At 59.2% G+C, this 57,671-nt stretch carries 48 protein-coding genes, 3 tRNA genes and 1 riboswitch (2 of these 52 only partly in view); of the genes, 13 read left to right on the top strand and 38 right to left on the bottom strand.

The window, feature by feature from the left end; translation table 11 throughout:
* The 5 genes from ACJ8IJ_RS03515 to ACJ8IJ_RS03535 form a co-directional block, all read right to left on the bottom strand.
* A protein-coding gene (locus ACJ8IJ_RS03515) for a Cof-type HAD-IIB family hydrolase (protein WP_004935307.1) crosses the window boundary here: on the bottom strand, positions 1-183 show its beginning. 645 nt of this gene lie to the left of the window's left edge; the window shows 183 of its 828 coding nt (coding positions 1-183); its start codon is at positions 181-183; its stop codon lies off the left edge, out of view.
* Between the two features lies 1 nt (position 184).
* Positions 185-5,971: an amino acid adenylation domain-containing protein gene (locus tag ACJ8IJ_RS03520; RefSeq protein ID WP_442518263.1), complete on the bottom strand. Its 5,787-nt coding sequence runs from the start codon at positions 5,969-5,971 to the stop codon at positions 185-187.
* A 34-nt stretch (positions 5,972-6,005) separates the two neighbouring features.
* Positions 6,006-6,875 (bottom strand): hypothetical protein, encoded by an 870-nt coding sequence (locus ACJ8IJ_RS03525; RefSeq protein ID WP_004935313.1) that lies wholly within the window; start codon positions 6,873-6,875, stop codon positions 6,006-6,008.
* Between the two features lie 108 nt (positions 6,876-6,983).
* Positions 6,984-7,559: a helix-turn-helix transcriptional regulator gene (locus ACJ8IJ_RS03530; protein WP_131164894.1), complete on the bottom strand. Its 576-nt coding sequence runs from the start codon at positions 7,557-7,559 to the stop codon at positions 6,984-6,986.
* 706 nt (positions 7,560-8,265) lie between these two features.
* Positions 8,266-8,556, bottom strand: coding sequence for a hypothetical protein (locus ACJ8IJ_RS03535; protein WP_442518264.1), 291 nt, complete (start codon positions 8,554-8,556; stop codon positions 8,266-8,268).
* A 245-nt stretch (positions 8,557-8,801) separates the two neighbouring features.
* Here ACJ8IJ_RS03535 and ACJ8IJ_RS03540 point away from each other — a divergent pair, with 245 nt between their 5' ends.
* Entirely contained in the window at positions 8,802-9,029 is a 228-nt protein-coding gene (locus ACJ8IJ_RS03540; protein WP_004935320.1) for a hypothetical protein, read from the top strand.
* Positions 9,030-9,294: 265 nt separating this feature from the next.
* Here ACJ8IJ_RS03540 and ACJ8IJ_RS03545 read toward each other — a convergent pair whose 3' ends face one another.
* The 18 genes from ACJ8IJ_RS03545 to ACJ8IJ_RS03630 all read right to left on the bottom strand — a co-directional run bounded on the left by ACJ8IJ_RS03545 (position 9,295) and on the right by ACJ8IJ_RS03630 (position 33,090).
* Positions 9,295-9,648 (bottom strand): DUF6277 family protein, encoded by a 354-nt coding sequence (locus ACJ8IJ_RS03545; RefSeq protein WP_004935323.1) that lies wholly within the window; start codon positions 9,646-9,648, stop codon positions 9,295-9,297.
* A 25-nt stretch (positions 9,649-9,673) separates the two neighbouring features.
* Entirely contained in the window at positions 9,674-13,153 is a 3,480-nt protein-coding gene (gene tssM / locus ACJ8IJ_RS03550; protein ID WP_031300672.1) for a type VI secretion system membrane subunit TssM, read from the bottom strand.
* Between the two features lie 35 nt (positions 13,154-13,188).
* Positions 13,189-14,700 carry a type IVB secretion system protein IcmH/DotU gene (icmH, locus tag ACJ8IJ_RS03555; RefSeq protein WP_004935328.1) on the bottom strand — a complete coding sequence of 504 codons (1,512 nt, stop codon included), beginning with the start codon at positions 14,698-14,700 and terminating at the stop codon, positions 13,189-13,191.
* On the bottom strand, positions 14,697-16,055 hold the full coding sequence (gene tssK, locus ACJ8IJ_RS03560; RefSeq protein ID WP_021505816.1) for a type VI secretion system baseplate subunit TssK: 1,359 nt from the start codon (positions 16,053-16,055) through the stop codon (positions 14,697-14,699). Before tssK ends, icmH begins: the two co-directional genes overlap by 4 nt.
* Position 16,056: 1 nt before the next feature.
* Complete coding sequence (locus ACJ8IJ_RS03565) at positions 16,057-16,563, bottom strand: type VI secretion lipoprotein TssJ (protein ID WP_004935335.1); 507 nt, start codon at positions 16,561-16,563, stop codon at positions 16,057-16,059.
* 9 nt (positions 16,564-16,572) lie between these two features.
* A complete protein-coding gene (locus ACJ8IJ_RS03570; protein ID WP_031300673.1) occupies positions 16,573-16,938 on the bottom strand; it encodes a PAAR-like domain-containing protein in 366 nt (121 codons plus the stop codon).
* 6 nt (positions 16,939-16,944) lie between these two features.
* Entirely contained in the window at positions 16,945-17,559 is a 615-nt protein-coding gene (locus ACJ8IJ_RS03575) for a DUF3540 domain-containing protein (protein ID WP_004935341.1), read from the bottom strand.
* A complete protein-coding gene (locus tag ACJ8IJ_RS03580) occupies positions 17,552-18,706 on the bottom strand; it encodes a pentapeptide repeat-containing protein (RefSeq protein ID WP_442518265.1) in 1,155 nt (384 codons plus the stop codon). Before ACJ8IJ_RS03580 ends, ACJ8IJ_RS03575 begins: the two co-directional genes overlap by 8 nt.
* Complete coding sequence (locus ACJ8IJ_RS03585) at positions 18,696-20,921, bottom strand: DUF2169 family type VI secretion system accessory protein (protein ID WP_325961697.1); 2,226 nt, start codon at positions 20,919-20,921, stop codon at positions 18,696-18,698. Before ACJ8IJ_RS03585 ends, ACJ8IJ_RS03580 begins: the two co-directional genes overlap by 11 nt.
* A 12-nt stretch (positions 20,922-20,933) precedes the next feature.
* Positions 20,934-23,195, bottom strand: a complete 2,262-nt coding sequence (gene vgrG / locus ACJ8IJ_RS03590) for a type VI secretion system tip protein VgrG (RefSeq protein WP_004935351.1) — start codon at positions 23,193-23,195, stop codon at positions 20,934-20,936.
* A 64-nt stretch (positions 23,196-23,259) separates the two neighbouring features.
* Positions 23,260-25,845, bottom strand: a complete 2,586-nt coding sequence (gene tssH / locus ACJ8IJ_RS03595) for a type VI secretion system ATPase TssH (protein ID WP_004935356.1) — start codon at positions 25,843-25,845, stop codon at positions 23,260-23,262.
* Positions 25,846-25,861: 16 nt separating this feature from the next.
* Complete coding sequence (gene tssG, locus ACJ8IJ_RS03600; RefSeq protein WP_193160337.1) at positions 25,862-26,890, bottom strand: type VI secretion system baseplate subunit TssG; 1,029 nt, start codon at positions 26,888-26,890, stop codon at positions 25,862-25,864.
* Positions 26,883-28,724, bottom strand: a complete 1,842-nt coding sequence (gene tssF, locus ACJ8IJ_RS03605) for a type VI secretion system baseplate subunit TssF (RefSeq protein WP_004935363.1) — start codon at positions 28,722-28,724, stop codon at positions 26,883-26,885. The genes tssG and tssF overlap by 8 nt, the downstream gene beginning before the upstream one ends.
* A gap of 11 nt (positions 28,725-28,735) precedes the next feature.
* Entirely contained in the window at positions 28,736-29,182 is a 447-nt protein-coding gene (locus tag ACJ8IJ_RS03610; RefSeq protein ID WP_015378391.1) for a type VI secretion system baseplate subunit TssE, read from the bottom strand.
* Positions 29,183-29,263: 81 nt separating this feature from the next.
* Positions 29,264-29,788 carry an Hcp family type VI secretion system effector gene (locus ACJ8IJ_RS03615; RefSeq protein WP_004935369.1) on the bottom strand — a complete coding sequence of 175 codons (525 nt, stop codon included), beginning with the start codon at positions 29,786-29,788 and terminating at the stop codon, positions 29,264-29,266.
* Positions 29,789-30,019: 231 nt separating this feature from the next.
* Positions 30,020-31,546: a type VI secretion system contractile sheath large subunit gene (gene tssC, locus ACJ8IJ_RS03620; protein WP_004935371.1), complete on the bottom strand. Its 1,527-nt coding sequence runs from the start codon at positions 31,544-31,546 to the stop codon at positions 30,020-30,022.
* On the bottom strand, positions 31,543-32,100 hold the full coding sequence (tssB, locus tag ACJ8IJ_RS03625) for a type VI secretion system contractile sheath small subunit (RefSeq protein WP_004935376.1): 558 nt from the start codon (positions 32,098-32,100) through the stop codon (positions 31,543-31,545). The genes tssC and tssB overlap by 4 nt, the downstream gene beginning before the upstream one ends.
* A gap of 24 nt (positions 32,101-32,124) precedes the next feature.
* The gene (locus tag ACJ8IJ_RS03630; protein ID WP_442518266.1) at positions 32,125-33,090 is read right to left on the bottom strand and encodes an ImpA family type VI secretion system protein; all 966 of its coding nucleotides are present in this window, start codon (positions 33,088-33,090) and stop codon (positions 32,125-32,127) included.
* 1,610 nt (positions 33,091-34,700) lie between these two features.
* Here ACJ8IJ_RS03630 and ACJ8IJ_RS03635 point away from each other — a divergent pair.
* On the top strand, positions 34,701-35,135 hold the full coding sequence (locus ACJ8IJ_RS03635) for a DoxX family protein (RefSeq protein WP_015378393.1): 435 nt from the start codon (positions 34,701-34,703) through the stop codon (positions 35,133-35,135).
* A 57-nt stretch (positions 35,136-35,192) separates the two neighbouring features.
* Here the strand turns inward: ACJ8IJ_RS03635 and ACJ8IJ_RS03640 are convergent, their stop codons facing one another.
* The 4 genes from ACJ8IJ_RS03640 to ACJ8IJ_RS03655 form a co-directional block, all read right to left on the bottom strand.
* Positions 35,193-35,825 (bottom strand): helix-turn-helix domain-containing protein, encoded by a 633-nt coding sequence (locus tag ACJ8IJ_RS03640; RefSeq protein ID WP_049188262.1) that lies wholly within the window; start codon positions 35,823-35,825, stop codon positions 35,193-35,195.
* A gap of 119 nt (positions 35,826-35,944) precedes the next feature.
* Positions 35,945-36,415, bottom strand: coding sequence for a MarR family winged helix-turn-helix transcriptional regulator (locus tag ACJ8IJ_RS03645; protein WP_004935393.1), 471 nt, complete (start codon positions 36,413-36,415; stop codon positions 35,945-35,947).
* On the bottom strand, positions 36,405-37,892 hold the full coding sequence (locus ACJ8IJ_RS03650) for a UbiD family decarboxylase (protein WP_442518267.1): 1,488 nt from the start codon (positions 37,890-37,892) through the stop codon (positions 36,405-36,407). The genes ACJ8IJ_RS03645 and ACJ8IJ_RS03650 overlap by 11 nt, the downstream gene beginning before the upstream one ends.
* Positions 37,893-38,363: 471 nt before the next feature.
* A tRNA-Ser gene (locus ACJ8IJ_RS03655) sits at positions 38,364-38,453 on the bottom strand.
* Between the two features lie 92 nt (positions 38,454-38,545).
* On the opposite strand from ACJ8IJ_RS03655, the gene mtfA reads away from it, so the two are divergent.
* Both mtfA and ACJ8IJ_RS03665 read left to right on the top strand, forming a co-directional pair.
* Entirely contained in the window at positions 38,546-39,346 is an 801-nt protein-coding gene (gene mtfA, locus ACJ8IJ_RS03660) for a DgsA anti-repressor MtfA (RefSeq protein ID WP_131164898.1), read from the top strand.
* A gap of 99 nt (positions 39,347-39,445) precedes the next feature.
* Positions 39,446-39,521 (top strand) — tRNA-Asn (locus ACJ8IJ_RS03665).
* Positions 39,522-39,575: 54 nt separating this feature from the next.
* On the opposite strand, the gene gap is transcribed toward ACJ8IJ_RS03665, so the two are convergent.
* The 4 genes from gap to ACJ8IJ_RS03685 all read right to left on the bottom strand — a co-directional run bounded on the left by gap (position 39,576) and on the right by ACJ8IJ_RS03685 (position 43,536).
* The gene (gap, locus tag ACJ8IJ_RS03670) at positions 39,576-40,586 is read right to left on the bottom strand and encodes a type I glyceraldehyde-3-phosphate dehydrogenase (protein WP_033632647.1); all 1,011 of its coding nucleotides are present in this window, start codon (positions 40,584-40,586) and stop codon (positions 39,576-39,578) included.
* Positions 40,587-40,664: 78 nt separating this feature from the next.
* Positions 40,665-41,639: a GlxA family transcriptional regulator gene (locus ACJ8IJ_RS03675; RefSeq protein ID WP_004935441.1), complete on the bottom strand. Its 975-nt coding sequence runs from the start codon at positions 41,637-41,639 to the stop codon at positions 40,665-40,667.
* Positions 41,640-41,765: 126 nt separating this feature from the next.
* Complete coding sequence (locus ACJ8IJ_RS03680; RefSeq protein ID WP_004935444.1) at positions 41,766-42,500, bottom strand: SDR family NAD(P)-dependent oxidoreductase; 735 nt, start codon at positions 42,498-42,500, stop codon at positions 41,766-41,768.
* Between the two features lie 13 nt (positions 42,501-42,513).
* On the bottom strand, positions 42,514-43,536 hold the full coding sequence (locus ACJ8IJ_RS03685) for an LLM class flavin-dependent oxidoreductase (RefSeq protein WP_015378399.1): 1,023 nt from the start codon (positions 43,534-43,536) through the stop codon (positions 42,514-42,516).
* Between the two features lie 150 nt (positions 43,537-43,686).
* Positions 43,687-43,789, top strand: a riboswitch (TPP riboswitch).
* A gap of 62 nt (positions 43,790-43,851) precedes the next feature.
* On the opposite strand from ACJ8IJ_RS03685, the gene tenA reads away from it, so the two are divergent.
* Genes tenA through ACJ8IJ_RS03705 form a run of 4 tightly spaced genes read left to right on the top strand, consistent with a single transcriptional unit; the run spans position 43,852 to position 47,007 of the window.
* Positions 43,852-44,535 (top strand): thiaminase II, encoded by a 684-nt coding sequence (tenA, locus tag ACJ8IJ_RS03690; protein WP_015378400.1) that lies wholly within the window; start codon positions 43,852-43,854, stop codon positions 44,533-44,535.
* A complete protein-coding gene (locus ACJ8IJ_RS03695; protein WP_004935453.1) occupies positions 44,532-45,272 on the top strand; it encodes an ABC transporter ATP-binding protein in 741 nt (246 codons plus the stop codon). The genes tenA and ACJ8IJ_RS03695 overlap by 4 nt, the downstream gene beginning before the upstream one ends.
* The gene (locus ACJ8IJ_RS03700) at positions 45,269-46,036 is read left to right on the top strand and encodes an ABC transporter permease (protein WP_004935455.1); all 768 of its coding nucleotides are present in this window, start codon (positions 45,269-45,271) and stop codon (positions 46,034-46,036) included. Before ACJ8IJ_RS03695 ends, ACJ8IJ_RS03700 begins: the two co-directional genes overlap by 4 nt.
* Positions 46,037-46,071: 35 nt before the next feature.
* Positions 46,072-47,007, top strand: a complete 936-nt coding sequence (locus tag ACJ8IJ_RS03705; protein WP_442518268.1) for an ABC transporter substrate-binding protein — start codon at positions 46,072-46,074, stop codon at positions 47,005-47,007.
* Here the strand turns inward: ACJ8IJ_RS03705 and ACJ8IJ_RS03710 are convergent, their stop codons facing one another.
* Positions 47,008-47,748 carry a transporter substrate-binding domain-containing protein gene (locus ACJ8IJ_RS03710; RefSeq protein ID WP_154871097.1) on the bottom strand — a complete coding sequence of 247 codons (741 nt, stop codon included), beginning with the start codon at positions 47,746-47,748 and terminating at the stop codon, positions 47,008-47,010.
* 286 nt (positions 47,749-48,034) lie between these two features.
* Between ACJ8IJ_RS03710 and opgB the strand changes: the two genes are divergently transcribed.
* Both opgB and ACJ8IJ_RS03720 read left to right on the top strand, forming a co-directional pair.
* The gene (gene opgB / locus ACJ8IJ_RS03715) at positions 48,035-50,338 is read left to right on the top strand and encodes a phosphatidylglycerol--membrane-oligosaccharide glycerophosphotransferase (protein WP_442518269.1); all 2,304 of its coding nucleotides are present in this window, start codon (positions 48,035-48,037) and stop codon (positions 50,336-50,338) included.
* Between the two features lie 137 nt (positions 50,339-50,475).
* Complete coding sequence (locus ACJ8IJ_RS03720; protein ID WP_049188250.1) at positions 50,476-51,939, top strand: AMP nucleosidase; 1,464 nt, start codon at positions 50,476-50,478, stop codon at positions 51,937-51,939.
* Between the two features lie 36 nt (positions 51,940-51,975).
* Here the strand turns inward: ACJ8IJ_RS03720 and nac are convergent, their stop codons facing one another.
* Complete coding sequence (gene nac / locus ACJ8IJ_RS03725; RefSeq protein ID WP_004935471.1) at positions 51,976-52,899, bottom strand: nitrogen assimilation transcriptional regulator NAC; 924 nt, start codon at positions 52,897-52,899, stop codon at positions 51,976-51,978.
* A 338-nt stretch (positions 52,900-53,237) separates the two neighbouring features.
* Between nac and ACJ8IJ_RS03730 the strand changes: the two genes are divergently transcribed.
* Positions 53,238-53,313 (top strand) — tRNA-Asn (locus tag ACJ8IJ_RS03730).
* A gap of 299 nt (positions 53,314-53,612) precedes the next feature.
* Positions 53,613-54,476 carry a hypothetical protein gene (locus ACJ8IJ_RS03735; RefSeq protein WP_241766752.1) on the top strand — a complete coding sequence of 288 codons (864 nt, stop codon included), beginning with the start codon at positions 53,613-53,615 and terminating at the stop codon, positions 54,474-54,476.
* Between the two features lie 81 nt (positions 54,477-54,557).
* Here the strand turns inward: ACJ8IJ_RS03735 and ACJ8IJ_RS03740 are convergent, their stop codons facing one another.
* Entirely contained in the window at positions 54,558-54,998 is a 441-nt protein-coding gene (locus ACJ8IJ_RS03740; RefSeq protein ID WP_442518270.1) for a DMT family transporter, read from the bottom strand.
* 17 nt (positions 54,999-55,015) lie between these two features.
* A complete protein-coding gene (locus ACJ8IJ_RS03745) occupies positions 55,016-55,534 on the bottom strand; it encodes a GNAT family N-acetyltransferase (RefSeq protein ID WP_442518271.1) in 519 nt (172 codons plus the stop codon).
* A 38-nt stretch (positions 55,535-55,572) separates the two neighbouring features.
* On the opposite strand from ACJ8IJ_RS03745, the gene ACJ8IJ_RS03750 reads away from it, so the two are divergent.
* The gene (locus tag ACJ8IJ_RS03750) at positions 55,573-56,142 is read left to right on the top strand and encodes a helix-turn-helix domain-containing protein (RefSeq protein ID WP_197753311.1); all 570 of its coding nucleotides are present in this window, start codon (positions 55,573-55,575) and stop codon (positions 56,140-56,142) included.
* Between the two features lie 13 nt (positions 56,143-56,155).
* Here the strand turns inward: ACJ8IJ_RS03750 and ACJ8IJ_RS03755 are convergent, their stop codons facing one another.
* The 3 genes from ACJ8IJ_RS03755 to ACJ8IJ_RS03765 form a co-directional block, all read right to left on the bottom strand.
* Positions 56,156-56,449 (bottom strand): DUF2623 family protein, encoded by a 294-nt coding sequence (locus tag ACJ8IJ_RS03755; protein WP_172574815.1) that lies wholly within the window; start codon positions 56,447-56,449, stop codon positions 56,156-56,158.
* 130 nt (positions 56,450-56,579) lie between these two features.
* Entirely contained in the window at positions 56,580-57,167 is a 588-nt protein-coding gene (locus ACJ8IJ_RS03760; protein WP_015378412.1) for a nitroreductase family protein, read from the bottom strand.
* Positions 57,168-57,236: 69 nt separating this feature from the next.
* A protein-coding gene (locus ACJ8IJ_RS03765) for a LysR substrate-binding domain-containing protein (RefSeq protein WP_015378413.1) crosses the window boundary here: on the bottom strand, positions 57,237-57,671 show its 3' portion. It continues 462 nt past the right edge of the window; 435 of the gene's 897 nt are visible here — the last part of the coding sequence; its start codon lies beyond the right edge, outside the window — the gene reads right to left on this strand; the stop codon is at positions 57,237-57,239.

A 57,671-nucleotide genomic window follows, 5' to 3' on the forward strand; every position in this document is an offset into this window, starting at 1 on the left:
AATCCCGCGCGCATCCGCATCGCAACGGCCTGTCGCGATGACGATTTCCAGCCCGCGGGCATGCAAGATATTGAGCGTTTCCACCGTCAGATCAGACAGATTCCCGGCAGGATCCAGCAAGGTTCCGTCAAGATCGCTCACGATCGCCCGGTATTTTATTTTGCCGTCGATAGCAAGCCACATATCACGCCTCCTCCGCCTGGATAATCCCGTCTTCGGCGCGGATTTCGCTGTCGGGCGGAAGGTGGGCGATCGCGAGCGCAATGGCCTGAAAACGGCGTCCTACCGCAACGATGGTCTCCTGAGCTATCTCGTGAGAATCATAAAACAGTGAAATGGCGAGCCGTTCCGCTTCGGGGAACAAGCACAGCACCGTCTGGTGGTTGCTGCCGCTGACGATATCCGTCACCTGGAACGTAAACGGCAAGCGCGGATCCTTCTGCGGTTGCGGCATGTTTTCAAACACAAACAGGCTGCCGAACGGCGAAGTGGGCACCCATTGTTCGTCGTAGCGGTTCAGTTCGGAAAAGGCGTACTTCTGCCTCAGCGTCTGGGAATCCGCGATATCGGCCAGCAACGCATAAATGGGCCGGCGACGAATCGCCTGCAGGCGCAGCACCGGGCTGGCGACACACAGGCCAAACAGCGTCTGCACCTGCTCAATGTCCGCCGGGCGCTCGCTCATGGTCGTGCCGATCGCGATATCGTCACAGGCCAGCGCTTCGGCCAGCGCCAGCATCCAGGCCAGCTGCGTCAGTTGATTGACCGTGATCCCCTGGCGCCGGCAAAACGCGGTGAGGCTTGCCACCTGTTCCGCGCTGAATTCCGCGCCATATTGCCGCATGCGTCGCCCCTGCGGCGCGGCATCCGGCGAAGCGCTCAACGGCAAACGTTGGTTGACCGGCGCCCCGCGCAAATAGTTCGCCCAGAACGCCTGCGCCTCGGGATCGTCGCCGTGCGCGCGCACATAAGCGGCGAAAGGCTCAAATCGGTTAATTTCCAGCGCCGGCGCGCCCCCTTCCAGCAAGGTGAGGTAGACGTTGAACCAGTGTTCGAACAGAACGCCGAGGGACCAACCGTCGAACAAGATATGGTTAAAGGTCTGCACCAGATAGTGCTCATCGGCGTTCAACTTGATCAGGCGCCAGCGGATCAACGGCGGCGCATCCAGCTCAAACGAGGTTTCTCGTTCCCGGGCCAACAGCGCTTCCATCCTTTCTTCCAGCAAGGACGGCGGCGCGTCGGTCCAATCCTCGATCGCGATCGGCGCCTGCAGCGTCTCGCAGATGAAGACGTTGGGCCGCCCACGGCGGGTTTGATCGCCGAACCCGGCGCGCAGCATTTCAAATCGCTGCAGCGCCAGCGACCAGGCCTGGTTCAACACCTCCGGCTGCAGCGGGCCGGCCACCTCATAAACGGCCTGATCGATCTGATACTCGCGGTTAAGCCGGTTGAAATACATCAATTCCCGCTGCGTGACCGTAGCCTCGAAAACGGCGGCGATGCGATGACGTTGCTGCCAGCGGTCCAACTCGGCGAGGCTGACGTTGGCATGGGGGAAGTCCCCCGGGCTGGCGAGGCGAACGCCCTGGCTCGCCTCGTGGCAACAGTGTGCGACCAGCGCCGACAGGCTCTCCCGATAGTGCGAACCGATCCGGGCCAGCGTCGCCTGCGGCAATAAGCCCGACATCACGATGCTCAGCCGATCGCCGTGCACGTAGAGCACCAGATCCAGCACATTGTCGCTCGCCGGCAGCGCGCCGTTTTCCAGATCCGCCGTTTGGTCGATCAAGGCCCACAAGGCGTCGTCAGTCTGTTCGTTAAAGACCCCGAGATAGTTGAATGAAATGGCCGGCAAGCGGTGGCGCCGCAGACAGGCTATCGCTTCGTCGTCCGACGCTGAACCGTATTTCAGCGCCGAATAGCCGATGCCGTGATCCGGCATCTTTCTTAATGCGTCCTTGATGGCGCGCAGCGTGTGTTTTGGGCTCTGATGCGCGGTGATGCGCAAAGGCAGTAAGGCGGTGAACCAGCCGACGGTGTCGTCGAGCTGGATCTTATCGTCATTGATATCGCGGCCATGGTGTTCGAGCGTCAGGTAACTGTCCGCACGGCCATGCCAGGCCTGCAGCACCGGCGCCAGCGCCGCCAGCAACACATCGCGGATCGAGGTGCGGTAGGCCTGATGACAGCTGTCCATCAACAGCGCCGTCAACGCCGCGTCGCACTCGAAGCGACAAAACGCCGGATTCTGCGCCCCCTCGCTGAGCGTGGCGTAATCGGGTTGCCCGGCGATCATCGCCAACCAGTAAGCGCATTGGTCATGCCGGCTCGCCGCGTAGTGCCTTAACGTCTCGCCCCACTGCCGGTAGCTGGTGCCTTTCGCCGACAGCGATTCCCCCTGATGCAACCGTCGCATGTCTCTGACGATGATGCGCCAGGACACCACGTCGATGATCAGATGATGGAATGCGCAGAACATCAGCGCGTAGCCGGGCGCGCTGCTGTCGAAAATGTAGACGAAGCGGCACAGCGGCCCTTCTACCGGATCAAACCCCGATTGCCATTGATGCAGAAGTTCGGCGCGGCTTTGGCGACAAAGCGCCAGGTCATAGTATCCCCACGAAGGGCCGCCGTCGGCCACCGACAGATAGCGCTGCGCGACCAGCGCGCCGGCGTCGTCGGCGCTAAACCGCGCGCGCAGCATGTCATGGCGCGACGCCAGCCCGTTCACCAGATCGGCCACGCGCTCGGCGGACATCGGCGGCACCCGCACCAAAAAAGTCTGGTTGAAGAAGGCGCGATGTTGCGGCGGCTGCTCGTTGTACCAGCGCTGAATCGGCAGCAATTCGAATTCGCCCTGCAGCTCGCCCTGTTCATTGAGCGGCGCAATCGCCTCCCGTTGCTGCAAGATGCGCTTGGCCAGCGCCCGCGCATTCCGGGTTTCGAACACCGCACGCGAGTTGCTGTGATAGCCCGACTTGCTCAATTCGCTGGTGAACACGATGCTTTGGATCGAATCGCCGCCCAGACGAAAGAAGTCGTCATCCACCCCAACCCGTTCAACGCCGAGGATCTCCGCCCACAGGGCGCAAATCAACGCCTCCAGTGCGTTCTGCGGCGCGGCATATCGCTCGCTTTGCGCGAATTGCGGCGCGGGCAGCGCCGTGCGATCCAGCTTGCCGTTCACCGTCAGCGGTATCTCGTCGAGCGCGACATAGCTGGACGGCACCATGTAATCCGGCAGGATCCGCTCCAGCCGGGCGCGCAAATCGGCAGGATCCAGCGGCTCGCCCCGCGCCATCAGCACATAAGCGGCAAGGCGCTTGCTATCGCGATGGACGACATCCACCACGACGCATTTCTCGACGCCCTCCAGCGCATTGATCGTATTTTCTATTTCGCTGAGTTCAATTCTGAAACCGCGGATTTTTACCTGGCAATCGTTTCTGCCGAGATACTCCAGATTGCCGTCGCGCAACTCTCGCACCCGATCGCCGCTTTTATACAAGCGTCGCCCGTTCAGCGTAATGAAACGCTCTTGCGTCTGCTGCGGCTGGTTGAGATAGCCGCGCGCCAGCGCGTCTCCGCCGATATACAGCTCGCCGGCCAGCCCTGGCGGCAACGGCTGCAGCCAGCGATCCAGCACATGAAGTTCGCGCCCCGGTATGGCTCGCCCAATCGGGATGCTGCTGCGGGTTTCGTCCGCCGCGATGGCGTACATCGTGGTGAACGTGGTGCATTCCGTCGGGCCATAGCCATTGATGACCTGCTGCGGGCGGTTGGCTTGCCGCACCAGGCGCTGCATCAGCGTGGCGGTCAGCGCCTCCCCGCCCACCAGCAGACAGCGCAGCCCGGCGAACAGGTCGGGGTGACTGAGGTAAAGATGATCGAACAGGCTGCGCGTCGCCCACAGAATCGATACCTGCTGTCGACGCAGCAAGGCTTCCAGCTGCGGCACATCGCCGGCGATATCCTCCGTGTCGCGCACGACGACCAATTTGGCGCCGTTGAGCAATGCGCCCCACACCTCGAACGTCGCCGCATCGAACGCCGGGCTCGAGAGGAAGAGCAACGCGTCATCGGGCGTGACAGCGATGCCGGACGCGGTCGCCAACCCGCACATCGCGTGTTGCTCGAGCATCACGCCTTTCGGGGTCCCCGTCGATCCCGAGGTATAGATCACCGCGCCGAGCCGGTCGGCGCCGGTGACGGCCGGCAGATTCTGCCGCTCGTGCGGCAGGCGGTTCAGATCGCCCAGCGCGAGGACGGACACGGCGTGCGGCATCATCGCCACCAGCGCCTCGGCGGCCGACTGCAGGCTTTCCCCGGCGATGAGCACCGGCGCGCGCGTTTCTTCGAGAATATGCCGAATGCGCGCCTGAGGATAATTGCAGGAGAGCGGCACATAGGCCGCACCGGTTTTCAGCACCGCCAGCAGCGCCACCACCATTTCCAGGCTTTTCTCGCTGTACAGCGCAATCAGCGTATCCGCCTGGGGGGCGCCCCCGGTCAGCGCTTGGTAGCGGAGCGTAATTTCGCGCGCCAGGCTATTCGCCATGCCGTTCAGCTCACGGTAGCTGACATACAGCCCCTCAAACTCCAGCGCAATCTTATCCGGATAACGCAGCGCGATCGCCTCAAACCGGGCGCTGAGGGTTTCTCTCGGCAACGCGGGGGCCGCGTCGTCATCTGGCGGCATGTCGGCGGCGGGATAAAAGGCGAGGTGGCGTAAAGGCGCGTCAGGCGCGCGCATCGCCGCTTGCATCAAGCGCATGAAATGTTCCGCGCAGTCGCGCATATCTTCTTCGTCAAACATGTCCTGACGAAAACGCAGCCGGAACTGCAAGGCATCGCTGTCGGCCCGATCCTCATATTCCAGGGAAAGCGACGCGCTGGCCATATCGTGGTTGGCTTCAAACAGCGGCGAAGTGGCGCAATCGGCCAGCGCCAAGGCCGCATCGCGCAGGTTGGTTTGGGCAAAGGAAATCGGCATCGCGCGGATCCCCAACGCCTGCACCACCTGTTGCGTGGGCAGTTGGTTAAACCGTTGGCGCGAGTGCGGCGCCGCGGCGGTAATAAACGCCAGCGCGCGTTGATAAACGGCGGCGAAGCCTTCGCCGTCACGCAGCGAGAGGGGCATCACGCTGGTGTTTACATGCCCGCCAAGCGCAAATCTTTGCCCCTTTTTTATCGACACCGGATAGCTGATATAGACCGTTTCCTGATTGCCGCTGCGCGCCATCAAGATGCCCCACAGCACCAGCAACGCCAGAAAGTCATTCATTCGCCGTATTCCCGCGCCCTGCTTCAGCGCTTTCCATTGCGCTTTGGGCACCTGGAAACGCAGCTCGGCCGCCTCATCGTTTCGCACGGCGCCGCTTTTCTCAAAGGGCACGTCTATCGCGCCCAAATTTGCCGCTTCGGCCCGCCAGTGCGCCAGCGCTCCGTCGGCGGCCAGTTGTTCCACCTCGCGCTGCAGCTGCCGGTTGATGGCGGCAATCTCGGCCGCCTCGAGGCGTGTCGATAACCGCTGTTGACCATAGTACTGGCTCACCAATGAGAAAAACTCGTCGGAAGACGCGCCGTCGATCACCAGATGATGGCCCACCAACGCCAGGGTATAGCGCCCCGGCCCCTCGGCGAAAAGCGCCCAACGATAAAGCGGCCCGCGGTAAATGTCGAAGGGCTGGCGAATCACTTGGGTCAGCAGCGTGCGGTCCGTGTAATGCTGCAAAGGATGGATTGCGTCATTGCGACGCCAATACAGCTCGCCATTCTGTTCATGAATATGGCTGTTCAGCAGGACATGATCTTGCACCAGCGCATTCAGCGCAGCTTGTAATCTGATGGGATCCAGCGCGCCCTCAATACGCTGCAGCACCAATACGTTGTAATTACAGCCCTCTGGATGGCGGTCATATTCATCGATAAAAACTTTTGAATAGGGTGATACAGGAATCTCTTCCATGACAAACACTCCATTTAGAATACACGTGCCCTGCTTAACGGCGATCCATGCGGCATACCCAAACCTCTTTCGGCATCAGCTCGCTTATCTTTTCTGAGTAATAACCGATCAGCATGTTGATGCGCTTTTCTGCAATGACCTCCGCCGCCTGAGCGCAAATCGACTTGTAAAAACCAATAGGGATCATCACTTTGCAACGGCTATGCAGGTGCCGACAAACGCCAATGGCCCAGGAAAAACACTCCCTGGAAGGATTGGAAATATCCAAAAGTTCGGCACACTCACTGGAACAGCCAATCACAGCGTAGAGATTGCCTTTATTGATATAATGAATTTTATGATACAGAGGATGTTTTTCAATATATTCAAATGCGCGATGATCTTTTTCTCGCCCCAGATTATTGATAAAACTGGCCTGCCGCGCTTGGCCGCCCTCGGTAAAACGAAAGGCCATAAACTTATCAGGCTTTAAGGTTAATTCGACGAAGGGATAGATTTGCGTATTGGTGGTTAAATACTTTCTGAAAATCTTTTCATAAACCCTGATCTTCCTGTCATCGGAAAAGCAGATATCCGCCGCCACATCCGAACGCTTAGCCTGCAGGAAAAAGTCTTTCAAGACGGTGGAAGATTTGACCTGACGGTGGATCCCAAGATCGCCAAGCATATTGACATTAAAAGACAATTCATTGATTTTAAAAGGATAAAAACTGGATACAAACATCCCGAGATAACGTTCTTGATCCTTGTAAAATATGCCCGTTTTTTCCATCGGCGCCCCACAATGCGGATCGAGCAAATGCTTCCAGTGCAGGAAACGCTCCCCGCCCAAATCTCTGCCATAAAGCTCCTGCAATAATTTGAAATGATTATGAGAAACCGCTTCCCTCACAAAGACAGCCATGTTTTATCTCCCTATAAAACCGATTCCATGCCGGGCGGAAATCAATAAAAGATGACCGCTCAGCGCCGCTTATAATACGGCGCCGGACCGTTCGCTTCCTTTCCCTGATTAACAAGAGTCGCTGTGCATTTTTAACCAGCGCAAGAATTCAATATTATTATCGATGTTCAGTTTTCTCATGGCCGAACGTTTATGAATACTCACCGTTTTCGGGCTGATGCCGAGCAACATCGCCGTTTGGTTTTGTGAATAGCCCAAATGGATCAAACGGCACACTTTCCCCTCGCTAAAGGTCAACTGGGTACGACAACGCGGGCAATAGCTTGAAACAAAACTATTTTTCTTGCGATAGCAGAACATGACCTTGTCCACGATCGCCGCCACGCTGTCTTTGCGCGTAATACTTCCGGCCTCCAAATTGCAATGAATTTTAGGGAATGTCTTTTTATGCTCCAATATTGAAAAATAGAGCGGGATAGAAGAAAAGTTGCCCTGCAAAAGCTGGGTATGGCAAAAATTTATGGACACCCGCTTGTCCGGCGCCCTGAATATGATGTTGGCACGTTCTTCTCCCGTGATCTTGGCCTTAATGCCATTCGTGAGAAAACCTTCTTGCAAGGCAAGACTCAACCCCAGCTTGAAGAATTGATTTTTATCCACAATAGCGATATTGACGCGCTCCATTAACAAACCTCCCTTTTGACTACGCTTGCTCACTCTCCTTACTGCAATATCATTGCTGTGATTATTTTTTGTTTTAACGTGCTTTTTAATAAAAAAGCGTTATAGGCGAAGCAAAAAAGACCTTGCCTCGCAAAAGTGCATTTTATATATAGGGTTATATAAATCATCTGCCCTGGAGAGCATACAAAAGCAAGACGCGGTAAGCTGCCGCGCTTCGCAAGGGAAATTGTTATCGTAAGATATATTTATAAGGCATCATTGCCATCAGCATCACGGTGCTAAGATTTTTCTCTGATACGTTAATTTTACTCCAAGAGCGCAATATATCCAGATAAATATCGAAAAAACACATAATATAGAACATAACATTGCGCGACATTGATTGTTAAGAGAATCCGTTTATGCATTAGGAATTTACTTATGATAAAGGCAGGATAATGCTTTTTTCGTCCGTGGCGGTGGGGTCATCGCAGACCCTATTAAACAGAGTATAACCATATTCATTTTATTGTAAAAAAATTGCATAAAAAAAAGCTACACTTTATGGCAGTAAGTGATTCCCGCCCTTTCATGTAGACGGCAACAAAAAAGAAGAAGGCGAACCCATCGGCCGCCCGCGCAAGAAATGCCTGGTAGGAGTAACGATTTTTCAGGAGTGATGCGCAGCGCAGAAAGATAACGCGGCATCGTTGACGAGCGGGATGATTTATATTTTTTTTATCCTCATCAATTTTTTAGCCTCCAGGCAGGAAACCAACCCGAGGTGATCTTTTTTTAGCTGCTTGTCGCTCCCAAGAGGAAGAATGACTTTGAACGTTTGCAACTTACCGTGATTATTATAGATATCAAAGACTATCACCGGCGGGCCATAACCCAGGATCATGCAGTCTAAAAACCGCAGAACGGCGCAGCCCAAGCAGCTCCTGGCCTCGCGGATAATTTTATCCGCAAGCTCATCATACCGGAAAGGTCTTTCCTGCGTCGTCAATACCTTCATAAGGTCTCCCTTCTGGTATATATCATTCCGATTTAAAATAATAACCTCATAAAACCGCCGCCGTTCAAGGCGAGTGAGATATAAAAACCCAGGCTTCGGCAATATATAATCTAACGATGCAAAATCAATCTAACAAAAAACACAATAGTATAAAAAAACAGCGCGAGTTTTATTGAAAAAATGATCTGATTTGCAATAATGAAATGGCCTGAAGTAAAGGGCTAACTGAAAAAGGAGTTTCAATCATGAAAGAACTATCCGCAGTAGAAATTGAACAAGTTAACGGTGCTGGTTTTTTTGGTGACGTAGGCACACTGATTGGCAGTGCGGTAGGTACAGGTATTGATACCATTTCCGCGATTGCCGGTGTTAACCCGGATGCCAAAACCGTTGTCGGCACCATCGGTAAAGGTATTGGTCTGGCTGTCGATGCGCTGATTTCCAGCGGATTGCAGATCATCTCTAAACTGTAATAACAATTCATAATCATCCCTTCCTATTTTTTAATTCGCTTCATTTTAAGCACCTTCGCGGGTGCTTTTTTTTACTTCAAAGAATCAAAAAATAGATAAGGTCAGAAAAACCAATATCCAAAAAAACAAGCTGGGTATCACTATGATGAAAAAACCCATGCGTTTATTGGCGTTTTTAAGCATCCAGTCATAGATCATCGCACCACTCCTTGTGAATACCGGGAGGCATTTCCACCTCCCGGTATTTTATCCATCGAGTTGTTGATTACAGTTTCGGCACTTTGGAAAAGAAGTCCGCCATTTCGTGCGGGAACCCTTTCGCAATCGCCGGACGAAGATCGTCCATGGAAACATTAAAATCTTTCGGCTGCTCGCCCGTTTGCATTTTTTGGTGTGCGTTCACATTCGATTGCAGACCATTAAAAATGCCCTTCATATTGCCGAACATATCATCGCAAGATTTTGTCACGTTACTCATGACCGACTTGGCCGCATCCGGCCCCGACATTTGAATATTGCTGACGCCTTGCATAAACGGTTGACTCAGCGACGATTGGGAGTTGGTGCCCAAATTGCCGCCGGCCTTCATGGTTTCTAAAATTTTGGCTGGATCTAACATGTTTATCACCTCTTTACGGTTGTGTTTACATCGCCTTCGGGCACGAGAATCCTCGCAACGCCCGTGACCAAAGTGGGAAATCTTTCATCGTCGAGCGCAATTCCAGTTTGAGCACGCCCACCACCGACGACATCGACATCGTCAGCTCTCGTCTGTCGCTGGCGAGCGGCACGGGATTGCTGGCATCGAACATCCGGAACAAGGCCCAGGGTCCGTCGAAACTGGCGACCTGGATCTGGCCGGTGCCGGTACGGAAGGTCAGTCGAACATAGCTGCCGCCTTTCGGGCCCGGCCAATCGATACGGGTAGGCTGGCTGAAACCATGGCTGTAGTTAATCACCTGCCCGTCGATATCCAGGGTCGCTTCCGTAATGGTCGGCGTCAGGGACAACGGCCTGATGAACATGGAGAAGGACAGCTTGTCGCCGGCGGTGAAGAAGGTATCGCGGATCAGCCGGGCATTTTCAAACGCGCCCAGCGTGCTGGCATTGACGATCCCCTCTGAACCCGGTTTGGCATTCCATTTCTGCGCGTTGACGTCCACATAAGGGGCCAGGTTCTCATCGAAGAACTGCTGCATCGCGCCGCTTTGGCCAAACATGCGCGAGAAGTCCTCGATGCCGACCTCCGCTCTGGCGTTGCGCGAGAACGGATAACGCCCGCTGATGCTGCTCTTGCACAAGCCGGAGGCCAGCGACGAAGCACCTTTGCTCAGGTTCTTTTGGCTCTGCTGAATCGTCTGGCTGTCCCCGACCTGCAACAAGTCCATCATCACGCTGCGCACCGGTTCCGGCTGGCGCGCCGCATCCAGCTGCAGACGCTTCAGCGTGCCTCCGGCGGGCACCACCTGGCCGCCGCGCAGCGAGGTGGACAAGGTGGTCAACTGGCTGTACAGCGCTTCGAAACTGCGGCTCAGCGGATCGTTGCTGGCGTTGGTGGTCTGCAACAGCTGATAGCCCAGACGGCGCAGCAGCTCGAAGCGATCTTCCACCGCGCGCTCCGGCGTGAGACGAAAACGCGCGCGCTCGCCGGAAATCTCGCCGAGGATGTCGCGCCGCTGCTGCTCGATGCGGTTGCGCTGGCGATCGAACCAGCTTGCCGCATCGCCCTGGTTGGTGCCGGTCATGCTGGTTTCGCGCGCGGCGAAGCGCACCAGATTGGCCAGCGGAGAAGAAGGATCGGACAGTTGACGCGCCAGGATCGCCGCATCCTCAAGCCCGTTGACCGGCCGGGCGCGCACGTCGCGCATGAACGCATCCCATTTGTCGGCATACTCGATGAGGTAAAGCTTCCTCGCCTCGTCGGCCAGCTTCTGCGCCGAGGCCAGCGAGTTCACCGCGTTTTTCCCTTCCCCACTGTCGCGCAGCACCCAGGACTCTTCTTCGATCATGTCCTTGGCGGCGTCATCGAGCTGCGCCAGGAAAACGTCGCGATAGCTGGCGCGGGTATAGAACCCCGGCACGGCGGTATCGGTGACCGTCGCCTGGCTCTTGCGGCGCAGCATCAAGGAGACGTTCGGTCCGGCGGCGTCGGCCAACGAAATATCGTTGATCGCCGCCGGCAGCGGTTTCTCTTCGATGCGGCGCACCACCCGCACCTGCATCGGAATGTTCATCGCTTTCACCCGCGCCAGGCGCAGCAGATCGCCGTTCATCTTCATGACCGGCGCGTCCGGCAAAGAGAACATCTCCCGCAGATGGTAAGCGAAGATGCCTTTGTTCATGTCGGTGTAACCCTGCGGCATAAAGGTTTCCCAGCGCGCCATGAACCAGTCGACCAAGGCTTCGGCGGAGCGATGCGAAGGTTCGCCCATCATCAGGTACACTTTCAGGGTGCCGTAGACGTCCTTGTTGGACGCCGAGACGTCATTCTTGAGTTCGTCCGCGATATAGTTTTCCACCGCCGGCCAGAAGATCTGCAGCAAATGGCGTTGGTAGGTTTTTTGCGCCGCGCTGTTGATCAGCTTGTGCTCGAAATAGGGATTCGGCACCGGCGACACTTCGCCGCCCAATTGCGCGTTCATGTAGCCCAGCTGCTCATAGGCGGAAATGACATCGTCGCTGACGCGGTTAGTCACCGGAATTTCCCGCACGATGCGTTTTGTCTCATCGAAGCGCGCCGCAATGTAGGAGATGTAATCGCTCTCCCACAGGTAACGCATCGCCAGCAGATTAAACGAGACCGCCAACAGAATGAGCACCAGCACATAGCGGCCCAGGGAGCTCATGCGGCTGCCGAGCGGCCTGGCGTGCGAAGACTGCTGCATCACCCCGCGTTCTTGCCGGGCGTAATCCAGCTCCGGGTGATAAATGCGCCCGGTCGGGCGAGCTTCATAGATATCCGCCGCTTCCGCGTTGTAGATCGCCCCCTGCGGCGACAAGGCGATGGTGCTGCCCAGCCACACCTGCTGCAGATGGCAGGCGTAGCCCACCGGCGTTTGCGGGAAGATCTGCTCTAACAGGGAATACAGCGGGTTGCCCAGCGACCCCAGCGACTCGGTGAAGAACAGCAGCTGCTGGCGGTTTTGGCCGTCCGGCGCATCGTGCAACAGTTCGAGCACGTGATGGCTGACGCGCGCCACCATCTCCCGGTAGAGGGTTTCATACTGTTCGAAGGGGGTTTCTCCCTGTTCGGCGCGGTTCAGGCTGAACCCCATGCCTTTTTGCAACAGATCGTCGCCCAGCATCGACAGGAAGGTCTCGCCGCCGACCAGTTGATCGAGGTGGCTGATGGTAAGATAGACCGGCAGCTCGCTGCGGAACCACGAGGCCATCTCCAGCAGGCGCACGCGCAGCGCGTCGGCGACCGACTTTCTCTCCGTCAGCGAGGCGTGCAGCAACCAACGCGCATCAAGACACAGCATGATGCCGTCGATGCCCGGATGGCGGCGATGGCGGCGGATCAGTTTGAACAGGGTGTCGCGCGCCCTGGCGCCCTCTTCCCCCAGACCGTTCAACTGCAGCCATTCGCCGGAAGTGTCGACATACACCGAATTCTCCGCCAGCCACCAGTTGCAATCCTGGGTCGGCCCGACGTCCACCGTCTGCTGCAGGCCATAGTGCTCGGCCAGCAAGAAGCGTTCGCCGCTTTCGCCGATCAGCGAGGTTTTGCCGCTGCCCGGCGGCCCGATGACCAGAAACCACGGCTTTTCGCTGACGTAACGGCGCGTCAGGCGGTATTTGAAGCGCTGCCAGGGGGTGCGCTGCTTCGCCGTGCCGACGTACTGCAAGGTGCGCAAAGCGTCGTAAAAGCGCGAGGTCACGCGATCTCGCTGGGCGGTCTTGCGTTTGGCCGGGGCCGGCGCTCGCGCGTGGCGGAACACCCAGGATAAGAACGTCGCCACGAACGGCCACAGCGCCCAGCACAGGATCAGCGCGATGATGATGCCCCTGACCCAGACCGACAGCAGCGGCCGATAGGTGCCGATGGCGATCAACGGCCCAATCCACCACACCACCGCACACAGCAGCAAGGCAATCACCAATATGAATGATCTACGTATCATATAATTTCCTTATTATCTCTACGCCGGCGGATGTCTTAGTTATCCTCGGGTACCTCGGCGGCTACCCCTGCCTGATTTAACGTTGCAGACGGTGAAGCCATCTCCCTCTCGCCGATTTTCCAAAGGATGTCCACGCGGCGGTTGCGGCGGCGCCCTTCTTCCGTCGCGTTGTCGTCCAGCGGCTCCTGATCGCCCTTGCCGACCGAGGTCACGGTGCGGTTGTATTTACTGTTGGCCAAGGATTCGCGCAGCTTGTCGGCGACCGTCTGCGCGCGCGCCTCGGACAGTTTCAGGTTGGAGTTGTTGGAGGTGTTGCGATACGGTTTGTTGTCGGTATGCCCGATGACCTCCAGATCGCCCGGCCACGGCGCCAGCGCTTCCCCCAAACGCTCGATGTTGCGTTTCTTTTTAAACTCTTCCGACAGCTTCGACTGCCCGGTGGCGAATGCGCCGTCGGAGGTGAAGATCAACAGCCAGCCGCGCGGATCGGCGCGCACCTCCAGCCACCCTTCGCTGAGGATTTGCGGCAGCGGCTGCGGCAGCGTCTCCATGATGTTGATTTTGCGCGGCTGCGGCGGTGTCCAGGCCAAAATGGCGTTGCGCAGCGCGCGGGACTGATCGTGCAGATACCAGGCGGCCGAGGCATACGCCAGCAGCGCGATGGCCAGACCGTAGCACAGCAGCTTCAGCGGCGTGATGCGGGTCGCCTTGCGCACCACTTTGCTCGGCTCGGCATCGGCCAGCGTCTGCGTCGGGTTCTGGCTATACAGATAGCCGTCAAGACGGTTGCGCACATCGGCCAACAACACCGCGCCGCGTTCCATCACGTGATATTGCCCTTCGAAGCCCAGCGACAGGATCAGATCGTAAAACGCCAGGATCTCCTTGTTGCGCGGCGAGGCGGCCAGATAGGCTTGCAGATGCTCGAAGCACTTTTCCCCGCCCCAGGCGTCGCGATAAAACTCCACCAGCAGGCTGAGATTCAGTTCGCCGGATTCGAGCGTGCTCATGCAGCACTCATCCACGTAGGAGCACAGCAGATAGGCCAGTTTGTCCACATCGCTCGGCGCGATGTGATCCGCCAGCAGCGTCTGCTGAAATTGTTGGATCTCACGCACGATCTGCGCGCGCACCGCGCCCGGATTCAGCTGTTTCTGATCGCGCACCCGCTCCACCTGCAGCAGGACCGGGATGGCGGCGGCGATCAGCGGGTTGTCCCAATGGCCCATCATCACGCCGGGCTTGCTCAGCGCGGCGCGGCCAAACAGCCCGCTCGAGGTCGGCGCCGCCTCGGCCGGGCGCTCGCCCGGCGCGGGCTCGCTGCTTTCCGGCGCAACGCTTTCCGCTTCATAAGGCTTGGGTTCGGGGGGCGTCGCCACTCCGGCGCTTCCCGGCCGCAGCTTGGCGGCCAGCGCCCGCGCGCCGAAGGACAGCGCGGCGATCTCCGCCGTCGTTTTGCCCACCGAGCCGGACGCGGGAAGGCGCGGCGTCGCGTTGTTGCGCGTTACCGCCATCGCCTCGCGTATTTTTCTCTCGAATTCGTTCATCCCACCCTCCCTTGCCTTAATCCCCAGACGTCAAAACGCAGGTCGGGGAAATCACCCACGATGCTGAGCGCCATCGCCGAGCCGGCCATCATTTCCTTATAAATCGGGTCGGCATGATCAACCTCGAAATAGATGCTGTTCGGGTAATACGGTATGTGCCGCGGCGGCGAAGCCATCGGCAACAAGCGAGCGCCCGGTAATTGCAGATCGATCAGCTGAATGATTTTCTCGACCGGCCCCAGTTTGACCTGCGCGGGGAAATACGAGCGCAGATGCTCGATGGACAAACCGCAGCTGACGGCGAACACCAGTTTTTCCAGGCGCAGCTGCGAGTCGTTCGGGCACAGATAAATGCTGTCGCCGCGATCGATAAACGGCAACGCCACCGCCGGCGCTTCGATCACCAGCGACAGCGCGCGGCGAATCGAGGCGAACAGCTGGAAGTAGCAGTTGTGCGGCTCATCGTGCAGATACACCAAATCGGCCCGATCCCAGAGGCGTTCGCCGCCGGGAATGATGCTGAGCCGCCCCAGCAGGCTCAGCAACGTGTCGAACAGGGTTTCAGGATGCACCTGCGGGCTGGCCAGCAGTTGGCTGATGCGCAAATTGAACTCGCTCAAGGTTTGCAGCAACAGCAGTTCCAGCAGCTCGGAAAGCCCGCCGATCGTCATATGCACGTCCGGGCGGAAAACCGACTCCAGACGCTGGCTGATCAGCCCAAGCAATTCGGTGGTGAAAGCGGGCAGCCAGCCGATGGCGCGGAAATCCAGCATCGGCGGCAAGGCGCGCTCATCCAGCAGCACCCGACGATCGCTGGTCAGCTCGCGCACGAAACCGACCGGCAGCACGCTTTCCGCGCTGCTGACCGCGTCCTCCAGGCTTAGCCGCGTCACCAGGCTGCCCAGTTGCATCGTGCACACGCGCGGCGTTCCCTCCAGGCTGACGCCGTGGTTGCGATCCGGCACCTCGGCGTCCATGGTGCGAAAACGGCTGCTTTTTCGCGCATCCTGGATAAGATCGATCTGGGCGTTGCCGGCGATGTCCATCAGCACGGACAGGCACACCACTTTCCCCTGGCAGCCTTCTCCCAGCACCAGCGGCGGCGGCAGCGGTATATCCTCAGGCATGCTGAACGCCGTGCCGTCGGGGAAAACGCCCTTGGCTTTCTTCAGCGCAAACTTGCCCTGTTCCAATAGCCCGTTGTCGATCTCCAGCGTCAGGAACCCCCAGGTGAAGGTTTCGACGCTGCGCAAGCGCGCTTCAATCAAGTGCTCGAAAAAACGTTCCTGCTGCTGGAAATGCTGCGGTTCCATCAACATGCCTTCTACCCAGGCGACGCGTTGTTTAGGTAACATGTCATTCATCCATTTTGTCGTTAGTCACTATGCTGAGTGACGTCATCCCCACCATCACCTTCATTTGCGAATCAGCCTGCGCAGGGGACTTTTGCTCGGCGAGCGGCAACACGCCGCTGATTTGCTGAAACTCCGCCCCGACGACGACCCATCGCTCTTGCCCCGCCGGCACCTCGAAGCGATAACGCAACGTCTCCCTCGGTTGCAAAATGCTCTGGTGCCGGCTCAGCGCCCCTTCCGACGGCGCCGTCTCGCGGCAAGGAGCGCCGTCGCCAATCCCCTCGGGCATCCACCCCGAGCGATTGGTTTCTATCACGCATACCTTGACCGGTTGCGCCTCGCCGGCCGCATTCGGGTTCACGTTGTCGTTGGCGGTCACTTCGACGTCGATAAACCGCAACCGACGCCCCGCGTCCGCTGCCTCGTCGTGAGAAAACCAGCTGCATCCGCCGAGCATCCCCACCGCCAACAATCCCCCTGCCGCGACTCCCCGAAGCGTCTTCACCATGTTGAACTCCTATGCATTAACGAAACATTTGGTCTGGCTCGGCGCGACCTGAGTGGCGACCATATTGTTATTGTTCGTTGTGCTGGAATCGCCTAGCCGCGTGACCGGCATGCCGCCGGTGAAATACTTGCCCGATCCCTGCACCGGCTGCATCTGGGCCGAATGCGTCCCGGAGGCGGCGCCGATCACCCCGCCCGAATCGACGGTGGCCGCGCGAATGCTGCCGAGGTTCTGTTCATTGCCGCCGCAAAGGAAACAGTTAGGCACGTTCGGTATGCCGGTGTTGTTGGGCGCGGTGTTCGGGCCTGGCGCCGGTATCATCGGGTCACAGCCGGCAAAGCTGATCCCGGCCATGTTGTTATTGGCTGCAGTCATGGTGGTTTACCCCATATGTATCTGGCCGCCGTCGATCTTCAGCACCGCCGAAGACTTCAGAGAACCAATTTCACTGTTGATGACGAGGGATTGCCGCGCATCCTGAATGATGTGCTTCGCCAGCACCTCGTCGGTTTCCTCCACCCGCCGGCTCGCGTGCTTGCTGCGCACAAACAGGCGTTGAGAGATTTGGTGCAGCGTTTCGGCCACCCAACGGCTGCTGCGCGTCAGCAGCGTGAAGTGCGGGCTGCGCAGCGTCAGCCGCTTGCCGCCCTGCAGCTCGATCTCCGGCGCCACGATGCGCAAGTTGGCGCAGCGGCTGTCCAGCGTCATGACGGCGTTCGCCTGTTGCCGCGACAAGATCTCGGTAATGACCAACTTGTCGCCGTCGGCGATGACGCAAACGCGATCGCCCGCCAGCGGCTGAACCAGGCAGCTGGTGGCGACCGCCAGACAATGGGCTCGCATGCCGTCGACATACAGACTGCCGTTGGCGTCGGCCGCCAGCGTCACCACCTTGCGCCCCCCTTGTTCGGGAAGCGGAGCGCTGCGCACCAACTGCAAAGGCGTCACCCTGGCGTTGGCATAGACCTTCTGATGCTCTCTTCTGGATTTATACATATCTGCTTACTCCTGTTGGCCGTTGATACGACGGTTGCCGCGGCCCCGGTTGTTGATGCGCATACCAGGCGTCGATCGCACTCAAGAACGGATCGGCGGTAAGCGGCACGTTTTCGGCGCGATGACGCTGCGCGCCATGCAGGCGAGCACTCTGTTGCTGAGCGGCGGTCAACGGCTGTTCGATCAGGTTCGCTTCCCGCAGCTCGGCCTGCTCAAGATTGGCTAACGCCAGATCGCACGCCCTGAATTCCGCTTGCGGCAAGATGGCGCGCCCCCAGTTGGCGCCGCCCATCGCGCATTCGCTGAACCGGGCCTTCTGCCCCTGCGCCAGGGTCAGCGTCGCGCGTTCGAAATCGCAGCGCTGTACCCGCGCTTCGGCGAAGATCGCCGAGGTCAGATTGCTGTCGGCGAACGAACACCCCTCCAGCTCGCTGCGGTGAAAACTGGCGCCCTGCAGCTGTAGCTGCGCCAAAGTGCAGCCCGACAGGCGGCAGGTGAACCAGATGCGCGCCTGCCCCGCGATCGTCTGCCAGCTGCACGTCTCCAGCTGACAACTGCCCATCACCTGACGATCCAGGGTCGACGCCTGCCACAGGCACTGCGTGAGTTGGCAGGCGTACCAGTTGGCGTCCTGTATCACGTCCTGATGAAACATCAGGTTGGTCAGGGTGCTGGACTGCACCGCCAGATGCCCCAGGCTGCTGCGTTCAATTTCCGCGCCGTTGACCTCGCACCGGATCAAACCGCAGTCATCCAGCAGACAATCGCCGACGTAACACCCCTGCAGCGCGGTGTCGTTACACGCCAAATTGCACAGCAGCCCCTGTTGCAGCGTCAGGTTGTCAAACCGGCATTCGTTGAACGACAGGCGCATCAGGCTGCCACCGACCACGTTGACCTGCTGCAGGGTGCAGCCCTCAAAGCGCACCGCCCGCAAATCACAACCTTCAAACGTGACGCGTTCGAAATGACAGTCGATGAAAAAGCAGTCGCTCAGCGTCAACCCTTTCAGTTCGCGATCGTGGAACCGGCGTTTCTTGAAGATCCGCGGCATGGGCGGCGTCTGCGCCACCGCCTGGGCGACCTCCAGTTCGATCGCCTCTCGGTCAGGCAGCGCCTGTTGAATCACGCGGCTTTCAGTTTTCATGCGCATAGTCCCCATGAATGATTCTGCGCGGCACCCAACACGCACGCTCCAGCAGACAGCCGCTGAACCGCGTGCCGGCGTCCTGCCAGGTCATCGCCAGATGCGCCGCCGCCAGATTGCACTGGTCAAATGCCGCATCGCGCAGATCGGCGTTATAAAACAGGCCTTGCTGAGCGCTGCTGTTTTGCCAACGTGAGTGCGTCAACAGGCTGTCTTTAAACCGCACGCCGGCCAGATCGCAGCCGGCGATCGCGCAGGCCGTCAGATCGGCCTCGTCAAAGTTGCATTCAGTGAAAACGCTGTACTGCAGTTGGCACCTCTCCATACGCGCCGCTTTCAATCCCACTTTGGTGAAACAGCTATCGCTGAACACGGCGTGGGAAAAGTTCGCCTGCATGCCCGCCGTCAGGCTCTCGACACGGCAGCGTTCGAACCGCACGCCGCGCCAGTTGCCGCCAAGGAACGAGTTTTTGGTGAGCGTCATCTCCAGCGCAACCGCTTCTTCGGCGAGGCAGCGGTTAAACACGCACGCGTCCAGCTCGCCTTGCAGAAACTGCGCGCGGATCAGCGTCGCGCCATTAAACATGCCGTTGCCGATCGCCGCGTGTTCAAAGCGGCTCGCGGTGAAATCGCCCCGCTCGAAAACGCAGTTATCCAGCTTCACGTGGTCGGCGCGCAGGCCTTGCCCCTGAGGCTCCGCCAGCGTCACCCGTTCGAAGACCGCCTCTTGCCACACGCTTTCCGCCAGCAACGGCTTTTGCAGCGTGCACGAGATCAGGCGGATCTGGCGCAGCGCCGCCTGCGTCAGGTTGACCCCATCAAAAACGCAGTTTTCGAAGGTGCAGTTCTCAAAAGAAGCCTGCGAGAAATCGCAGCGCTCAAAGCGGCACTGCAGAAAATGCCTGCCCGACAGCGCCTCGCAGCGCAAACCGCTGAAGGTCTTCCCTTCCACGGTCGCGCTATCGGGGAAAAACGCGTCATTGCCGTCTTCGGCGGGAAGATCCGGCAAATCGGGCAGCGTCACGGAAGCCGGCTCCGCCGCCGTTTGTTGCTGGTGCAAGGCGATCGCCTCGCGGATTCGTCGATAGAACACGGCGGAATCGCCCAGAGAGGTGGGCGACGGATCGTAACGCAAGTCGCTGGGGTGATCCGACACCGCCTGGATGACGTTCAACCCCATCTCCGCCGGCATCAGATCCGGATCGAACAGAAACTCAAAGGGCGAGGCGTCATCGTCGCTGCGCTTGCGGAATACCTGTTGGAAATAGTCGAACGAGCGCGGCGCATCGCAGCGATCCAACGCCAGCATGACGGACTCGATGGACTCGTCCAGCAGATGCGTCAACGGCGCATTGCCGGTGAAGATAAGCAAAGCGATGTCGCTGTCGGGCAGGAACCACAGCGTTTTGCGCTGCAGCTCGATTTCCTCGAGGCTGTCGCTATCGTGACGGCGGATGAACGCCCGTCCGCGCACCGCCGGCAGCTCGCCGCGAATCGCCTCGCTTTGCGCGCCGACGCCCTGCAGCTCGAAGGGCACCCGATCCGGCCACGCCGCTTCCGGCAACCACTGCGCCGGCGGCGCCATCTGGAAATAACGCCGATCGATATTGGCCGGCAGCCCGGGGAATACCGTCTCGAGATAGGCTTTGCCGGCGATCTGGCCCGCCACCTTATCGATGTGCGCCTTGCGCAGCGCAAACTCGTGCGGCACCGGCGCCGGCGCCGCCAGCGGAGAGCGCTCCTGCGCGGTCCCCTCGGGGGACAGCGTCATCAGCAGCGGCCGCAGCCCGTCATTGCAGCCGCGGCCAAACGGGTTCTCCTTGTTGTCTTTGCCGCCCCAGGCGGAGGTGTGATCCAGCGGCACGCTGAGGAAGGGTTCCACCTCCATCGCGCCGCGCCGTCCCTCGCCCTCGACCCGCCAACGGCGCTTCAGCCCGCCGATGTCGGCGCTGACATTCAGCGTTTTCACCGGCTGACCGATGCCGGCATGGCCGGCGATCAGGTATTCGGCGAACGGCTTCGGCTCGGCAACATCCAATATCGGCAGGCTGAGCGGCACGCGCTTCCACGCCTCCCAGATTTCGGCTTCGTTCACGAAGTGTTCAGGCCGGGACAGGTAGCACCCGGCCACGACGCTGATGCCGAGCCGGCTGTCTGTCCCGATCTGGTAACTTCCTTTAATCGCCACCAATTGCTGTGGCCGTATGATTCTCATTGCCGCGCCTCGTTAGTTTTTGCTTTGCATCCCGACTTTTTTCAAATCGACGCCGGTCTCGGACAGTGACGCGCCGGTATAGCTGATCGACACCCCTGTCGTGCTGGTGCTGCTGCCGGTATTGCTGACGCTGCTGCCGGTATTGCTGACGCTGCTGCCGGTGCTGCTGACGCTGCTGCCGGTGGTGCCGACGCTGCTGCCGGTGGTGCTCACGCTGCTGCCGGTGGTGCTGATGCTGCAGCCGGTGGTGCTGGTCGACGATCCGGTGGTGCTGATGCTGCAGCCGGTGGTGCTGGTCGACGATCCGGTGGTGCTGACGCTGACGCCGGTAAAGCTGGTGCTGCTGCCGGTCTGGCTGGTGCTGACCGTGGTGTAGCTGTTGCTTTCGCCGGTCATGCTGTTGCTGATGCTGGTGAAGGAGTTGCTTTCGCCGGTCATCGAGTTTGATACGCCGGTGCAGCTGGTGCTCTGCCCGGTGAACGAGGTGCTCAGCCCGGTGAACGAAGTGCTGACGCCGGTAAATGACGTGCTGACGCCGGTGAACGAGGTGCTGACGCCGGTAAACGAGGTGCTCACGCCGGTGGCGGTGAGGCTGACGCCGGTCATCGACGCGCTGACGCCTTTAATCGAGGCGTCAAACCCGGTAATGCTGAAGACGTAATCCTTGTAAGAGACGTGGTTGGTGAACCAGTCCGTAAAGGTGCGGCGGATGATGTCGAACTTGTCCATTCCCACCTCGGTGGCCTGGTTGCGCTCCACCGTGGTTTGCAGATCGCGTTCGGCATGCAGCATGACGCGTTCGTTGTTGCGGTTGTCATCGAAGGTCAACTGGCTGGCATGCTGCGGCTTGCCGAAGCGCAGCGAACGCGACACCATGCCCGAGTAGTTGATGTATTCAGGTAACTGATAAGGCGGCGGGTTGTCGCCGTTATACACAATCCCGGTCACCATCGGACGATCGAGATCGCCGTCGACATAGGTCACCAGCACTTCCTGACCGACGCGCGGCATGGCGATCACGCCCCAGCCTTTCCCCGCCCAGGCCTGCACCACGCGGATCCAGCAAGAGCTGTCTTCCTCGGTGGTTTTGTAGCGATCCCAGTGGAAATGCACGCGGATGCGCGCAAATTTGTCGGTATGCACTTCGGAGTTGGGCGCGCCGACCACGGTGGCGCTCTGGATGCCCGGCATCTGCGGCTTTGGCGTTTCGCGCAGCGGGCGGAACGGCACGTCGTCGTTCAACGCATTGAAACGGCAGGTGACGTTGCGGCCGTCGCTGCTGCTGTCCGGGCCGTCTTGCACGAACACATAGTCGCAACGGGTCAGTTTGAAGCGGCGGTTGCGGTTGGCGTCCGGGTGCAAAATCAAGGAGAAATCCTTGCCGGCCATCAGCCCGACGGCGTTGCTCTCGCCAAACAGCAGGTGACCATCGCTTTGCATTTCTTCCAGGCGCAGCCGCGCCAGGTTTTCACCGCGTTCGGTATCCACATAACCCGCCGCGTAGTCGTACCACTCCAGCGGGGTGTTCTGCAGGCCGAGGCGGCTCTCTTCCACCTTGGTTTGCAGGTTCTTGCGCGGGTTCTGGAAGTCAAAGTCGCGCAGCACGATTTCATTCGGGCGCACTTTGCGGGAGCGCTGGATGCGCTGGATCCCTTCGCGGATGGCGCGGTTTTCTTCGCTGTCCGGCATGAACGGCAACACGGCGTAACCGAAATCCAGATCGTCGAAATTCTGCCGGTCGGTGATCACCAGCGTGTGTTTATCCTCGGCGTGATCGAAGTAATACCAGATGCCTTCGTCTTCCAGCAGGCGGCTGATAAACGCGAAATCCGTTTCGGAAAACTGCACGCAATATTCACGCGTCGGATAAGTGCCTTGAATATCCAGACGGTAGTCGGCAAAACCGTAGCGCGAGAAGATTTGCTCGATGATGTCGAGCACGTTCAAATCCTGGAAAATGCGGCTGTTGCGGTTCTGCATCAAAAACCACAGCCAGGTGCTCAGCTCCAGCTTATAAACGAACTTATCCTGATGCTGCCCTGAATCGGAAGCGCCGATCACGTAAGCGTAAAACGGCCGCGCGCCGAAATCCGGCCTTTCTATTTGAATGCTGATCCCTTGACCCAGCAGAGATTCATAATCAACGTCCGCCTGTTCACATTCGAATTCGAGCGTATATTGCGAGTTGCTCGACAACCCTTCTTTGGTGGTGAAGCTGAGTGGAAACGCATTTAATTCGGCTAACACCGGGTTATCAATTTCGATTAAAGGCATAACAACCTCTCTGATCCGATATCGAACCCCGCCCCGCGTTTACGGGCCGGCGGCAAATTAAAAATCAGTCGAAATAAACACTTAAACTATCGTTCTCGACCATGAGTTGGATATTCTGCAGTTCCTTTCCCGTCCGTTTGCGCTGCAGCACTTCATTGCTGATGGGCGGCAAAATCGCCTGCTGCAGCAGCGACTCGACCGCTCTGCCGCGCGAAGGATGGGCGCTGATGCGTTTGGCTATCCAGCCTGGAATGTCGCCTTCCAGCACCAGCGACACGCCCACTTCTTTGTGCAAACGCTGTTGTAAACGCGAAATCTGTTTGGTGGCGATATGGGTTATCGCTTCGGTAGAAAGCGGCACGTAGGGAATGACGTTCATGCGCGCCAACAGCGCCGCCGGGAAGAAGCGCGCCAGCACGTCGTGCAACATCGGCCGCAGCGCTTCGGTTTTCAGATCCGGCGTTTCCGCCAGCGTCGCTTCTATTTCGCCGGCGCCGATATTGCTCGTCATTAAAATGAAACACTGGCGGAAGCTGATCATGCGGCCCTCACCGTCTTCCATCACGCCCTTGTCGAAGACTTGATAAAACGCCTCGTGGATATCGGGATGCGCCTTGTCGAATTCGTCGAGCAAGACGATGGAATAAGGTTTGCGGCGCACCGCCTCCGTCAACTTGCCGCCCTTGCCGTAGCCGACATAGCCCGGCGGCGCCCCTTTCAGGGTGGAAACGGTATGCGATTCCTGAAACTCGCTCATATTGAAGACGATCAGGTTATGCGCGCCGCCGTACATCGCCTCCGCCAGCGCAAACGCGGTCTCCGTTTTGCCGACGCCGCTCGGGCCGGACAGCATGAAAACGCCCAATGGCCGATCGTGCGCCTGAATGCCGGCGCGGGAGATGCGCACCGCCTGCGCGATTTCATCGATCGCCGTCTGCTGGCCGAATATCTGGCGGCTCAGCAGTTGATTGAGATTGAGCGCATTGTCCAGATCGCTTTGCAGCATGCGGCCGGTGGGGATGCCGGTCCAATCCGACAACACCTCCGCCACGACGCGGTCATCCACCCACGGATACACCAACGGCAGGCCGCCGTCTTGCAAGGCTCCCAGCTCGGAGGCCAACTGCGGCAAGCGCTCCGGCGACTGCCGCTCCGCGTCGAGCAAGGTGGTGACCGCCTGTTGCTCCTGCGCCTGCCGCTGACGCAGCGCAGCCAGTTCGCCTTCCATGTCGCTGAGGGTCTGCTGCAATTCAGTGATGCGGCTGAGCGCCAGATCGTCGAATTTGCTTTCCTCCTGCAGGCCGTTCATTTCGGTGCGCTTCACCGCCAACCCGGCCTCGAGCGACTCGATTTTTTCAGGCAGCGCATGCTGGCTCAGCGCCACCCGCGCGCAGGCGGTGTCCAGCAAGCTGATGGCTTTGTCCGGCAGTTGCCGCGACGGCAGATGGCGCAGCGACAAATGCACCGCCGCCTGCAGCGCCGACTCGCGGATCTTGACGCTGTGGTGCTGTGCAAAATGCGGGGCGATGGCGCGCATCATGTTCACCGCATTCTCTTCGTCGGGTTCAGAAACCAACACGTACTGGAAACGGCGCGTCAGCGCGGCGTCCGGCTCGATGAACTGTTTGTATTCCGACCAGGTGGTCGCCGCCACCATGCGCAGCGCCCCCCTGGCCAGCATCGGTTTCAACAGGTTGACGGCGTCGCCGGTGCCGGCCTGCCCGCCGGCGCCCACCAGCGTATGCGCCTCGTCGCAAAACAGGATCACCGGCACCGCCGAATGCGCGATGGCGTCGATCAGCGCTTTCAGGCGCGATTCGAATTCGCCCCTCATGCTCGCCCCGGCCTGCATGCGCCCCAGATCCAAAGACAGCAGCCGGGCGCCCTGCAGCAGCGGCGGCACCTGCCCCTGTGCTATCTTGCAGGCCAGCGCTTCCGCCACCGCCGTTTTGCCGACCCCGGCTTCGCCCACCAAAATCGGGTTGTTCTGCCGGCGACGCAGCAAGATGTCGATCACCTGGCGCAGCTCCGCTTCGCGGCCAATCACCGGGTCGATTTCACCGTCGCGCGCCTGGCGGGTCAGATCGGCGCACCATTTATCGAGAATATCGACCGTCTCGGACGCCTCAGGCGCATCGCCGTGGGCGCTGTAGACCTCTTCTTCCTCTTCCTCATGCTCGACGGACTCCGCCAGAATCGCCGGATAATCGTCGAACAGCTGCGGTATCGGCAGTTTTTTGAACTCGTCACTCAGCCGGTACAGGCTGCGCTGCAACGTGGGATCCTGCAGAATGCCGACCAGGATATGAATGGTGCGCACCCCGCCGGACGGCGTTTCGGCGAGCTGGCTCATCAGCAGCCCTCTTTCCACCACCGTTTCCAGTTGCGTCGACAGATCCACCACCGCATTCGTGCGGTTCGGCAAGGTATGCAGAATGCGATCCAACGCATCGCTGATGCGCTGACTGTTGATGGCGTAGTGCGCCAGGATCAGCGGCAAGTCGCCGCGCTCCTTGTCCACCAGGACTTTCAGCCAGTGTTCCAGCTCCACGTATTCGTGCCTGAAGGTTCGGCACAGCTTGGTCGCTTCGACGAACGACTGATAGGCAAAGTGGCCCAATCGCGAAAAAAGACGTTCTCGTTGATACACCTTAAATTTCCTTATATTAAGTTGTTGATTGATAAACCAGCTGCCTAAACGTCCCTGTCTTAGGTTTCAGCCAGCTGTCTTTACTCAGCGACTTGCCGCCCAGCTGCGCCGCCATGCCCGGCTCCGTGGCGATCAGCAGGCTGACATCCAGCATCAGCTGATGGCTCGTAAAGTCATGACAGATGCTCACCAGCGCCTGCAGCCGCCGGCTGCCGCGCTGATACTGCTGATACTGCGGGGCCCCCAGCGGGCCGATCTGAATATGCGCGCCGTACTGGGCATCGAAAAAGCGGCTGCCGATGCGCGTGCTGCCCAACTTGCCCAGCTTTTGGCTGCCGCTTTGCTTGCCGTCGTCGATCCACTTGGCGTAGCGCGGCGTAATCGTGATGGGAACGGCGAAATAGGCCGCCAACATCTTGTTGAGCTGCCGCAGCGAGCGGCGACCGGGCAGATAAGTGCCGGGGTACGCCTCGCGCAGGCGCTGGATATGCGGGTTCACCGTCAGCGCCGTATCGACGCCCACCGTCTGGCGCAAATGGCGCAAGAACGGGTTTTTGTCATCGTCATGCTCATGGCCGATCATCGCCTTCAGCTGCGCCCAGGCCCGGTAGTGCAATACGGCGAAGCGCTGGCTGACGATGCCGACGAACTGCTGGAACGCCTGGTTGCGTCTGGCGATGACTTCGGTGCGCGCGTGCTCGGTCACATGGATCGGCAGCGGGCCGTAGGGGGCGAACATGCCGAAATGCCGCGCCTGAATCAGCACTTGCTTAGGGCGCTGCACGATAGAGGCGATTTCACGCGAAGCGAACGCCATATCCGCCGGCTGGGTAATGCAGAGCCTTTCGCGGCTGCGATCGTTGGAGACGCCGAGCCGCGGCGCATCCGGCTGCGCGCGTTCGATACGCCGCAGCAGCTCGAAAAAATCCTGTCGATTGGACAGCCCGCGGATTTCGGCCTGGCCCGCGCTTTCGCTTTGCGCCCCCTGCGTCGGCGCCTGTTCCAACGAGAGCGCCGTTTCACGCATCAACGACATATCAGCCATAGTAGAGCGCCCCCCAGTCGGCGTGGGTTTCCCCATCCAGCAACAGCTTCATGCTTAACGTTTGGTTCAGGTCGCCGTATTGGCTCAACGCGTGGTGCAATATTTTGCCGAACAGATAGGCGCCGTGGTCGGCATGATGGTTGGCGCTTAAGTTGACGGCGATCTCGGCCCCGCGGATCCAGGCCAGCGGCCCCGGCCCCTGATTGCGTTCGAAGTGGTGCTCCACCCAGGCGTTTTTGATGCTGGCGATGCGCTTGCGCTGGCTGGAGTCATCCTGATGGCAGAACAACGACAGCCAGTCGCGCAACAGCGCCGAACAATCCTGAACGTCGGGGCGCGCATGGCGCAGAGGATTGGAGGCCAGCATCTGAATCGCCTGCCACGCCTGGCTGATGTTCGGCACCGCGACCGGGTTGCTCGGGTAGCGGACGATCTCCACCTGGTGGATCGGCATCGCCGTTTCCAGCTGGAAATGCGGCTGCTGAAGGTGCGCCGGCACCAGATGCCGTTCGCAGACCAGCGCCTCGACGCTGAGCGACGTGATGTCGTCGATGTCGATGCCGCTTTTGCCCGGCGAGATGGCGATGAAGGTATCTTCGTTGGGCAGGTGCGGATTATTGTACTTGGAGGGCGACGGCTCCCGGCGACGGTGCAGCGTATAACCGGCCGGCTCCCGCTCGCAGTCGTACTGCACGTCGGCCTGCAGCGAAGAGAAAATCACCGGGTTGCCGTCGGGCAGCATGCCTTTCACCTGTTTTACGCTGTGTATCTCATACAGCGAGGTGTTCAAACGATCGACCACCAGCTGGTGCTCCGTGCGCTCATCCGTCAGCAGCACCGGCGAGCAATGGCGGCGATACAGGTTGATGACTGGGGTCGCGAAAAGATGAAAATCCCTGGCGTTGACGCGACCGATCAGAGTGAGTGGGCGTTGCTCCAGCGCGAACAAGATCTCGAACTCGTGAACGCGTTCACATTGACGCAGAAAATCCTGCACGCCATGCAGCTCCAGGCTGAAGAAGCGGCTTGGCGCGGCGAAGTATTCGCGCATCAGCCGGTTGCCGGGCAGTTCCCCCACCACGGTGGGCAACAAGGCTTCTTCATCGCTGACGCCGCCCAGGCGCAAGCTGTCCGGCGGCAAGACTTTGACGATTGGCCGGTCGTCGCTTTTCGCCCATAGCACGATGCGCAAGGTGCGATTAAGCAACGCGGCCAGCAGTTGATTGGCCCGCACCGTATCTTCCGCCAGCGTCAGGTGCAGCGGCTCGAGATCCAGCTCCGAGACGGGAAGCACGCCGTGCGTCGTCAGGCATATCCTGACGTAGGCCGAGCAATCCTGCATGTGTCTGGCGGCGCCGTCAGGCAAATGGTGCGGCGGCAAAATCTCGCATTCCGCCAGTGAAATCTCAACCGGCTGCACTTTAATATGCCGCGCCGTGGTGAACGTGGCGGGTTTGTTGTTCAGCGAGATATCGTTGAGGGTCATGCGGCTCCCGCGCGGCAGGTCAACCTGGCTGTGCCACTGGGGAAAAGAGAGATCGGGCTTAATCGCGACGGTGGCGATCGCGGGAACCGGCGTATACCACAGCGGCGCCAGGCGTGAGAGCATTTGCAGGGCAAATTCCGGCTGCTCATTGTTCAGCTTTTCCTGGATGCGGGTGCAAAGGAACGCGGAGCCCTCCAACAGACGCTCAACGAAAGGATCCAGCACGCCGTCGATATGCATGCCTAAATGCTGGGCGACCTGGGGATGAGAAGAGGCGAACTGACGACCGGCCTCGCGAAAATAACGCAGCTCATCATTATATAATTGGAGAAAGCGCTCACTGAACATAGTCACCCCTATTAATCAAATACGTGTACGGCGCCACAGGAATAATCAAGAGCGATGCGCAAATTAACCAGCATTTCGTCACCCGGTAATGAGCAGGTGCCATAAATATCGAATAAAATCGCCAGCACATACGATTGGCGTTCATTCACTACAGGCACCACACGAATCGTTTTCGGATCCAGACGCGGCTCAAACGAAGTAATGATTCTTTGTATATGTCTCGCCAGCGTTAACGGGTCGGTATTAATCGGTATGCGTTGGCTCAGCGACGGCAGGCCATAATTCAATACCGAACTTTCGCTGTGCGCATAATCATGAAGTTTCAAATCAGCGCTGCGCGATGCGTCATTCAGTAAGAATTCGATATCACGCACCAAAACACGCCGCCAATTATCGGCGCTGGCGCTTTGATGTCTCACGCTGAGCTTATCGAATAGCATGGGCAATGACGCTTTCATTTAACACCTCGCGATAAGGCTTATGTCTGCCCGCAATCGCTGCGGGCAGACAGCCTGCAATTAGTGTTGTGACATCAATGATCAGATACGGGCATTAAGCTTGAGGTCATACCCCGTCTTAATTACCGCACCCATGGAGCCATCATTGTTTTGCTCTTTGTACTCAACTTCGATACGTGCGAAATTCAGCTTGATAACGTCGGTTGGCAGCACGGTATCGATTTCAGTACCGATGGTGGAATTCAGCGGCATATTACCCACGGTCTTGAATGAGGAAACCAGGCAGTTGCTGAAGGTCACGGCAATGAAGTCTTGCTGACCCTGGCCTGATTTACGGCAAACAAGTTTTGCCTGAGGAATATGCTCGCCGGTGGCGCACATCAGGAACAGTTTCGGCGAAGCCTTATTGCTCACCATGCGAAACTCAAAGTCTTTCATCTCGACTTTGCCTGAACCGCCGCCGCTCCCGAACCCCCAACGGCCGGCGTTTTCTTCCGCCCATTGCCAGGCTTGCAGCTGAATCCAGCCAGGGTAGGTTTGGTCGGGTGATTCACCATCAACACCCTCAATTTTCAAAAAATAGTCTACTAAAGCTTTCGTGCTCATTTTTTGTCTCCTTGACTGATAGGTCTACTTCGTTAATTGAAAAGTCTATTCAGATAAGTCGTTATATTGCCTACGCGATCATTGAAATAGCGACAATGAGAACCCATTAGCCATTAATAAATAGCAATAGCGTAAAAAACAGCGCCACTAAATTTCAATGAAATATCAATTCCCACCAACGCCATTTAATAATTAACGTCGGCAATATCCAAACCAATGACCAGCCGTAACTTATCTGCTCCCATCTTTTTTGGCTGACGGAAGTTTTGATACAAGTCGCAAGGACACGGTCATGCCTTCCAACTGGTAATGCGGGCGCAAATAGAAATGCGCGCGGTAATAACCCGGATCGTCTTCCACATCCTCAACGCGCACCTCGGCGGCGGCTAATGGACGACGCGCCTTGGTCGCCTCGGTCGATACGGAAGGATCGCCATCGACGTAGTTCATCAGCCAGTCATTCAGCCACAGCTGCATATCGTCTCTGGAACGGAAAGAACCGATTTTGTCGCGCACGATGCATTTCAAATAGTGCGCGAATCGGCACGTGGCGAAAATATAAGGCAAGCGCGAAGACAGCTTGGCGTTGGCCGTCGCGTCGGGATCCTCGTATTTCGCCGGCGCGTGCATGGTGCAAGAACCGATAAAAGCGGCGAAATCGGAATGCTTGCGATAGACCAGGGGCAAGAACCCGGCGTCGGAAAGCTCTTGCTCGCGCCGATCGGAAATGGCCACTTCCGTCGGGCACGTCAGTTCATATCCGCCCTCATCGGAAGGAAACGCGTAGGCGGGCAGTTCTTCCACCGAGCCGCCGGATTCGATGCCGCGGATCTTCGAACACCAGCCGTACTCATGGAACGCGCGGTTGATGTTGACGCCCATCGCATACGCCGAGTTGGCCCAGGAAAAATCATCATCCACATCCGGCCTGACGGACTCCTCGAAAGCGAACTCTTCGATCGGGTTGGTTTTCGCCCCGTAAGGCAAACGCGACAGGAAACGCGGCATCGTCAACACCAGGTAACGCGAGTCGTTGCTTTCGCGCAGGCGGCGCCAGGACGCATATTCCGGCGTGGTGAAAATCTTGCCGATATCCCGCGGGTTGCCCAGTTCGTTCCACTTGCTCATCTGCAGCAGCGACGGCGACGCGGCGGAAATGAACGGACAGTGCGACGCCGCGGAAATTTTCGCCAACTCGGTCAGCAGCGTGACGCTCATCGGGCTGTGATCGAATTCAAAATCGCCGATGATGCAACCGAACGGCTCGCCGCCGAACTGACCATATTCCTGTTCGTAAATCTGTTTGAACACCGGGCTTTGATCCCAGGCGGAGCCCCGATAGCGGCGCAAATTGCGCGTCAGCTCATCCTGACTGATGTTCAACACCCGGATCTTGAGCGTTTCGCTGACGTTGGTGTTATCGACCAGATAACTCAGACCTTGCCAGGCGGACTCCAGCTTCTGGAACTCCTTGTGGTGCAAGATATTGTTCATCTGTTGCGAAAGCTGTTCGTCGATCTGGGCAATCAACGATTCAATGGTCAATACGACATCCTGGCTGACCTTGACCTTGCCTTTGTTGGCATATTCGGACAGCGTGCCGATAGCCCGACGAACCGCTTCCGAAGCCTCGTTCGTTCTGGGCCGGAATGAACGCTTGAGCAAACCGTCAAGCTCATTTTCCGTGTCCTGAGTTTCAACTTCAGCGACTGCCGTAGCCTGCTGCTTAGCCGAATAGCGTCGTTGCCTCGCTCTCATTCCTCATCTCCTTTATTGCCGGGATCCTGCACATCCTGTTCCGCATCCGCGACCGTTTTACGCGCATCCGTCACTAAACGATGCAGAAAATCGGGTTTCTCCAGCAGATTCTTCACCACCTCTTCCGCGCTGGATTTACCATCCATATAGGTGATCAGCTCCGTGAGATGCTCCCGGGCTTCAAGCAGGCGTTGCATCTGCGGAACCCGTTTGGCGATGGCGCCAGGCGTGAAGTCATCCATCGATTCAAACTCCAATTCCACGTCCAGCAACGCATCGTCTTCGCTCAGGGTGTTCTCTACGTAAAATTGCAGACGAGGCTTGATGGCGCGCATGCGATCGTTGAAGTTGTCCTGATCAAAGGTCAGGAATTTCCGCTCTTCGATCGGCAGCAAAGGCTTTTTCCGATGCCCAGAGAGATCGGACATGACCCCCGTAACAAAGGGCAACTCCACTTTCTTTTGTGAACCGTAAAGCTCTACGTCATATTCAATTTGCACGCGCGGCGCGTTATTTTTACCGATAAATTTCTGAGAGCTTGAGTCCTTAGCCATTGGAAAACTCCTTTGTGATAAAAATTACTTCCCGGACAATTGATTTAACGAGGCCAGAGATTCCGGCAAAAGCTCCTCAACAATCGTCGCGAAGTCCATACCGATCATTTTTTGTGAACGTCGAATAAGAATGGGGGCCGGATGGCTGGGCTCATAGTTTTGGAAATAGTCCAAAACCTGATCCAACAGCAAGATGACATCCTGCCGGGAACGGATATATTTGCCGGGCATGGCGACAGGCGCGTCAGCATCCGGCGAGTCAATCTCCGCGTCATTCCGTTCAGCCGGCAATTCCTGCTGTTCCAGTGAAGCCAGCTGGCGGCTGAACTGTTTCAAATAGTCGCGTACCTGCCGGCAGTCCAAACGATAATCTTCAGCCTGCAGATTGGCGTAATTCTCGACGCGCTCCAGCGCATCGATTTCCAGCGCCAATTGCTCTTTCAGCGAAGGCAGATTTCTGCCGGCAAAATAACTGTCGGCTTGCCCCAGCACCTTTACCACCTCCGAAAAATGCAGGCTTTTGCCTTCCTGCTCGTCAAGCCGCATATTCAGCAGCTCGTCGGTGGTTAACGGCGTATCGGGAAAAATCTTGCTGTTCTTGATTTCGTGCAGACAGGACGATGTGGCGAGCCACCCTAATGCGGCCGCATGAAAGCTGTCCGATGAGGGTTCCATGTCCGCCTGAGGGAAAATGGTGGCGCCCTCCTCGGCATATTTGGCGTCAATATCCTTAATGCCCTGGTAGAAGGCCGAAAAACCGTCGATATGAAGATTGGCGCGCATAAACCACAGCACGACATGTAAATCGAAGCACTGTTCCAGCAACGCGGCAGACTGCTCGCGAATGGCGTGCCAATTGATATCACGCGCATTGTCTACGGCATTAAGCGGATCGGTTTGGCTGTCATATTCCGAAAGCGTGAATTCAATTTCACTGTATCGTGGATCAAATTCGACGCCATTCACTTCCGTTGAGATGACTTCATTCATGGCCTGATATCCTTTTCAATCAGCACTAGAAACATAAAGCCTAATAAAGCGGGCTTTTACGTTCGCCAGTCTTTCCCAGAGTCCTTTTAGCGTAAGTTAGTCGTCACCAAGCTCGCAAATTGTTTAGATGTATTAATATTAACAACAATAATAGATTGAGCCTATCAATAGAATCGCAGTGATCGGTTTAAACTATTTTACATTTACATATTTATTTTTTCTTTTTAAAATCAATAAATTGCAAACGATAATTATGCAAGCTAAGAATAGGAAAAAAATCAAAAACTGCCCTAAAAACAACGTTTCATCCTTGGTAGGATAATTCCAGTAATACCACCGGATACAAATAATTTAATTAGCAAATGATAACTACAGTAAATAGTGAAATTTTTTCATAAAACCATGACAGCCAGTCGTTTCTTGCAAGCGGGTAGCACGCAATGATCAATAGAAGACGATGGCAGTGTGACTTTCATTTCCAGCACTCAGTACTTACACATGCGAAACCTGGTGTGAAAATAAACAATTTGGCGAGAGTTTTGATTATTAATTTTAAAGCTAAAGCACAGATTAACATTCCGCCGTGGTGCACCGAATACCTATTGATACACAAACAGCCTGGTGGATAAAGCATCATTCTTTTATAGTTAACTCAGGGTAATGATCAGAATAATTTAAGATTCAATTCCCCTTCGTGTGTGTTCTCATACGGCTTACCGCGGCAAAAGCACCACTGCGGTAAAGAGTCTCGCAGACTAAAGTGGCATTAGAGATATCATTTACTATAACGGCAAAATAACCACGTAAGCGCTGCAACGACAGGAACCGTGTTAAGACCAGCAATCTGTTCCATATACAAGAAATGTTTCCCTAACTGATAAGACCACTAATTTGATACTAGCAAAGGCAAACCCAATATCAAGAAAAAATATTATTTTTTTAATAAAAAAATAACAAATCAATATACATAAAACAAACAATTCAATAACTTAAAACAGTGCTGAATCGATTACTTTTACGCCAGAAAAAATAGTTCATGGAAATTTGCCCCCCCCTCACAACCCCCTCAGTCAATCTCCCTCATTCTCTTCGGCATTGAATTATCATCAAAAAATAAGAAAATCTATAAAAATAAAACCCGCCACTGGCCGTATGCCCCACAGGATCAACTTTCGCAAGGCAAAATAAGCAAGATAATTCCCAATAAAAAGGCCGAAAAAAAGCGTTAATGATTTAGCGGTTCAAAATAAAAATAAAGGTAACTCTATTGGGTTATTAAAGCGAAAACGCGCACCTTTTCATTGCTGCAAAAAAACCTTATGAATCTTTACGTTGCCTGTCCTTTGACAATCCTTGATGAAAACGCAAATCGGGTAGCCAACACATACAGAAAAGAGATGGGCTACGCGGCGGGCCACCTCTGCCGATGACTTTTCTCATCCCCGGTTCGGCCGGTGCGCACAGGTCATTCCACCTAAAAATCAAGCCGCACCGCCGGCCTCGCCCGGCGATTTAACGCCAAGCCCGCCGTTTTCCTGATCCAGAACAGCTTTCGCATTCATCCGACTGATATATTGATTGAAAATCATTCCTATTCAGGAGAAAAAGCCATGGTTAAGTCACTCAATGCGGCATTCACTCGCTTTTTTGACCACCCGGACGCCGGCAAATTGGCGCTCAGGCTAACCTTCGGCGGGCTGATGCTGTTTCACGGCGTGGCGAAGATTCAGCACGGCGTCGGCTGGATCGCCGGGGCGTTGCAGGAACAGGGGCTACCCGCCTTCATCGCCTACGGCGTGTATGTGGGGGAGATCCTGGCGCCGATACTGATCATTTTGGGGCTGTTCACCCGCCCCGCCGCGCTGGTTTACGCCTTTACGCTGGTGGTGGCGTTTTTGATGGTGGGCACCGGCAAGGTCTTCACCGTCACCGACGTCGGCGCCTGGGGCATTGAAAACGAGCTGGTGTTCTTTATGGGCGGACTCGCCATCCTGCTGCTGGGCAGCGGGAAGTATGCCATCGCGCGCAATGAAGCCTATCGGTAAGCGGTAGCATTAATAAGGAGGTTCTTGGTTTGAACCTCCGCGGTGCGGAAGCGGCGTTTAACGATCGGCCAACCGGTATACCGGAACCTGGCGCGTCGTGCCGGTCAGGGTGTCGAAAATCTCCGTTTCCGCCGTCACGATCGTCATGCCGGTTTTTCTCAGCCTGCGCACTTCTGCGGCGATGCGCTGTATGCCGAACCAGAACAGTCCGTCCAGCGCCGTGACGCGCAGCCCCTGCTCCAGCGCCAGCTTAAGCCGCTCACGCGGCGCCTTGAGCGCTTTGGCGATTTCCCGGTAAGGCAGCGCGTCCACGCCCGACGCCGAAGTTCGGTGAATACGGGTCGACAGGCCATATTGGAAGGCCTCAGGCACGTCGCTTAAATCGCTTTTCAGGCTGTAAACGCAGCCAAAGCGCTTGCCGTTGAACACCACATTTTTTTGACTGATCGACAGCTCATCGCGCAGGCCGGCAATCAGCTGCGGCGCCCGCACCAGCAATAAGCGAAACGGCAATTCGAAACTGGTCACATAGTCCACGTTGAGCAGCGCAATGCGCAGACGCTGTTCCGCCCCGGCCTGCGTCTGGCGACACTCGTTCAACACCTCGCTCCACTGGCGCGCGATCCGCGGGGCTTCATCCAGCGGCGCGAAGTGGTATTTCTCGATGTGGTAGTCGATCCTTTCATTCATGTCCGTTGGCCCCTGCCTCAGTCATCATGCCCTCAGCAAATTACCTTACCCGCGGGCAACAGTACAACACCGCGATGAGGTCACTCGGGAAATACGGCGCTGGCTTTCGCCGGAACGGACTACGCGGGCTCGATGAACAGCATCATGCGTTGCAGTGCGTCATCCAGGGCACTGAGCCCGGCATTATCCAGACAGGCCATCAGCTGTGCGTCATAATCCGCCACCCATTGCCTCGCCTGGTCAAAAATGGGACGAGACGCCGGCATGACGCGCAGATATACCGCGCGCTTATCTTCCGGATCGGGGAAGCGCGCGACCCACCCCCGATTAACCAGTTGGGTGATCGTACGGCCTAGCGCGGTGCGATCGGTCTGCGAATGCGCTATCACCTCGCTCATGGCCACGTCGCCCGGAAAACTGTAGAGAATGCGCAACGCGCGCCACTCATGGAGGCTGAGTCCTTGCAAAGCGAGTAACGCAGACAGCCGTTTTTCGCGGTGACGCACCACCTCCGTCATCCTGTAAAGCGCACCATTGGGCAATCCCATTCCCCGTCTGCCGCTCTGCGTGCCTTTTTTTTCAGAATCCATACTGTTTCCAATTAGCCTCGACTTTTGCCCTGACCTGTTCCGGATAAGAGTGCCTGAAAGAGGCGGTCCCCGCACGTGTTACGCCGCTGAACTGCTCGGGGAACAGGCAGTTGATGATGGCTTTGCCGCCGCTACCGCGCGCCTTGTCTTCTTCCGTCAGGTACGGCACCATCGGGAACTCGCGTACGTCCGGGAAGATAAAATGGTCGCGCGCCGGATGTGAACGCGTGGCCAACGCCCAAACCACCTGATCGATATCGACAATATCAATGTCATTGCCGACCAGGATCAGTTTGGGGATCAGGTAGCCCGCATGCGAGCCGAAGGCCACCTCCGCCACCTTGCCGGCAAAATCCGCCGCGGTGGTATTCATTCCGGCCAGTTTTTCGATATCGACGGAGACCACCGCCCAACAGGTCGCCGCCTCATAGGAACACCAGACAAAGTCAACGGGCAAGGCCGCGCTCTGCAGGGTTTCCAGCAGCTGAGCAGAGATCATGGTGCCCCAGATCGTATGATTTTCTTCCGGCGGCGTGCCGGCGACACAAATCGGCAAAATGGGGTCATCGCGAAACGTCACCGCACGCACATGAAACACCGGCTGTTCATTGCCTTGCTGGTGTTGATAGCCGTGATACTCCCCCATCGGCCCCTCCAGCGCCGTCTCCGTCAGGCTGATTTCACCTTCCAGCACAATTTCCGCATTGGCCGGCACCCAGAGATCGTTGGTTTCCGCTTGGGTGAGCGTAACGCTTTTACCGAGCAGCGCGCCGACATAGTCAGGCTCACTGACGCCGGCCGGCAACGGCATCCCCGCGACCGCCACCGCGGCAGGCGGCGCCCCGAGCACCATCGCCCATGGCGTAGGTTTCCCTTCTCGGCGCCACATTTCACGGATCATGCCGATGTGTTGGGTGGGTATCGCCGGGCCGGTGAGACGATTGCGATCGAGCATCATGAGCCTGCCGACTCCCCAGCTATGCCACTTTCCGTCCGGGGATTGCACGACATGGAACCCGTAAGTGCCGAAATAGCGCCCGCCATCCCGTTCATGCAACAGCGGTACCGGGAAGCGTTCCAGATCAACCTCGTCGCCACGCCAAATATTCTCTTTCACCGGACCGGTCGAACAATAATCCGGCGCAAACGGCTCCGCCTTCACCGCCCGGCGAATCGCCGCCACGATATCCCGCGGAGCGCTCTCCGGCGGCAGCCCAAAATGGAGGGCGAGGCGAGAATAGGCATGTTCCGCAGAAGCGAGCATGCCGGCCGGCGCGCCGAGGATGCGGGCCCCTGGCATCGCGCCCGCCACATGATGAAATAGCGGAGCCGAAAGCCGTTGCTCATAGACCCGGCGGCAGACAGCCGCTATCTCCAGGTCGGCGGAAACTTCCTGATGCACGTCGACCAAATCGTTTCGGCGACGCAATTCCTCAATGAATTGACGAAAATCCAGTGCGCAATCGAGCAAACTCATGGCAAGTCCTCCAGTCTCCAGGCGGTCAGCCCCTTCTGTCGCCCTCGTTTCGGGCAGGAGACTGATCATTTATGTGCATGTGCACACATATTAGTGCGCAAAAAATCGCGTGTAAATACACACTATCCTGGAGGCGTTGGGCATGTTTTCAGTCTGGCAAACTTTTCAAGGGATAGCGGACTCAGACCGTGCACGCCCCTGCCGGCAGGCATTATCGCCGTGACGGTTTCACACCTTCAGCGTGATTGGCATGCATAGCATTGGGCTTGCAGCAGGCGCCATATCGGATCCAAGCGCAACGTGGCTCACAAAATGAAGAACATAATCGCAAAATGCTATTCGTTGATATTGCACGAGTTATAATGCGGGAAAGGATCTCGGCCAACGCAAACCGGTTTCATATCCAACGGTTTACAAGCATTAGCGAAAGAAAAGGATTTTGATTCAATGGGGGAATAACGCGGGGTAAAGTGGCGGAGAGAGGGGGATTTGAACCCCCGGTAGAGTTGCCCCTACTCCAGTTTTCGAGACTGGTCCGTTCAGCCGCTCCGGCATCTCTCCTGACAACGCTTGCTATCATGCCCGCTTTTGCGGCATTTTTACAGCATTAGCATACCGCTGAACGTTCAAGTGATGAGTTTACGAGCAACCTGATGATTAAATGGCCGTGGAAAGCGACTCAACCCTCTCAATCCCAGGCAGACATCGAGGCCCAGTGGCAGGACGCGCTGGCGATCCCGCTGCTCTCGCCGCTGAATGAGCAGGAGCGGCAGCGGCTGGTGGCCGTCGCCGGGCAAATATTGCAGCAAAAGCGCATCGTGCCGCTGCAGGGGCTGCAGCTCACCTCGCAAATGCAGGCGCGCATCGCCCTGCTGTTCGCCTTGCCGGTGCTGGAGCTGGGCGCGGAATGCCTCGACGGCTTCAACGAAATTCTGCTCTACCCCACCCCGTTCGTGGTGGAAGACGAATGGCAGGACGAGATCGGTCTGGTGCACTCGGGGCCGGTGGTGCAGTCGGGCCAAAGCTGGGAACAGGGGCCGATCGTGCTCAACTGGCAAGACGTGCAGGACTCTTTTGACCTCTCCGGTTTCAATCTGGTGATCCACGAAGCAGTGCACAAACTGGATATGCGCAACGGCGGCGTCGCCACCGGCGTGCCGCCGATCCCGCTGCGCGAGGTGGCCGCCTGGGAACATGATCTGCACGCCGCGATGGAAAGCCTGCAGGACGAGATCGACATGGTCGGCGAAGATGCCGCCAGCATGGATGCCTACGCCGCCACCGATGCGGCCGAGTGCTTCGCCGTGCTGTCGGAGTATTTCTTCAGCGCTCCCGAACTGCTGGCCGAACGCTTCCCGGCGCTGTATCAGCACTTTTGCCGCTTCTACCGCCAGGATCCGCTGGCGCGCCTGCTGCGAGACCAGGCGGAAAACGACGCGCAATGGGCTGATTGACGGGCACATTGCTCAGATACCGAGCAGTCGCACCGCCTGGGGCAATTTAGCGTTGACACACCCGGAGCCGCTGGATATGATGCGCCCCGTTCACACGATTCCTCTGTAGTTCAGTCGGTAGAACGGCGGACTGTTAATCCGTATGTCACTGGTTCGAGTCCAGTCAGAGGAGCCATATTTAGAGAAGCCCGCTTAAGGAAACTTAAGCGGGCTTTTTGCTGTTGGGCGTTTATAGCCCGCGTTGTTCCATCAGCAGCGCCAGATCGACCAAGCGGTTGGAGAAGCCCCACTCGTTGTCATACCAGGCGAGCACTTTCACCAGGTTGCCGCCGATCACCAGCGTGGACAGGCCGTCGATGATCGACGAACGCGCATCGCCCCGATAGTCGCTCGACACCAGCGGTTCATCGCTGTACCCCAAGATCCCTTTCAGCGGGCCGGACGCCGCCGCCGCGCGGAAAGCGGCGTTGATCTCCTCCACCGTCGCCGGGCGTTTCAGCGTCACCGTCAGATCGACGATGGAAACCACCGGCACCGGCACCCGCAGCGAATAACCGGTCAGGCGGCCGTCCAGTTCGGGGATCACCTTGCCGAGCGCCTTGGCCGCGCCGCTGGAATAAGGCACGATCGATTCCGCCGCCGCCCGCGCGCCGCGCAGATCTTTTTCCGGCTGATCGTGCAGCGCCTGGCTGTTGGTATAGGCATGCGTGGTATTCATCAAGCCGTATTCGATGCCGAACGCCTGATGCAATACCTGCGCGGCGGGCGCCAGCCCGTTGGTGGTGCAGCTGCCGTTGCTGACCACCTTATGCAGCGCCGGATCGTAGAGGTGATCGTTAACCCCCATCACCAGCGTGATGTCGTCATTCTTGGCCGGCGCTGAGATAATCACCCGCTTGGCGCCGCCGTGCGTGATGTGCACTTCCGCCTTGGCTTTATCGGTAAAGAAGCCCGTCGCTTCGATCACCACGTCCACGCCCACGCTGCTCCAGGGGATTTCGGCGGGATCGCGCTGCGAAAACACCTGAATCGGCCGGCCGTCCAGCAGCAGCTGGTTGTCGCCGGCTTCCACCCTGGCCGCCAGCGTGCCGGAAAGCGTGTCGTATTTCAGCAGGTGCGCCAGCGTCTTGCTGTCGGTCAGATCGTTGATCGCCACCACTTCAAAATCGCTGCGCCCCAGCGCCGCGCGCAGCACGTTGCGCCCGATCCTGCCGAAGCCGTTAATGCCTACTCTCACCATGATGCACTCCTCATTTGTGGACTTTGCATCAAATCTAGCGCCGACCAGAAGCGGCGTAAATGACGTTTACCAATCAATTTACGCCAAATTGCGCGCATGAAAGCGTTCGCGGTATTCGCTCGGGGTCAGCTGCAGTTTGCGCTCAAACACCCGCCGCAGGTTAAGGCCGTTGCCGAAGCCGGTGGCCAGGGCAATCTGCTCGATACCTTCCGCGCTCTGTTCGAGGCGCTGCCTGGCGGTATGCAACCGCCCCTCTTCAACGAATTTGGCGGGAGAAATGCCCGTCTCGCGGGTGAACACCCGGGTAAAGTTGCGCGGGCTCATCGCCACGCGCTCGGCCAACCGATCGACGCTGAGATCGTCGGCAAGGTTTTCCAGGATCCAGGATTGCAGGTCACGGATCGGCCCCGGCGATTTGGCCTGGTTGAGCGGATAGCGGCTGAACTGCGCCTGCCCGCCGGGGCGACGCAGAAACATCACCAGATCCTGCGCCACTTCGCGCGCCTGCACGAAGCCGTAATCATCCTCCACCAGCGCCAGCGTCAGATCGAAGCCGGAGCTGACGCCGCCGGAGGTCCAGATCGGCCCGTCCTGCACGTAGATTGGGCCGTTTTCGACCTGCACCCGCGGGAAGCGCGCCTGCAGCGTTTCCGCCAGCCGCCAGTGGGTAGTCGCCCGCCGCCCGTCCAGCAACCCGGCTTCGGCCAGCAGCAGTGCGCCACCGCAAACGGAAGCGATACGGCGCGCCTGCGGCGCCGCGCGGCGCAGCCAATCGGCGACCAGAGCACCCTCTTCTTCGGTCGCCCCCTTGCCGGCGACGATCACGGTATCGCGCGGCAGGGCCGGATCGAGATCCGCCAGGCGATGATCGGCCAACAGGCTCAGCCCGGACAGGCCGTGCACCACCCGGTGAGATTGCGTGGTGGCGACCGCGATCTGATACAGCGGCGTCTCGGCAGGGCTCAGGCGATTGGCCTGCATCAGGATATCGGCGATGCCCGCCGCTTCGAACAGCATGCCCCCTTCAGGGACGATAATCAGGAATGAGTGCATGGCAATAATATAAATAACAATCAAAACAGGCCAGGTGCCCACTGTATAAGAAAAGCCCCGTCGGTTCACCCTGCGGGTATAAAAAAGCCCGCCGATAATCACCGACGGGCCAGGAAGGAACGGCCATCAAGCCTGCGGCAGGTTCACCCCGCCGGCGCGCGCCAATTGCGCCAGCAGCGCCGTTTGAAACGCCTCATCGTGCACCGCCGCGTGAGGTTCAAACCGCTGCTGGTGGTGCCAATAGCCGCCGGAAATCAGTGCCTGCGGTTCATCGCTGCTCACCAGCCACGCCTGCGTCACGTGTCCCAGCGCCAGATCGTCGGGCGCATCCGCGCCGCCCATTTTGGTCGGCACCCAGCCGGGATCGACCGCGCTGCTGATAACGCCGGGCCACAGGCGCGCCACGGCGGCGGCCAGCGCGGTGACGAACAGCTTGCTGTCCGAATAGGAGCCGGCTGCGCCGCCAAGCCAGTCCACGCCGTTCAGTTCCGCTACGCCGTCAAAGTGCATGCTGCTACTCAGGTAGACGATGCGATCGGGGCGTTCGATCAGGGCCGTCAGCAGATAGGGGGCCATCACGTTCACCGGCATCACCTGCGGCCCGGTGAACATGCCGGCGTTGTGGATCACCGCATTCGGGCGGCCAAGACGATTCACCTGCTCGGCGACCTGACGGATCTGCTGCACCTCGGACAGGTCGCCAATCACCGCCTGCGCGCCTTGATCCAGCAGATCGCGCACCGCCTCCAGACGGCCGGGCGCGCGCGCATGCAGGATTACCTGATGCCCTTCCTCCAACAGCGTTTGCGCGGCGGCGCGCCCCAGCCCGTCGACCGAACCGGTAATGAAAATGCGTGACATGCCACTCCTCCGTTTAGCGCCAGCCGAGCGCCGGCGCGACATGGGTTAAAATCGATTCGATAACGTGGGCGTTATAATCCACGCCCAGCTGGTTAGGCACGGTCAGCAGCAGCGTATCCGCTTCGGCGATGGCCTCGTCCTGCGCCAGCTGCTCGATCAGCGCGTCCGGCTCAGCGGCATAGCTGCGGCCAAAGATCGCCCGGGTTTGCGCGTCGATATATCCCAGCTGATCGCCCTCTTTGCCGCTGCCGCCGAAGTAATTGCGATCCCGCTGATCCACCAGCGCGAAGATGCTGCGGCTCACGGAAACCCGCGGCTCGCGCGCATGGCCGGCCTCTTGCCAGGCGGCGCGATAGGCGCGGATCTGCTTGGCCTGCTGGATATGGAAGGGTTCGCCGGTCTCGTCATTCTTGAGCGTCGAGCTTTGCAGGTTCATGCCCAGCTTCGCCGCCCAGACGGCGGTGGCGTTCGAACCGGCGCCCCACCATATGCGATCGCGCAGCCCGGCGGAAAACGGCTCCGGCCGCAGCAGCCCAGGCGGATTGGGGAACATCGGCTGCGGATTGGGTTCGGCGAACCCTTCGCCGCGCAGCGCTTCCAGGAACACTTCGGTATGGCGGCGGGCCATGTCAGCGTCGGTTTCGCCCTCGGCCGGGGCGTAACCGAAATAGCGCCAGCCGTCGATCACCTGCTCCGGCGAGCCGCGGCTGATGCCGAGCTGCAGCCGCCCGCCGGCAATCAGATCCGCCGCGCCGGCGTCCTCCACCATGTACAGCGGATTTTCATAGCGCATGTCGATCACGCCAGTGCCGATCTCGATACGTTGGGTTTTGGCGCCGATGGCGGCCAGCAGCGGGAACGGCGATCCCAGCTGACGCGCGAAGTGGTGCACGCGAAAATAGGCGCCGTCCGCCCCCAAATCTTCGGCGGCAACCGCCAGATCGATGGACTGCAGCAGCGCATCCGCTGCGGAACGGGTGCCGGACTGGGCGGAAGGCGTCCAGTGGCCAAACGAGAGAAAACCAATCTTTTTCATCGGGCATCGTCCTCAAAGGCAAAATCATCGGCCTACAGTGACAAAAACCGCGCGCCTTGCGCCAGCAAAATCGCCCCCGATCGCACTAAACGAACCGATTGCCGCCGCGCCGCCCGGCGATTGTAATCAAAAAACAAATGTCGTATAACAGGCAGCTCCGAGGGGTGTCCTGTTACGGGCTGAGATGGCGCAAGCCGAACCCTTTGAACCTGATCTGGGTCATGCCAGCGAAGGGACGGTTAGGCAACAACGCTATCACCCGTTGCCTGTTCATACCTCAGCGTGCCCGGATCTCCACTGACTCAAGGAGGTCCCATGTCCATCACCACCCTGTTCGAAAGCGGCCTTTACGGCCGGTTGCGCCACCATGCCGGCAGCCACTGGCAGGACTACGTCGATCACCCGTTTCTGCAGCAGCTGGCCGCCGGCACCTTGCCTGAACGAGCTTTTCGCCGCTACCTGACCCAGGACTATTTGTTCCTGCTGCACTTCGCCCGCGCCTACGCGCTGCTGGTCAGCAAGCTGCGCACCCTGCCGGAGATGCGCGCCGCCACCGCCTCGCTCAACGGCATCGTCGCCGAGCTGCCGCTGCACGTGGCCTACTGCGCCGAATGGGGGCTAAGCGAAGCGCAGATCGCCGCCCAGCCGGAAGCGGCGGAAACCATGAACTACACCCGCTACGTGCTGGATATCGGCCATGCCGGCGACGCCCTCGATCTGTTGGCCGGTCTGCTGCCCTGCGTGGCCGGCTATGCCGAAATCGGCCTGCGGCTGCTGCACGATCCCGCCACCCAGATGGAGGGCAATCCTTACGCCTCCTGGATCCGCAACTACGGCGACGAGGGCTATCTGGCCGGCGTACGCGCCGCCATCGAACTGCTGGAAACCGTTGGTCAGCAGCGCGGCGCACAGGATCGCTTCACCGAGCTGGCGCAGATTTTCACCACCGCCACCCAGCTGGAATCGGCATTTTGGCAGATGGGGCTGAACGCCTCATGACCTCCCCGCTTCTCCCGCCCGGTATCCAGGTGCGGGATCTCAGCCTGCGTTTCGGTCAGCACATCGTCTTCGACCGGCTGAGCTTCGACATCGCCGGCGGCAGCTTCGTCGCCCTGCTCGGCGCCAGCGGTGCCGGCAAAACCAGCCTGCTGAAGATCATCGCCGGCCTGGCGCAGGCCAGCTCTGGCTCGGTGATCGGCAGCGACGGCCTGCCGATCGCCGGGCGCATCGCCTACATGGGGCAAAAAGATCTGCTTTACCCGTGGCTGACCATCGAAGAGAACGTCGCCCTCGGTTCGCGGCTGCGCGGCGAAACGCCGGATCGGGCTTGGGCGGCGCACCTGCTGGAGCGCGTGGGCCTGGCCGCGCATGGCCGCAGCCTGCCCGCCTCGCTGTCCGGCGGCATGCGCCAGCGCGCCGCCATCGCCCGCACGCTCTACGAACGCCAGCCGATCGTGCTGATGGACGAACCCTTTTCCGCGCTGGACGCCATTACCCGCGCCGAGATCCAGAGCCTGGCCGCCGAGCTGCTGGCGCAAAATACCGTGCTGTTGATCACTCACGATCCGATGGAAGCCTGCCGCCTGAGCCACCGGCTGCTGGTGCTGTCGCCCTGGCCGCTGGGCCTCGACGATACTCACCGCATCAGCGGGCTACCGCCGCGCGCGCCGGATGACGCCGACCTGCTGAAAAGCCAGGCCGAGCTGCTGCAGCAGCTGGTGAGGGCCGCGCAATGAATAGTGCCCAAGAGCGTGGACTCACCCGCCTGCGGCGCGGGCTGACGGTATTCGTCGGCCTGCTGCTGCTGTGGTGGCTGGCGGCGCAAAGCGGCATCCCGGCCTTTCTGCTGCCCACGCCGGGCGCAGTAGCGCAGGCGCTGTGGGACGGGCGAGGCTATCTCGCCTGGCACACGCTGGTCACCGCTTCGGAGATCGTCAGCGGGCTGGTGCTCGGCGTGTTGCTCGGCGCGGCGCTGGCGCTGTGCATGATTTTCTCGCCGCGCCTGCAGCGCTGGCTGATGCCGCTGGTGCTCACCAGCCAGGCGATACCGGTGTTCGCCCTGGCCCCGCTGCTGGTGCTGTGGTTCGGCTTCGGCATGAGCGCCAAGGTGGCGATGGCGGTGCTGGTGATCTTCTTCCCGGTGGTGTCGGCCTTTTTTGACGGGCTGCGCCGGGTCAACACCGACTATCTCGATCTGGCGCGCACGATGCGCGCTTCGCGCTGGGCGCAGCTGCGGCACGTGCGGCTAATGGCGGCGCTGCCGGCCTTCGGCTCCGGCCTGCGCATGGCCGCCGCCGTCGCGCCCATCGGCGCCATCATCGGCGAATGGGTCGGCTCGGCCGAAGGGCTGGGCTATGTGATGCTGAACGCCAATGCGCGCATGCAGACCGACGTCTGCTTCGCCGCACTGTTTATTTTGGTGCTGATGACCGTGCTGCTGTGGGCCGCGGTGGATGCGCTGCTGCGGCGCCTGATCGCCTGGGCGCCGGAAAACGACTGATGATTGCAACCATAACCAGGGATAAAGGAACGACCATGATCAAACAAACCGTCTGCGGGCTGCTGCTCGGCGCCGCCATCACCGGCCAGGCCGGCGCGGCTGAAAAGCTGACGCTGGTGCTCGACTGGTACATCAACCCCGATCACGCGCCGATTATGGTGGCCGAGCAGATCGGCGCCTTCAAGGCCGCAGGGCTGGACGTCAAGATCGTGCCACCGTCCGATCCGGCGCTGCCGCCGCGGCTGGTGGCCGCCAAACAGGCCGACCTCGCCATCACCTATCAACCGCAGCTGCACTTCTTCGCCGATCAGGGCCTGCCATTGATGCGCGTCGGCACGCTGATCAACACGCCGCTGAATACGGTGATCGCACTGGACAAAAACATCACCTCGCCGGCGGATCTCAAGGGCAAAACGGTGGGTTACTCGGTCAGCGGCATCGAACAGGCGACGCTGGCCACCATGGTCGAACACGAGCACCTCAAGCCGCAGGACATCAAGCTCATCAACGTCAACTTCCAGCTGACCAGCGCCCTGCTGGCGGGCCAGGTCGATGCGGTGATCGGCGGCTACCGCAACATCGAAGCGCTGGAGCTGAAGCTGCAGGGCAAGACGCCGGTGGTGTTCAACGTCGAAGATTACGGCGTGCCGGCCTACGACGAGCTGATCATCGTCGCCCACCGCAATGCGGTGAACGAGCCGAAAATTCGCAAATTCCTCGCCGCGCTGAAGCAAGGCAGCGACTACCTGCACGCGCACCCGCAGGACACCTGGCTGGCGTTCGCCAAGGCGCACCCGGAGCTGAATACCGAGCTGAACAAACAGGCGTGGCAAGCCAGCCTGCCGCTGTTCGCGCGCGATCCGGCCAAGCTGGATCGGGCCCGCTATGAGGCTTACGAACAGTTCCTGTTCGACAACAAGCTGATCAAGAAAATCACCCCGGTAGACCAGTACGCGGTGGAGCTGAACTGATCACGCCGAGGCGGCCGGCGGCGCCACCGTCACTTCGCCCTGGCCGCTGCGCTGCAGGGCCGCCTTCACCAGCCCATTGGCCTTGCAGCGTTCGATAAACGCGTTCACATAGGCGGCGCCCTGCGTGTTTTGCCGCGGCACCGCCATCGCCTGACGGATGGCGGTAAAATGTCCGTCCAGCACTCGGTAGCCGGGATGGGCGGCCGCGGCGGCCAACAGCGGTTGACGCACGCCGGCCGCCGCCTCCAGCCCCCGTTCGAAAAACAGCGCGATCGCCTCGGCGGAGGTTGCCGCCCGCACCAATTGCGCCTGCTGCAGCGTGCGCGATAAAAACAGATCGTACGCCGCCCCCTGCCCGACCGCGATGCGCACCTCCGGCCGGTCGAGCTGCGCCACCTCAGAGTAAGGCGCGTCGTTCGCCACCAGATAAGTCCCCTCAATGATCACGTAGGGTTCGCTGAAGGCGATCTGCGCCGCGCGCACCGGCTCGATGGCCATAAACGCCAGGTTCCAGGCGCCGCTGTCCAGATCGGCGAACACCTTGCCGGCCGCGTCATAGGTCACCAGCTCCAGCGCCACGCCCAGTTCGCAAGCCAGCGCGGCGGCCAGCTCCACCGAAGCGCCTTGCGGTTTGCCATCAGCCCCGGCCTGCGCCAGCACCGGATTGCCGTAGTTGATCGCCGCGCGCAACACGCCTTGCGGGGCCAGATCGTCGAGTACCGCTGCGGGGATTGTCTGCATACTTCCTCCTGAATGGCTGATGGATGCACCGTCGTGGCGCTCATTAAGCGTAGAGCGAAACCTCCGACCAGCAAGCTTTCGCCGCCGCGGCCACCGTCGGCGTGATTAACGTCACACTATTGTCATAAAAATGTACAATAGCCGCCGCTCGTCGGCCGTAGCGGGAGATCGCACGTTGTTCCGCCGCCGGCAATAGGCTATACCCTTCACTTTTCGCACCGCGGCACACTCGGCGGCGCAAACCAGGGCAGCAACGGTTTTATTTCAATCAGACAAGGTTTGGCGGATGGTTTTAGCAGTCGTTTCGTTTGTTCTCTTTTTGGCGTCGATTTTGATTTATCGCACCCGGGCCGCCGCCAACCGCTGGTGGTTCGCCATTCTGCTGACGCTGCTCGGCAGCTATCTGGTGCTGAACGTCATCCTGATCGCCAGCAACTACTTCACCGGCGACGGCATCACCGATGCGGTGATCTACACCGTCACCAGCAGCCTCAAAGGCGCGGGCATCAGCAAATATGTGCTGCCGTTTATCGGCCTGCTGGCGGCGTTGGGGCTTATCTTCGCGGTGTTGGCCCGCAGCCTGCTGCGCCGCAAGGCCAAAGGCAGCAGCGTGGCCTACAGCGTCGTCGCCGTGCTGCTGGCGCTGTTTTCGGTCGGCACCACCCCGGCGTTTCAGGACATCTCGCTGCTGGTCAAGAGCCAGATCGTCGGCGATACCGCCGATTTCACCACCTACTACAAGGCGCCGAAAAAGACCGTACAGGGCAAGCGGCCGAACCTGGTGTACATCTATGCCGAGAGTCTGGAGCGCACCTACTTCGATACCGAGCTGTTTCCCGGCCTGACCGACGAGCTGAACGCCCTGCGCACGGACAGCATCGATTTCAGCAATACCCAGCAATTGCCGGGCACCGGCTACACCATCGCCGGCATGGTCGCCTCGCAGTGCGGCATTCCGCTGTTCGCGCCCTTCGACGGCAACGCCTCCAGCGCGGTCTCCACCTTCTACCCGGAGAACGTCTGCCTGGGCGACGTGCTGAAGGCCGCCGGCTACAGCAACTATTTCTATCAGGGCGCCGAGCTGGCGTTCGCCGGTAAAGACACCTTCCTGAAATCCCACGGCTTCGACCACGTTTACGGCTTCAAAGAGCTGCGCGATCAGGTCGCCGATCCGAGCTACAAAAACGACTGGGGCTGGTACGACGACAGCGTGCTGGACGTGGTGTACGGCAAGTTCGTCGAGCTGTCCAAACAGCGCCAACCGTTCTCGCTGTTCACCCTGACCGTCGATACCCATCACCCGGACGGCTTTATCTCTGCCGGCTGCAGCAAGAAAAGCTACGCCTGGCAGAACAAGGAAAACCGCTCGCTGAGCGCGGTAGCCTGCAGCCAGCAACACATCGCCGCGCTGATCGACAAGATCAAACGCTCGCCCTATTTCAGCAATACCGTGATCGTGGTGTCCTCCGATCATCTGGCGATGAACAACACCGCCTACGATATCCTGACCAAACAGAAGCGCCGCAACCTCTTCTTCATCATCGACGGCACCCGGCCGCTGGCGGAACAGCGCAACGAGAAACGCAGCACGCTGGACAACGGCGCCACGGTGCTGGACGTGATGGGCGGCGACAACTACATCGGCCTTGGCCGCAGCAGCCTGTCGGCGCCGTCGCTGTCTACGGTGTTCCTGAATATCGAAGAGAAGATCAACGGCTGGAAACCGGCGGTGATCAATCAGTGGGGCCTGCCGAACCGCATCAGCGACTACAGCGTGGATACGCGCCAACGCAGCTTCAGCTTCTCCGGCGTCACCTACAAGGTGCCGTTCATCCTGCGGGTGGGCGACAACCGCATCGAACCGATGTTCAACGTCTACCTCTCCACCCCGCTGCGCAAGCAGCTGGCCGGGATGGGGGCGGGGGAGAAATTCGTCTGGGTCGATAAATGCTACGAGATCGGCCGGGTCTGGGCGCCGCAGCTGGCGCTGAGCACCGACATCTGCGTGGCTTCGGGCACCCTGGCCTCGCCGCCGCAGATCGCGCAGGCCAGCGGCGAACGCTTCAACGGCAAGGTGAACTTCACCGGCCCGGCGGCGGACAGCGTCGCCGATTATCAAAACGCCGTCGCCCGCCTGCAGGTGGACGACGCGGCGGTGAAATACCGGGCGGACACCATCGAGTTCATGCTGCCCGGCATGCCGGAACAGGTGAAAGCCATCACCGGCGTCTCCGCCGTCGAGGAATGGGGCCGCTGGTCCGACGCCAATCTGGCGCCGGCGGTCGACATCGATTACGTCGATCCGCTGCCGAAGCGCTTCGATCTGGTGCTGCGCGCCCGCGCCTACGGCAACAACGTCGGCGAACCGATTTCGGTGCGCGTCGGCGACGAAGAGCGCTTCGTGTCGCTCGGTGAACAGGACAGCACCGTCACCCTGCGCTTCGACAACCCGCGCGGCGTGCAGAAGATCAGCATTACTCCGCCGGCGCCGACCGAGCCAAAAGAGAGCGCCAGCGGCGGCTTCACGCCGAAGAAGCTGGGCATCGGCCTGGTGTCGCTGAAGGTCGAAGCGGCCGCTCCCGCCTCCTGATCCCTCGCCTTCACGGGCGCGGTATTTTCTTTGCCGCGCCCGTCATTTCGACCAAGCTTTTACGCCCTTCTTCGGCTAACCTGTGACGGTAAAACGCCGCAACCCCGCCACAGAGCCGGGACATCCAAGGAGAAAGTATGAGCTATGCCCCACCTCGCAGCGGCCTCAGCGCCGATCAGGCACTCGATCAACTGGAAGCCCTGTATGACGCCGCGGTAGACGCGCTGCGGCAGGCGGTCAGTGACTTTATCAGCCACGGCACGCTGCCGGACCCGCAGGCGCGCGCCGCCGGGCTGTTCGTGTATCCCGAACTGCGCGTCAGCTGGGACGGGCAGCAATCCGGCCCGAGCAAAACCCGCGCCTTCGGCCGCTTTACCCATCCCGGCAGCTACAGCACCACCGTGACCCGGCCGCAGCTGTTCCGCCACTATCTGGCCGAACAGCTGGCGATGCTGGAACACGATTACGCCGCCCATATCGAAGTGGCGCCGTCGCAGCAGGAGATCCCGTTCCCTTATGTCATCGACGGTTCCAGCCTGGCGCTCGATCGCTCAATGAGCGCCGGCATCGCGCAGCATTTCCCCACCACCGAGCTGGCGCAGATCGGTGACGAGACCGCCGACGGCCTGTACCACGCCACCGACAACCATTTCCCGCTGTCGCATTTCGATGCGCTGCGCGCGGATTTCTCGCTGGCGCGTCTGCGGCACTACACCGGCACGCCGGTGGAACATTTTCAACCGTTTGTGCTGTTCACCAACTACACCCGCTATGTGGACGAGTTCGTGCGCTGGGCCTGCGCCCAGATCGCCGATCCGGCCAGCCCGTACATCGCGCTCTCCAGCGCCGGCGGCACCTACATCACGCCGGAAACCAGCGCCCCGGAGCAGGCGGTGTCCGATCTGGCGTGGAAAAACCACCAGATGCCGGCCTATCACCTGATCTCGCGCACCGGCCAGGGCATCACGCTGATCAACATCGGCGTCGGCCCGTCCAACGCCAAAACCATCTGCGATCACCTGGCGGTGCTGCGCCCGAGCGCCTGGCTGATGATCGGCCACTGCGGCGGCCTGCGCGAAAGCCAGAAGATCGGCGATTACGTGCTGGCCCACGCCTATCTGCGCGACGATCACGTGCTGGATGCGGTGCTACCGCCGGATATCCCGATCCCGAGCATCGCCGAGGTGCAGCGCGCCCTGTATGACGCCACCAAGATGGTCAGCGGCATGCCCGGTGAAGAGGTCAAACAGCGTTTGCGCACCGGCACCGTCGTCACCACCGACGATCGCAACTGGGAGCTGCGCTATTCCGCTTCGGCGCGCCGCTTCAACCTCAGCCGCGCGGTAGCGGTCGACATGGAGAGCGCCACCATCGCCGCTCAGGGTTATCGCTTCCGGGTGCCGTACGGCACGCTGCTGTGCGTCTCCGACAAACCGCTGCACGGCGAGATCAAACTGCCGGGCCAGGCCAATCGCTTCTACGAAGGGGCGATCTCCGAGCACCTGCAGATCGGCATCTGCGCCATCGATTTGTTGCGCGCCGAGGGCGATCGCCTGCACTCGCGCAAGCTGCGCACCTTCAACGAACCGCCGTTCCGCTAACGGTGCTCAGGCCCGCTGCGGCGGGCCGTTTTTTCCTCAACGCACCAGCGCCAGTGCGCGCTTCTCCTGGCTGCGGCCGCCGGCGATCGACAGCAACAGGTCTTTCACCAGCAGCGCCGGGGCGGACAGCCCCTGTTGGCTGGACATGCACAATGACAGCGGCACCGACATCGTCGGCGCATTGATGCGCGCCATCCAGGCCTTGGCCGGGCCGATCATCGCGCGCGCCACCGATTCCGGCAGCACGGTCGCCCCCAGCCCGCTGGCGATCGCGGCGCTCAGCGCGCCTGAGGATTCGATCTCCCCCACCACGTTGGCAGCCAGCTTGCGCAGCGCCATCGCCTCCTCCAGCTGGTTGCGCACCGCATCGCCCTCGCGCGGCAGGAACAGGTTCAGCCGCGCCACGTCCAGCAGCTCGACACTGTTGCCGGGATGCGGCACCGCGCGCGTCGCCACCAGATAAAGATCTTCCCGCATCAATGCGATGGCGTGCAGCCCGGCGGGCATTTTGGCGCCGTAGACCATCGCCATGTCCAGCATCTGGTTAGCCACCTGCCCGGCCAACGCCGCGCCGCCGTTTTCATGCAGGCTGAGCAGGATGCCCGGCTGCTGATCGCGCAGGGTCTGCAACAGCGGCAGCGCCAACTGCGCCGCGGTGCTGCCCGACGCCAGCCCGAGCGACACCTGGCCGCTCATCGCCTGCCCGGCGCTGTTGACCGCGCTCTGCGCCTGCTCGCACTGGCGCAGAATGGTCTGCGCGTGGGCATACAGAATGTTGCCGGCCTCGGTCGGCTGCACCCCGCGCTTGGTGCGGATCAGCAGCTGTTGCTTCAGTTCCCCTTCCAGCGTCGCCAACTGCTGGCTGAGCGCCGGTTGGGCGATGTGCAACACCTCCGCCGCCTGGGTCAGGCTGCCGATATCGACGATTTTCACGAAGTACTTCAGACGTCTGAAATTCATAGTGCCTCCAGCGAGCCGCTAAATTGAGAATGCCGAAATCCGGTCATGCAATCACAGCAAGATCCAGGCCAGAGTCGGTAAACGGCCGTGGAAGCGGGGTACAAGGCGGTAAATGGCCGTTCGCCGGGCGGCGCGCGCCACCGCGCAGGGCAACCGTTGCACCATCGGCAGGCAACGGCGCCGATCAACGGGCAATTCGGCGACGCTGCACGCGGGATAAGCGACAAAAGCGAGAAAAAGCAGCAGGTTGGGCAATCTTGCAGCAAACGAACGCATCGGGCGTTTTCACGCTTTACAAGCCGCAACCACCCCGCTATTATTCGCCCCGTTCCAACGATTCCTCTGTAGTTCAGTCGGTAGAACGGCGGACTGTTAATCCGTATGTCACTGGTTCGAGTCCAGTCAGAGGAGCCATATTTAGAGAAGCCCGCTCAGGGAAACCCGAGCGGGCTTTTTGCATCTGTACCGCTGCCCTCCCGTCTCAGCGTCACCCCATCCACAAAAAACGCGAAACCCTCACCTGCGGGTAGAATGGTTTTATCCGTCAATACCCTGAGCCGACAGCGCTAAATATCCGGCCCGAACAATAATTTCTCGCCATAACCGTATTTTTCCCCGTTCCCTGCTTGCATCACGGGTTGAGCGTTGCAGCCAGATACCGGGCTTAGGTATAATTATTGACCGATAATGCGCTATTACATGGAGTGTTCGCTGTGAAAAAATTATTGTGTTTATGCCTGCCAATTATTTATTCGTGTAATGTCTATGCAAATGAAAAGGTCTGCCCTGAACATCTCACTTCCATTAATGCTTTCAATAACATGATATTGACGCAAGACTCTTCAGCCAGGAAAATCCCTAAAAAAGTCAGCATGCATATAGAAAGCAAAGATGATTATATAAAGGCTGATACGCAGATGGAGTTCGATGAATGCGGCGCATTGTTAAGCTCACGCAGTAATAAAACCATCAGGTCCCGGATTAATAACAATGTCTTGCTAACCCAGCTCAATGGTGCCATAGATAAAAATCATAAGAATTGGGATTACAACATGACCTTCAAGATGTCGATGATTGAACATGGCAATGCCCAATCGGAACTGATCACACAAAAAATGAGCGGTTCATTCCTGACAGACAGCAATGGAAAAATAATCCGTTCTGAAGACACATCCGATATTTCTGCCGGAAAAAATCAACAATCCGGCAAAGCGATAACCACATTCTCAACAGATGAGGCAGGCAGGCTCTCCGGTTCAAGCCGGGTGAGCACACTGGGAAATGACAGTGGCAACACCGTTTATAGTTATGACGCTAAAAACCGTTTAATAAGAACACTATCAGGCCCAACAACCGGAGATTTTACTTATGATAACGACGATAGAGAGTTAACCAGCAAAGAAGTGATGAAGTCCTTCACCACAGAAACGACCATAACCACCTGTAAAAGTTGGGATAAGTTTGGACGATGCATTAATGCTCAGCAAAACATTTCAATTTTAATTAAAGACGAGAAAAAAAACAGAGATAATGTCTACGACCACGTTGCAGAAATAAAGTATGACTATGTTTACTAGATTGTTATCGGGGGAGTAATCTCCCCCGACAATAGGCAACGTCACTCAAGGCCGGCAGCAAACGGCCAGCAAACGGCGCGCTCAAAAGCTGCGTTTCGCCACCAGATAGGCGCCCGCTACCAGCAATAAGGCGCCGAACAGCGCCGGCAGATTCTCGCGCAGCGCCGCCGGGCCGGCGCGGTAGACGTCCGCCAACAGCCCCATGCACAGCTGGCTGGCGACCAGGATCGAGATGGTGGCTGCCGCCCCCAGCTTCTGGTAACCCAGAATGCCGGCGAACACGAACAGCGCTCCCAACAGCCCCGGCAACAGCATCCACCACCTGGCGGCGCCGGTCACTTCCGCCACCGCGCCGAGGCCGTTTTTGGCCAGCAGCAACCCCATCAGCAACAACAAACCGACGCTGGAGTTGATCACCAGCGTAATGAGGATGGTCGAAACGCTTTCGGTAATGCGCACCATCAGCAGATTCTGCACCACCAGCCCCATTCCCGCCGCGATCAGCAGTAACAGCATATTCATCGCCCTGTCTCCCGGGATCAGCGCGCGGGCGGCGTCGCCCGCTCGTCGAGCCTCAGCTGCAGGAACGTCAGATCCAGCCATTGGCCGAATTTGGCGCCCACTTGTTCCATGCGCCCCACGTCGCGAAACCCCAGCGCCAGATGCAGCTTAATCGAGGCCTGATTGCCGGATTCGATGCCGGCCACCATCACGTGCTTGCCGATTTCCCGCGCCCGTGCGATCAGCGCCAGCAGCAACACCTTGCCAATCCCTGCGCCACGATGCGCCTGATGGACATACACCGAATGTTCCACGGTATGGCGATAACCATCCCAGGCGCGCCAGTCGCCGAACGACGCGTAGCCGATCGCCTCGTCCGCGGCGTTCACCGCCACCAGCACCGGGTAGCCCGCCGCCTGCCGCTCGCCGATCCACGCTGCGCGGTTGGCCGCATCCACGGTTTGTTCATTCCAGATGGCGGTGCTGTTCAACACCGCGTCGTTATAGATAGCGGCAATCGCCGCGCTATCGTTGAGCGTCGCATTTCGTATAATCATGGTTTACCCCGGCCAATTGTCCACTATAATACTACGATATGAATATTAAATTAGACAATCTAAATCAGCTGATCGGCGCGCGCATTCGCATTGAACGCGAGGCGCGCCACTGGTCGCTGTCCGATTTGGCCGAACGGGCGGGCGTATCGCGGGCGATGGTGCATAAGATCGAGCGCGGCGAGAGCAGCCCGACGGCGATGCTGTTGGGCAGACTGGCGGGGGCGTTCGGCCTCAGCATGTCCAAGCTGATCGCCCGCGCGGAAACGCAGGAAGGCCGGCTGCTGCGCCGGGAAGATCAACCGGTCTGGGTCGATCCTGAGAGCGGCTACGTGCGGCGCCACGTGTCGCCGCGCACCGATCTGCCGCTCGATCTGGTGCGCATCGAACTGCCGGCCGGCGCAGCGATCCCGATGCCGGCTTCGGTGTATGCCTTCAAGCGTCAGCTGATCTGGGTTTTATCCGGCGAGCTGGTCTTTCTTGAGGGTGAGGCGCGCCATGAAATGGCCGAAGGCGACTGCCTGGAGCTAGGCCCACCGGCGGACTGCCGCTTTGAAAACCAAAGCGATGAGGCATGCGTGTATATGGTGGCGGTGCTGAGCGCCGCCTGACGGCTCGCCGGCGCTACCCCTGCGTCGGCTGGTTATAGCCGGCGTGGAAAAACTTCTCCGCCAACCGGCTGTCGCCGCCGGAGAAGAACTCGCTCATCGGCTCGCGACCGAGGCCATAGGCGCGGCTGAGCTGCCCGGCCTCGAACGCCGCCCGGTTCTCGTCGCCGCAGCGCTGCGCCAAATGGTGCGCATAGCCGAGCACGAAACCGCGCTTGTAGTCGGAGCAAAAGCGCGACAGCTCCGCCTCCGGCTTCAGTTTCTCCACCTTTAACCCCGCCAACAACCCTTTGCCAAAATGATCTCCCACGGGTTCCTCCTCACCGCACAATCGCTATATAACAAAATATACAACGAATGAGCGAACGCGAACATACTCCCAAAGTTTTACTCGCCGCATAAAAAAGGCCCGCCAAGCGGGCCTGCGAGAAAGCGGGCAATCACAGCGTGAAATTCAGCCCTTCGCTGACGGTCTTGCCGAGCGGCAGACGGCCCGACGGCGCTTCTTTCTCCTGCAGGAAATCCGGCAGGCGGGCTTTGTCGCCCGGCTTGCCGATCGCCACCATAGCGTGCACCGCATAGTCGTCCGGCAGTTGCAACGCCGCTTTGATCTTATCGTGGTGAATGCCGCTCATGCAGTGGGTCAGCCAGCCTTTCAGGTGCGCCTGATGCGCCAGGTTGGCCCAGGCCGCGCCGGTGTCGAACGCATGGGTCGGGTTGTCCACCAGTCGCTCGCCGTTCAGGCTGGTGGTTTTGGAGACGATCACCACCAGCGCCGAGGCGTGTTGCGCCCAGCCGCGGTTGAAGTCGATCAGGAACTCCAGGTAGTTCTCCCAGCTGTCGGAGCCGTGCTTGCTGTAGGCAAAGCGCCACGGCTGAATGTTGTAGGCCGAAGGCGACCAGCGCGCCGCTTCAAAGAAGCTCAGCAGCGTTTGATCGTCGATGGCGTCGTTGGTCATCGCGCGCGGCGACCAGCGCTCGATAAATTGCGCGTCAATCGGGTAATCGGAGATTCTTGGCTGGCTCATGATAGGTTCTCGCAGTGAAGTAAAAACAAAAGTTCGCTGATATTCCCACAGCTTAGGACGGTAAAACTTTTATTTCGTGCCATTGTCCTGCGGCAATTCCTGCTGCAGCCAGGCCAGAAACGCCCTGACCGGCGGATGCCGCTCGCGCCCCGGGGCGCACAGCACGCTGTATGCGGCGCCCGGTACGCGCACCTCCGGCCGGTACGCCACCAACAGACCGTTGTCCACCATCTCGGACACCATCACCGAGCTGGCGAGCACCCATCCCTGCCCGGCCACCGCCGCCTGCAGGGCGTAATGCTCCTCGTGATAGCTGCGCATCGCCGCATGGCGCTGCCACCAGTCCACGCCGGCGGCCCGGCACCAGTCATGCCAGCCGCTGTCGTACAGCGCCGAATCCCCCCACTTGACGGTGATCAGCACCGGGTTTTCCGGCGGAGCGGCGGCCAGCCCCGGCGCGGCGTAGACGCCAAAGCTTTCCTCCAGCCGCGCCGCCTGATGCAG

This window comes from Serratia sp. CY40230, assembly GCF_052168835.1.
Lineage (GTDB): Bacteria > Pseudomonadota > Gammaproteobacteria > Enterobacterales > Enterobacteriaceae > Serratia > Serratia nematodiphila.

Bases quoted from the DNA above. Each gene is read 5' to 3' on its own strand.
- tssF (WP_004935363.1), bottom strand. From the start codon at position 28,724: ATGTTCAGTGAGCGCTTTCTCCAATTATATAATGATGAGCTGCGTTAT.
- tssM (WP_031300672.1), bottom strand. From the start codon at position 13,153: ATGATACGTAGATCATTCATATTGGTGATTGCCTTGCTGCTGTGTGCG.
- ACJ8IJ_RS03630 (WP_442518266.1), bottom strand. From the start codon at position 33,090: ATGAATGAAGTCATCTCAACGGAAGTGAATGGCGTCGAATTTGATCCA.
- ACJ8IJ_RS03680 (WP_004935444.1), bottom strand. From the start codon at position 42,500: ATGTCACGCATTTTCATTACCGGTTCGGTCGACGGGCTGGGGCGCGCC.
- ACJ8IJ_RS03565 (WP_004935335.1), bottom strand. From the start codon at position 16,563: ATGGTGAAGACGCTTCGGGGAGTCGCGGCAGGGGGATTGTTGGCGGTG.
- ACJ8IJ_RS03710 (WP_154871097.1), bottom strand. From the start codon at position 47,748: ATGCAGACAATCCCCGCAGCGGTACTCGACGATCTGGCCCCGCAAGGC.
- mtfA (WP_131164898.1), top strand. From the start codon at position 38,546: ATGATTAAATGGCCGTGGAAAGCGACTCAACCCTCTCAATCCCAGGCA.
- ACJ8IJ_RS03535 (WP_442518264.1), bottom strand. From the start codon at position 8,556: ATGAAGGTATTGACGACGCAGGAAAGACCTTTCCGGTATGATGAGCTT.
- vgrG (WP_004935351.1), bottom strand. From the start codon at position 23,195: ATGCCTTTAATCGAAATTGATAACCCGGTGTTAGCCGAATTAAATGCG.
- ACJ8IJ_RS03635 (WP_015378393.1), top strand. From the start codon at position 34,701: ATGGTTAAGTCACTCAATGCGGCATTCACTCGCTTTTTTGACCACCCG.
- ACJ8IJ_RS03705 (WP_442518268.1), top strand. From the start codon at position 46,072: ATGATCAAACAAACCGTCTGCGGGCTGCTGCTCGGCGCCGCCATCACC.
- tssB (WP_004935376.1), bottom strand. From the start codon at position 32,100: ATGGCTAAGGACTCAAGCTCTCAGAAATTTATCGGTAAAAATAACGCG.
- ACJ8IJ_RS03695 (WP_004935453.1), top strand. From the start codon at position 44,532: ATGACCTCCCCGCTTCTCCCGCCCGGTATCCAGGTGCGGGATCTCAGC.
- ACJ8IJ_RS03685 (WP_015378399.1), bottom strand. From the start codon at position 43,536: ATGAAAAAGATTGGTTTTCTCTCGTTTGGCCACTGGACGCCTTCCGCC.
- ACJ8IJ_RS03545 (WP_004935323.1), bottom strand. From the start codon at position 9,648: ATGTTAGATCCAGCCAAAATTTTAGAAACCATGAAGGCCGGCGGCAAT.
- nac (WP_004935471.1), bottom strand. From the start codon at position 52,899: ATGAATTTCAGACGTCTGAAGTACTTCGTGAAAATCGTCGATATCGGC.
- tssC (WP_004935371.1), bottom strand. From the start codon at position 31,546: ATGAGAGCGAGGCAACGACGCTATTCGGCTAAGCAGCAGGCTACGGCA.
- ACJ8IJ_RS03640 (WP_049188262.1), bottom strand. From the start codon at position 35,825: ATGAATGAAAGGATCGACTACCACATCGAGAAATACCACTTCGCGCCG.
- ACJ8IJ_RS03750 (WP_197753311.1), top strand. From the start codon at position 55,573: ATGAATATTAAATTAGACAATCTAAATCAGCTGATCGGCGCGCGCATT.
- tenA (WP_015378400.1), top strand. From the start codon at position 43,852: ATGTCCATCACCACCCTGTTCGAAAGCGGCCTTTACGGCCGGTTGCGC.
- ACJ8IJ_RS03580 (WP_442518265.1), bottom strand. From the start codon at position 18,706: ATGAAAACTGAAAGCCGCGTGATTCAACAGGCGCTGCCTGACCGAGAG.
- ACJ8IJ_RS03530 (WP_131164894.1), bottom strand. From the start codon at position 7,559: ATGGAGCGCGTCAATATCGCTATTGTGGATAAAAATCAATTCTTCAAG.
- ACJ8IJ_RS03740 (WP_442518270.1), bottom strand. From the start codon at position 54,998: ATGAATATGCTGTTACTGCTGATCGCGGCGGGAATGGGGCTGGTGGTG.
- opgB (WP_442518269.1), top strand. From the start codon at position 48,035: ATGGTTTTAGCAGTCGTTTCGTTTGTTCTCTTTTTGGCGTCGATTTTG.
- ACJ8IJ_RS03610 (WP_015378391.1), bottom strand. From the start codon at position 29,182: ATGAAAGCGTCATTGCCCATGCTATTCGATAAGCTCAGCGTGAGACAT.
- icmH (WP_004935328.1), bottom strand. From the start codon at position 14,700: ATGAACGAATTCGAGAGAAAAATACGCGAGGCGATGGCGGTAACGCGC.
- ACJ8IJ_RS03675 (WP_004935441.1), bottom strand. From the start codon at position 41,639: ATGCACTCATTCCTGATTATCGTCCCTGAAGGGGGCATGCTGTTCGAA.
- ACJ8IJ_RS03570 (WP_031300673.1), bottom strand. From the start codon at position 16,938: ATGACTGCAGCCAATAACAACATGGCCGGGATCAGCTTTGCCGGCTGT.
- ACJ8IJ_RS03650 (WP_442518267.1), bottom strand. From the start codon at position 37,892: ATGAGTTTGCTCGATTGCGCACTGGATTTTCGTCAATTCATTGAGGAA.
- tssG (WP_193160337.1), bottom strand. From the start codon at position 26,890: ATGGCTGATATGTCGTTGATGCGTGAAACGGCGCTCTCGTTGGAACAG.
- tssK (WP_021505816.1), bottom strand. From the start codon at position 16,055: ATGTTACCTAAACAACGCGTCGCCTGGGTAGAAGGCATGTTGATGGAA.
- ACJ8IJ_RS03520 (WP_442518263.1), bottom strand. From the start codon at position 5,971: ATGGAAGAGATTCCTGTATCACCCTATTCAAAAGTTTTTATCGATGAA.
- ACJ8IJ_RS03645 (WP_004935393.1), bottom strand. From the start codon at position 36,415: ATGGATTCTGAAAAAAAAGGCACGCAGAGCGGCAGACGGGGAATGGGA.
- ACJ8IJ_RS03760 (WP_015378412.1), bottom strand. From the start codon at position 57,167: ATGAGCCAGCCAAGAATCTCCGATTACCCGATTGACGCGCAATTTATC.
- gap (WP_033632647.1), bottom strand. From the start codon at position 40,586: ATGGTGAGAGTAGGCATTAACGGCTTCGGCAGGATCGGGCGCAACGTG.
- ACJ8IJ_RS03525 (WP_004935313.1), bottom strand. From the start codon at position 6,875: ATGGCTGTCTTTGTGAGGGAAGCGGTTTCTCATAATCATTTCAAATTA.
- ACJ8IJ_RS03615 (WP_004935369.1), bottom strand. From the start codon at position 29,788: ATGAGCACGAAAGCTTTAGTAGACTATTTTTTGAAAATTGAGGGTGTT.
- ACJ8IJ_RS03575 (WP_004935341.1), bottom strand. From the start codon at position 17,559: ATGTATAAATCCAGAAGAGAGCATCAGAAGGTCTATGCCAACGCCAGG.
- ACJ8IJ_RS03585 (WP_325961697.1), bottom strand. From the start codon at position 20,921: ATGAGAATCATACGGCCACAGCAATTGGTGGCGATTAAAGGAAGTTAC.
- ACJ8IJ_RS03720 (WP_049188250.1), top strand. From the start codon at position 50,476: ATGAGCTATGCCCCACCTCGCAGCGGCCTCAGCGCCGATCAGGCACTC.
- ACJ8IJ_RS03700 (WP_004935455.1), top strand. From the start codon at position 45,269: ATGAATAGTGCCCAAGAGCGTGGACTCACCCGCCTGCGGCGCGGGCTG.
- ACJ8IJ_RS03540 (WP_004935320.1), top strand. From the start codon at position 8,802: ATGAAAGAACTATCCGCAGTAGAAATTGAACAAGTTAACGGTGCTGGT.
- ACJ8IJ_RS03745 (WP_442518271.1), bottom strand. From the start codon at position 55,534: ATGATTATACGAAATGCGACGCTCAACGATAGCGCGGCGATTGCCGCT.